The organism is Yokenella regensburgei (assembly GCF_051486985.1).
Classification (GTDB): domain Bacteria; phylum Pseudomonadota; class Gammaproteobacteria; order Enterobacterales; family Enterobacteriaceae; genus CBFFRJ01.
Map to the genome: position 1 here is coordinate 56,794 of NZ_JAHVDV010000004.1, position 57,430 is coordinate 114,223.

Sequence of the window (57,430 nt, forward strand, 5' to 3'; positions counted from 1 at the left end):
CGAAGAGGGGATGGAGCCCTATCCGCACGGCTGGGATGTCTGGAGCAAAGGCATCAACGCTTTCATGGACGAAAAGGGGATTCAGCCTAACTGGATTTACACCTCAGAAGAGGCGGATGCGGAGCAATATCTCGAACATCTCGGCGTGCAGACGGTGTTAATCGACCCGAAACGCACATTCATGAACATCAGCGGCGGGCAGATCCGTGCGAATCCGTTCCGCTACTGGGATTATATTCCGACCGAAGTGAAGCCGTTTTTTGTACGCACCGTGGCTATCCTCGGCGGGGAGTCCAGCGGAAAATCGACGCTGGTAAATAAGCTCGCCAATATTTTCAATACCACCAGCGCCTGGGAGTACGGGCGGGATTATGTTTTCTCTCACCTGGGTGGCGATGAGATGGCGCTGCAATATTCTGACTATGACAAAATCGCCTTAGGTCAGGCGCAGTACATTGATTTTGCTGTTAAATACGCCAATAAAATCGCGTTTATTGACACCGACTTCGTGACCACTCAGGCCTTTTGCCTGAAGTATGAAGGGCGCGAACATCCCTTCGTGCAGGCGATGATCGACGAGTACCGGTTTGACCTTGTGATCCTGCTGGAAAATAACGTCCCCTGGGTAGCCGATGGGCTGCGAAGTCTGGGCAGTTCAGTGGACCGCCGGGAGTTCCAGAACATGCTGGTGGAGATGCTCAAAGAGAACAATATCACCTGGCGACACGTTGAAGAGCCGGATTACGATTCGCGGTTTCTGCACTGTGTGGAGCTGGTGAGAGAGTTGATGGGGGAGGAGGGGTAGGGCCCGTGGTCTGCTGCTCTCACCCCGGCCCTCTCCCACAGGGCTGAAAGATCCCCAGTACTATGACGTTTTACAGCGATACCACGGCGAAATGAGAATAAAACCGTCACCGCGATGACAGGGTCCGGCTGAAAATCGATGAGGCGTGACGGCTGACCGGGTCCGCCCGCAGGGAAGCGGGCGGAGGGGATAGCCTGCAGGGAGGCAGGCTGGTCCCCGACCCGATAGTCAGACGACATAAGACGACAAAATTGCCGGGAGCGATTTTGAATAGCGCCTGCGCTAGCCCTGAAAGGGTCAGTCCCAGGGATGGGGCGAATAATGCCGCGCCAGCGGCGATTTTCCTGGCCGGGAGCCCGGGTCGCCAGGGTGGTGGCGGTGAACCACCCTGGCACGTTCACGGGTTCTGGCGTGACAGAAAAGCAAGGAACATAAGGTGAACGGAACGACCACAAGCGCCGCATGTTCCCCCTCACTCTAACCCTCTCCCCGGTGGGGCGAGGGGACCAGGCGTGCTCGCATTTTTTTCTGGGGATTCTTCAGCCCACGGGGAGAAGGCGCAAACAATAAAAAAGGCAGCTAACGCTGCCTTTTTGCTTTTTATTTTGCAATACGCTTGTACTTGATACGCTTCGGCTCCAGCGCGTCAGCGCCGAGGGTGCGTTTCTTGTACTCTTCGTACTCGGTAAAGTTCCCTTCAAAGAATTCCACTTTACCTTCATCCTGGTAGTCCAGAATGTGGGTAGCAATACGGTCAAGGAACCAACGGTCGTGCGAGATAACCATCGCGCAACCCGGGAACTCCAGCAGGGCGTTTTCTAACGCACGCAGGGTTTCGATATCCAGGTCGTTAGTTGGTTCATCAAGGAGCAGCACGTTACCGCCAACCTGCAGCAGTTTCGCCAGATGCAGACGACCGCGTTCACCACCGGACAGCTCGCCCACGCGTTTGCCCTGATCAACACCTTTAAAGTTGAAGCGGCCAACGTAGGCGCGGCTTGGCATCTCGGTGTTGCCGATACGCATGATATCCAGCCCGCCGGAGACTTCTTCCCAGACGGTTTTGCTGTTATCCATCGCGTCACGGAACTGGTCGACGGACGCCAGTTTAACGGTATCACCGAGGGTGATTGAACCTGCATCCGGCTGTTCCTGGCCAGACATCATGCGGAACAGGGTAGATTTACCCGCGCCGTTCGGGCCGATGATTCCGACGATAGCGCCCTTCGGTACCGAGAAGCTCAGATCGTCAATCAGCACGCGGTCGCCGTAAGACTTACGCAGGTTGCTGACCTCAACCACTTTGTCCCCGAGACGTGCGCCAGGCGGAATAAAGAGTTCGTTGGTTTCGTTACGTTTCTGGTACTCAACGTTGTTAAGCTCTTCAAAACGCGCCAGACGGGCTTTGCCCTTAGACTGACGGCCTTTCGCGCCCTGACGAACCCACTCCAGCTCTTTCTCAATGGATTTACGACGGGCCGCTTCCTGAGACGCTTCCTGTGCCAGACGCTGATCTTTCTGCTCCAGCCAGGAGGAGTAGTTGCCTTCCCACGGAATACCTTCACCGCGGTCAAGCTCCAGGATCCAGCCGGCAACGTTATCGAGGAAGTAACGGTCGTGGGTAATTGCCACCACGGTGCCTTCGAAGTCGTGCAGGAAGCGTTCCAGCCAGGCCACAGATTCGGCATCGAGGTGGTTCGTTGGTTCGTCGAGCAGCAGCATGTCCGGTTTTTCGAGCAGCAGGCGGCAGAGTGCCACACGGCGGCGTTCACCACCGGAGAGGTTAGCGATTTTCGCATCCCAGTCCGGCAGACGCAGGGCGTCAGCAGCACGTTCCAGCTGTACGTTCAGGTTATGACCGTCGTGTGCCTGAATGATTTCTTCGAACTTGCCCTGTTGCGCTGCGAGCTTATCGAAGTCCGCGTCCGGCTCAGCGTACTTCGCGTACACTTCATCAAGCCCTTTCAGCGCGTTAACGACGTCTGCAACCGCCTCTTCAACGGACTCACGGACGGTTTGCTCAGGGTTTAACTGCGGCTCCTGCGGCAGGTAACCGATTTTAAGACCCGGCTGAGGGCGTGCTTCGCCTTCGATATCAGTATCAATGCCGGCCATAATGCGCAGCAGGGTAGATTTACCGGCGCCGTTAAGGCCCAGTACGCCAATTTTTGCGCCAGGGAAGAAACTCAGCGAGATGTTTTTAAGAATATGACGTTTCGGCGGAACCACTTTGCCGACACGGTGCATGGTGTATACGAATTGAGCCACGTTGGACTTCGCCTCTTTTATGTAATATCAACAGCGGAGTGTAGCCGTTTTCTTTGTCCAATCCCAGCCAGCCTCGAAAGCTGTGTTAAAACATGCGAGAAAGGTAAAAAAGTGTGCATGACGTGGCGCGTTGCGCCGGGCACGGTTAGCATTAAGTGAGTCTGTGGCATGAGGCTGCAATGACCGTTTTGATGAGAGGAATGCGCAGTGCAGAGAGCTAAACAAGCCGCCTGGCGTTACCTGGCGGCCAGTATGTGTTTACTGTCCCTCAGTAATGCAGCGCGAGCGGACTCGCTGGATGAACAACGTAGTCGTTACGCCCAGGTTAAGCAGGCGTGGGACAAAAAGCAGATGGATGTGGTGGCACAGTTAATGCCGACACTCAAAGATTATCCGCTCTATCCCTATCTGGAATATCGCCAGATAACTGACGATCTGATGAACCAACCCACCGTCACCGTCAGCCATTTTATTCAGGAAAATCCTACGCTTCCGCCCGCTCGTACCCTGAAGACACGCTTTGTAAATGAGCTGGCGCGCCGACAGGACTGGCGTGGTTTGCTGGCGTTCAGTCCGGAAAAACCGTCAACGACCGAAGCGCAGTGTAATTACTACTATGCGAAGTGGAACACCGGGCAGGCCGAGGAGGCCTGGCAGGGGGCGAAGGAACTCTGGCTCACCGGAAGCAGCCAACCGAATGCGTGTGACCAGCTGTTTGGCGCGTGGCGTGCTTCTGGCAAACAAGATCCTCTGGCATTTCTGGAACGGATCCGTCTGGCGATGAAGGCGGGAAATACCCGACTGGTGACGCTACTGGCCGGGCAGATGCCATCGGATTATCAAACCATCTCGACGGCAATAATTACGCTTGCCAACGACCCGAATAGCGTCATGAATTTTGCCCGCACCACCGGCGCGACGGACTTTACGCGGCAGATGGCAGCCGAGGCATTCGAAAGCGTGGCCCGTCAGGATGTGGAAAATGCACGCCTGATGATCCCATCTCTGGTGCAGGCGCAGCAGCTTAATGAAGATCAAACTCAGATCCTACGGGACACCGTGGCCTGGCGGCTGATGGGCAATGATGTCACCGATGAGCAGGCGCGTTGGCGTGATGATGCCATTATGCGATCCCAGTCGACGTCTATCGTAGAGCGCCGCGTGCGAATGGCGATTGGTACCGGGGATCGCGCCGGGTTAAATACCTGGCTTGCCCGTCTGCCGATGGATGCCAAAGAAAAAGATGAATGGCGCTACTGGCAGGCCGATCTGCTGCTGGAGCGGGGCCGTGAGACAGAGGCAAAAGAGATCCTGCATGCGCTCATGCAGCAGCGTGGCTTCTACCCTATGGTCGCGGCCCAGCGGCTGGGCGAAGCGTACACCATGAAGATTGATAAAGCACAAGGTAACATCGACCCTGCACTCTCTCAGGGGCCGGAAATGGCCAGAGTCCGTGAGCTCATGTACTGGCAGTTGGATAATACGGCACGCAGCGAATGGGCCAATCTCATTACCAGCCGCAGCGTTTCAGAACAAGCCCAGCTGGCCCGCTACGCATTTGATCGGCACTGGTGGGATCTGAGCGTTCAGGCGACGATCGCCGGTAAGCTTTGGGATCAACTGGAGGAGCGTTTCCCGCTGGCGTATCAGGATCTCTATGCGCGTTATACGCAGGGGAAAGATATTCCGCAAAGCTATGCAATGGCAATCTCACGTCAGGAAAGCGCCTGGAATCCCAAAGTCCGCTCACCGGTGGGGGCCAGCGGTTTGATGCAAATTATGCCAGCAACGGCAACGCACACGGTGAAGATGTTCAATATTCCGGGCTACAGCAACGCGGTACAGCTGCTTGATCCGGAAACCAATATCAACATTGGAACCAGCTATTTGCAGTATGTGTACCAGCAGTTTGGTAATAACCGCATTTTCTCCTCTGCGGCCTACAATGCCGGGCCGGGTCGCGTGCGGACCTGGCTTAATAACAGTGCCGGGCGCATCGATGCGGTTGCGTTTATTGAAAGCATTCCCTTCTCTGAAACGCGCGGTTATGTGAAAAACGTGCTCGCCTATGACGCTTACTATCGTTTCTTCATGGACGGCACCAGGCCCACTGTGCTGACCGAGGCGGAGTGGCAGCGTCGTTACTGATCGTCATGTTTATGCTATGCTGCGTACTCTTTAACGAGTACGCAGCAAAATGGCGGAATATTATGACCCAACAATCACCCTATTCAGCGGCCATGGCCGAACAACGCAACCAGGAATGGCTGCGCTTCGTTGAACTCGTCAGGCAATCTTATGAGAAGGATTTGCATCTCCCGCTGCTCAATTTAATGCTTACTCCCGATGAGCGTGAAGCGTTGGGGACGCGCGTGCGAATAATTGAAGAGCTGCTGCGCGGTGAGATGAGCCAGCGTGAGCTGAAAACAGAGTTGGGTGCCGGTATCGCCACCATCACCCGTGGCTCCAACAGCCTGAAGTCGGCACCGGCCGACCTGCGGGTGTGGCTGGAAGAGATTTTACTGAACGCTCAGCGATAGACCGCATTGTGAAAGGGGCTTAAGGCCAGAATCACCGCCTGGTGATAAACGCTGGCACGGGTGAGTTTACCGGCGGTGAATACCCCGATGGCCCCCTCTTTACGACCAATTTCATCAATCCCGGTGAAGTGTGACATTGCCGGACCAAGGGCTTCACCCGCACGGACTTTTTCCAGAATGACCTCTGGCAGGGGCAGGGTCGCCGAGCGTGCTTCGCCGCGCTGGTCGCCCTTCTCAATCACTACCCAGCTAAAGGTGCTACCTTCATCGATACCGGCCTCGATGGCGACCCAAAACGTCGCATCGGGTCTGGCAAGACGTGCATTGTTTACCCGGTTGCGCGCACCCAGACGGGTCTCTTCATTACCGAGTGGCTGTTCCGGTACACCGCTATCAACGTCAACGGATTCAATTTCACAGGAATCTTCGCCGTAAATCTCATTAAAAGCGTGCAGAATCGCCCGAATTTTGGCGGGATTGGTGGTAGCTGCGACAACATGGTGCATAATCTATTATTGGCAACCCGGAATGAGATGCGTTCTTCATGGCGGGATAGCCGTCCTCTTATAAAAAATTTCATCGCAGTATAATGGATAAAAAAGCATGTTACAGGTATACCTTGTTCGCCACGGTGAAACGCAGTGGAACGCCGAGCGTCGTATTCAAGGCCAGTCAGACAGTCCGTTAACCGAGAAAGGAGAGCAGCAGGCATGGCAGGTTGCTGAGCGCGCCAAAGCGCTGGGCATCACGCATATTATTGCCAGCGATCTTGGACGGACGCGTCGCACGGCTGAAATCATTGCGGAATTATGTGGATGCGAGATAACCCTTGATTCCCGTCTGCGTGAGCTGGATATGGGCGTTCTTGAAACACGTCGTATCGAATCCCTGACGGAAGAAGAAGAGGGCTGGCGCCGGACGCTGGTCAATGGCACCGAGGGTGGGCGTATTCCCGAGGGGGAATCCATGCAGGAGCTGGGCGACCGGATGCACGCGGCGCTGGCGGCCTGTCTCGATCTGCCGCAGGGTAGCCGCCCGCTTATTGTCAGTCATGGCATGGCGCTGGGCTGCCTGGTCAGTACCATTCTTGGTCTGCCTGCTTATGCGGAACGCCGTCTGCGGTTGCGTAACTGCTCTATCTCCCGAATCGACTATCAGGACAGTGCATGGCTGGCTTCAGGCTGGGTCGTGGAGACAGCAGGGGACGTGTCACATCTGGACGCCCCTGCGTTAGATGAATTGCAGCGTTAACGCCGGACCGGCACTAAATATTCGCAGCGAATATGACGTGGCTCTTCGGAGCGTGCGTCATCCTGCGGATAGAAGCGTTCAATATCCTGGCCTTTACGGCGGGTCAGATTGAGCATGGGCATGCAGGTGCCGTATACGGTCAGGATAAACTCCTGTATACCGCTCGCCAGGCCGTCGTAGGAGAACATCACGTAGTCGCCGCCTTCCAGCAGCACGGGATGGGCGTTATGTATATGCCCGTTCGCAATCTCTGGTGTCAGTGCCGTGGTGTAAAAAACTTCCTGCTCATCATCTTTCTCCAGGCTCGGACGCGGTTCATGCAACCCGTACATCTCCGCAGGAACTGAAGGCGCGTTAGCCAAAAATTCACGCCAGAACTGAATGCGCATCTGATGACGGAAATCGGAAATCTCTTCCAGAGAGCAGGTGTAGCTTTGGGTTACCCCGACCAGTTGGGTCGGAGGAAGCGTCACAAACTCGTGTTTCGGCATGGCGAATTCGCCTAAACGCATGGGTGGGCGGATGCCAAACGCGCTCCAGTCAGGCGAACGGCGGTAGAGTGCGGGAGTCTGTGAAAATTGCTTTTTAAAAGCGCGGGTAAAGGTTTGCTGCGAATCAAACCGATATTGCAGCGCGATATCCAGAATAGGACGCGAGGTCAGACGCAGCGCGACAGCGGATTTAGACAAGCGACGGGCACGAATGTAGGCGCCGATAGCATGGCCCGTCACGTCTTTGAACATCCTTTGCAGATGCCACTTGGAATAACCTGCTTTTGCCGCCACATTGTCCAGTGATAACGGCTGATCGAGATGGCCTTCAAGCCATGCAAGTAGATCGCGAATAATACCAGCCTGATCCATATCTATCCTCTTCCATAAAACGGCGAACGCCTGATACAAGGATGGGATAATATCATCGTTTGTTGTTTTAGCATTCAGTGTTTTTTTTGCGCATAAATGCGCATTGTCTCTGATTTTCATGGTGATTTTTGTAAATTAGTGATCTATAAACGTTTTCGCCTACGGCTATGAATAGTTGCTCAACGTTATATTCAGAAATGGTAACAATATGAAATATACAAGCCTCATCCTTTCCTCATTACTGCTGCTGAGTGCGGCCGCACAGGCAGAACAGATTGGCTCCGTGGACACCGTTTTTAAAATGTTTGGTCCGGACCATAAAATCGTTGTGGAAGCCTTTGACGACCCGGATGTTAAAAACGTGACCTGCTATATCAGCAGAGCAAAAACCGGTGGTATTAAAGGCGGGCTGGGCCTGGCGGAAGATACCTCCGATGCCGCCATTTCCTGCCAGCAGGTAGGGCCGATTGAGGTCAGCGATAAAATCAAACAGGGGAAAGCGCAGGGGGATGTCGTCTTCCAGAAACGCACGTCGCTGGTGTTTAAGAAGCTACAGGTCGTTCGCTTTTACGATGCTAAACGCAACGCGCTCATCTATCTGACCTACTCCGACAAAGTCGTGGAAGGGTCGCCGAAGAACGCGCTGAGCGCCGTGCCGATCATGCCCTGGGGCAAATAAGGGGACCAGGCATGTCACAACCGCAAATCTGGCTGGTTGAAGACGAAGTAAGCATCGCCGATACGCTGATTTACATGCTGCGCCAGGATGGTTTTGATGTTCGTGCTTTCGAACGCGGATTGCCCGTTCTGGATGCGGCCAACCGGCAACTGCCCGATCTGGCTATTCTGGATGTTGGATTACCGGATATCAGCGGGTTTGAGCTTTGCCGACGGCTGCTGACCGTTGCGCCCGGCCTGCCCGTGCTTTTTTTGACGGCCCGTAGCGATGAAATCGATAAGCTGCTGGGACTAGAAATGGGGGCAGATGATTACATCGCTAAGCCCTTCTCGCCCAGAGAGGTCTGTGCCCGGGTTCGCACCGTACTGCGGCGTTTTCAGAAAGCGGCAAGCCCGTCCACAACGGTACGTGTCGGTCAGTTTGAGCTTGATGAACCTGCTGCGCTGGTCCGCTGGTGTGGGGAAACGCTCCCCCTGACGCGCTATGAATTCTTACTGTTGAAAACGCTGTTACATGCGCCGGGGCGGATCTTTTCACGCCAGCAGCTCATGGATCTTGTCTGGTCTGATGCCCAGGAGAGTTTTGATCGGACGGTTGATACCCACATCAAGACGCTGCGCGCCAAATTGCGGGCAGTCAATGCGGAGGTTTCACCCATCAATACCCATCGCGGTATGGGCTACAGCCTGGGGAGCCGCTAATGCGTATAGGCATGCGGCTGTTGCTGGGGTATTTCCTGATTGTTGCCGTTGCCGCATGGTTCGTGTTGTCGATCTTCGTGCAGGAGATAAAACCTGGCGTGCGTCGCGCAACGGAGGGGACGCTGATTGATACCGCCACGCTGCTGGCGGAGCTGGCGCGAACGGACTTACTCTCCGGTCAGCCGCAAAACGGGCAGCTCGCTCAGGCTTTCGCTTCGCTTTCAACCCATGCTTTCCGGGCCGATATCAGCGGTATCCGTAAAGTTCGTAACGAGTATCACGTTTACATGACTGATGCTTCCGGCACGGTGGTGTTTGACTCTGCAGGAAAAGCGCTGGGGAAGGATTATTCGCGCTGGAATGACGTCTGGCTCACCCTACGCGGGAAATACGGCGCACGTAGCACCCCTTCCAACGCTGACGATCCGGAAAGTACCGTCATGTACGTGGCGGCACCGATAACCGTCAGGGGAAATATTATCGGTGTCGTCAGCGTAGGTAAACCTAACAGCGCGATTGCGCCGGTTATTAAGCGCAGCGAGCGGCGCATCCTCTGGGCAAGCGCCGCGCTACTCGGTATTGCGCTGATGATTGGCTTCGGGATTGCGCTATGGATCAACCGTTCCATCAGCACACTGACGCGCTATGCTGATGCCGTCACCGAGAAGACACCACTACCGCTGCCGTCGCTTGGCAGCAGCGAGCTACGCAAACTCGCGCAGGCGCTGGAAAGCATGCGCCAGAAGCTTGAGGGTAAGAATTACATTGAGCACTACGTGCATGCACTGACCCATGAGTTAAAAAGTCCGTTGGCCGCCATTCGCGGTGCGGCAGAGATCCTTCGTGAAGGCCCGCCACCTGAAGTCGTTAACCATTTCACGGGGAATATTCTCGCGCAAAATGCCCGCATGCAGGATCTGGTTGAAAAACTCCTTTCCCAGGCGAAGCTGGAAAACCGCCAGGAGATTGCGCCCTCGCAGGTTGAACTGAGTGAGTTGTTCGCACAGCTTGCCAATGAACGCAGCGCCATTCTGGCACGCAAGGGACTGACGCTTGAATGCCAGGCGCAACAGGTTATCGCGACGGCGGATCGCGCGCTGATAAGCCAGGCGCTTGGTAATCTGCTGGATAACGCTATCGACTTTACGCCGGAAAAGGGGGCAATTTACCTGCACGCCAACGATGAAGAGGGCTTTACGGTGATCACCGTTTCCGATAACGGACAAGGGATCCCGGATTATGCGCTTGAACGTATCTTCGAGCGTTTTTACTCACTCCCCCGCGAAGACGGCCACAAGAGCAGCGGTCTGGGCCTGGCATTTGTTCAGGAGGTGGCCCGTCTGCACCAGGGAAGCATCCGGATAAGCAATCGCCCTGAAGGGGGCGTCGAGGCGCGTCTGGCACTTCACCGTCACTTCACATAGCTTCAAACTCTCCCCACATAACCCCTTTATTGTGCAGGCACGACAAAGGAGGGGTTATGTTTAAATCACCATTATTCTGGAAAGTTTTTACCCTGGTAGGGTGTATTGCGTTGCTGCTGGTACCACTCATGATGGTTAGCAATCTGGTGAAAGAGCGCAGCGATTATCGTGATGAGGTCGCTGATGTTCTGCGACAGAGCAGCGCGGGTTCGCAAAAGCTGATTGGGCCGCTGATTGCAGTGCCAGTGACCGAAATCACGACGGTGCTGGAGTCCACCGGCGACGAGCCACCTAAAGAGATCCGTCGAAGTAAAAGTTTCATTCGCTACTGGCTACCTGAATCACTGATGATAGAAGCTAAGCAACAGGTTGAATCACGACAAATCGGTATTTACGACGGCCAGGTCTGGCATGGCGATATCTCGCTTAAAGCGCAATTCGATCCAAAGCGCCTTGGGCTGGAAGCGAGCGAAAACCTGAAAATAGGTGAACCTTTTGTGGTTCTGGCGTTGAGTGATGCCCGTGGTATTGGCCAGGTTCAGACCATGAAAATCAACGGTGAGACGCTTACCGTTGAGCCCGGTTCTGGCCTGGTGAGTAACATGCAGGGATTGCATGCGCCTTTGGGCTCAGTAGAGATAAGCCGCAACCCCCTCATGCTTGACATGTCATTTAGCCTGAATGGCACGGGGGCGCTCTCCGTGGTGCCTGTCGGGCGTAACAGCGAACTGACGCTGTTAAGCGACTGGCCTCACCCCCGTTTTACCGGGGATTTCCTGCCTACAAAACGTGAAGTCTCCGCCAGTGGATTTCAGGCGCACTGGCAAAGTACCTGGTTTGCCAACAACATAGACAGCAAAGTTCGCGATATGCTGAGCCTGAGTGAAGGCAATGAAGGCCGACTGCCTGCATTTAGCGTCAATATCACTACCCCGGCAGATCAGTATCAGCTTACCGACAGAGCCATAAAGTATGCCATTTTACTTATCGCCCTGATTTTTGCCGCTTTCTTTGTGTTTGAAAGTCTCACGGCCCGGCAGATGCACCCTATGGAGTACCTGTTGGTAGGGCTATCGCTGGTGATGTTTTATCTGGTGCTCCTGGCGCTGTCTGAGCATATTGGTTTCACCCCGGCGTGGATAACTGCGAGCCTGCTCGGCGGCTTTATTAATGGATTTTATCTGCAGGGCGTGATGAAAACCTGGCGTGCAAGTCTGCCTTTCACCGGCGCATTACTGACGTTATATGGGGTGATGTGGTGTCTGTTGAATTCTGAAGACAGTGCCTTACTGCTCGGGACCGGGGTGCTGTTTGTGGCGCTGAGTGCGATGATGATCCTGACGCGCCGGTTTGACTGGTATTCAATTTCTATGGTTCGTAAATCATCTGTTGCCAGGAGTGAACCGACGGATGAGGGAATGCGGCTGTGGAAGTAGGGAACGGGAAAAGGTTGTGATAAAAAAAGCGGCGCTTAGCGCCGCTTTTTGTTGAACCGGGGAGACTATTCCTGCAAATCACCACAGAAACGGTAACCTTCGCCATGAATGGTGGCGATGATTTCAGGGGTGTCAGGCGTGGATTCGAAATGTTTACGAATACGACGGATAGTGACATCCACGGTGCGATCGTGTGGTTTAAGCTCACGACCGGTCATTTTTTTCAGCAGTTCCGCACGGGACTGAATTTTCCCCGGGTTTTCGCAGAAGTGCAGCATCGCGCGGAATTCACTACGCGGCAGCTTATACTGCTCACCATTCGGGCTAACCAGCGAGCGGCTATTGATATCCAGCTCCCAGCCATTGAATTTGTAGCTGTCAACGCTGCGACGCTCTTCGCTGATAGTACCCAGATTCATGGTACGAGACAGCAGGTTGCGTGCGCGGATGGTCAGTTCACGTGGGTTGAACGGTTTAGTGATATAGTCGTCAGCACCAATTTCGAGGCCAAGGATTTTGTCGACTTCATTATCACGACCGGTCAGGAACATCAGCGCGACATTGGCCTGCTCGCGCAGCTCACGGGCTAACAACAGACCGTTCTTACCAGGCAGGTTGATATCCATGATCACGAGGTTGATGTCATTTTCAGACAGGATCTGATGCATTTCCGCGCCATCGGTCGCTTCGAATACATCGTAACCTTCTGCTTCGAAAATACTTTTTAACGTGTTGCGTGTTACCAACTCGTCTTCAACGATAAGAATGTGCGGGGTCTGCATGTTTGCTACCTAAATTGCCAACTAAATCGAAACAGGAAGTACAAAAGTCCCTGACCTGCCTGATGCATGTCGAAAATTAACATGATCGGCTAAACATGACTAAAGTACGTAATTGCGTTCTTGATGCACTTTCCATCAACGTCAACAACATCATTAGCTTGGTCGTGGGTACTTTCCCTCTGGACCCGACAGCGTCAAAAACGGCTGTCATCCTAACCATTTTAACAGCAACATAACAGGCTAAGACTCAAGGGACACCCAATAAAACTACGCTTCGTTGACATATATCAAGTTCAATTGTAGCACGTTAACACTTTGGTGAAATCTCTGTATCTTAATGTTAGCGTTTTTCACAATATTTCAATAAACCAACGAGTTGCGAATATTAATTCATAAATATGGTGAATCCAACAGCAGATTCCCATTACTTATCAAAATGCCATGAATAAACATAGGGATAAGCCTGTTATATTAACATTCTGAGCAGTAGTTTCACCCTTCAACAGTTTAGCTTCTTTTAACCGTTGGCAGGGTGAAATACAGTAATTTCTGTTACATAATTGTAAATTCTCACCGCGAAATATGTCCGTGGTGACGATATTTTCTCCATTAAACGATCAAGAAGAGAACGAAAATGCACCTGGCTGTTGTACTCGTTTCCCCCGCCAGAGCGGAAAATATTGGCGCTGCGGCTCGCGCCATGAAAACCATGGGTTTTACGGATCTGCGCATTGTGGATAGCATGGCTCATCTCGAAGATGGGGCGCGTCGTGTGGCGCACGGTGCCGGTGATGTGCTTGATAATATTAAAACTTATGCTTCTCTCGCCCAGGCGCTCGCCGACGTCCAGTTCACCATTGCCACAACAGCTCGTAGCCGGGCAAAGTTTCATTACTACGCCACGCCTGAGGAACTGGTTCCCTTGCTACAGGAAAAAAGTGAGTGGTTAAAAACCGGCGCACTCGTATTTGGCCGGGAAGATTCTGGCCTGACCAACGAGGAGCTGGCACTGGCTGATATTTTGACGGGCGTTCCTATGGTGGCGGACTATCCCTCACTCAATCTGGGACAGGCGGTGATGGTCTATTGCTATCAATTAGCGTCATTAATGCAAAAAATGGCTGACGCGGCGACTGACTACGATGAGAATCCGTTGCGTGCTTTACGGCTGCGTGCTCACGCCTTGCTCGAAAAACTCAACGTCGCTGATGACATAAAAATGGCTGACTGGCTCGATCAGCGCATTGGTGTTTTAGGGCAGCGGGACACCGCAATGTTACATCGATTGCTGCATGACATCGAAAAAAAACTCGCCGAGTAATGTCTGGATATTAATATAAATAAAAGATGAAAATATTGATTGGTTGCCGCTTTCACGGTCTTTGATGAATGTTTAGTCGCTGGCGGGCAGTGGAGATGAAAACCTGCCAGCAGGGGCAAAAACTAAAAATGCATTGACTTAAGAGGGCAGATACTTTAACCAATATAGGCACAGCGACAGACAGATAAAAATAACAGAGCACACAACAGCCATGAAACGCATCAGCATCGTCACCACCATTATTACCACCACCACAATTACCACAGGTAATGGTGCGGGCTGACGCGTACAGGAAAAACAGAAAAAAGCCCGCACCTGAACAGTGCGGGCTTTTTTTTCGACCAGAGATCAAGGGGTATAACATGCGAGTGTTGAAGTTTGGCGGTACATCAGTGGCAAATGCGGAACGGTTTCTGCGTGTTGCCGACATCCTGGAAAGTAATGCCAGGCAGGGGCAGGTGGCGACAGTGTTATCTGCCCCGGCGAAAATCACCAATCACCTGGTCGCCATGATTGAAAAGACCATTGGTGGTCAGGATGCCGTACCGAATATCAGTGATGCAGAACGGATTTTTGCTGAGCTTCTTGCAGGACTCGCAGACGCCCAACCCGGTTTCCCCCTCGCTTCGCTTAAAAGTGTCGTTGAACAAGAATTTGCACAAATTAAACATGTTCTGCATGGGATTAGCCTGCTGGGTCAGTGCCCGGACAGCGTTAATGCAGCACTGATCTGCCGTGGAGAAAAACTCTCGATTGCTATCATGGCAGGCGTGCTGGAAGCACGGGGCCACCATGTCTCTGTGATTGATCCGGTCGAAAAACTGCTCGCTGTTGGTCACTACCTTGAATCTACCGTGGATATTGCTGAATCCACCCGTCGAATTGCTGCAAGCCGTATCCCCACCGATCATATGATTCTGATGGCCGGTTTCACCGCCGGTAATGAGAAAGGCGAGCTGGTGGTGCTGGGGCGTAATGGCTCTGACTACTCCGCTGCGGTACTGGCGGCCTGTTTACGTGCGGACTGTTGTGAAATCTGGACTGATGTGGATGGCGTCTATACCTGTGACCCGCGCCAGGTCCCGGATGCGCGACTGCTGAAATCCATGTCCTATCAGGAAGCCATGGAGCTTTCCTACTTCGGCGCAAAAGTGCTGCATCCGCGCACAATCACCCCTATTGCCCAGTTCCAGATCCCCTGTCTGATTAAAAATACCGGTAATCCGCAAGCACCGGGCACCCTGATTGGGGCCACCTCTAATGAAGATGGTCTGCCGGTTAAGGGCATCTCTAACCTGAATAACATGGCGATGTTTAACGTTTCAGGCCCCGGCATGAAAGGTATGGTCGGCATGGCGGCCCGCGTGTTTGCGACCATGTCCCGCGCAGGAATTTCCGTCGTGCTGATTACTCAGTCTTCCTCTGAATACAGCATCAGCTTCTGCGTACCGCAATCAGACTGCGCGCGCGCGCAACGCGCGTTGAGCGATGAGTTTTATCTGGAGCTGAAAGAAGGATTACTGGAGCCGCTCGCCATCATGGAGCGTCTTGCCGTTATTTCGGTTGTAGGTGACGGGATGCGCACGCTGCGCGGTATCTCCGCAAAATTCTTCGCCGCGCTTGCCCGTGCGAATATTAATATCGTTGCCATTGCCCAGGGCTCTTCCGAACGTTCCATCTCGGTCGTCGTGAGCAACGACGATGCGACAACGGGCGTGCGCGTCACGCATCAGATGTTGTTCAATACTGACCAGGTTATCGAAGTCTTTGTCATCGGCGTAGGCGGTGTCGGCGGAGCGCTGCTGGAACAGCTTAAGCGCCAGCAAACCTGGCTGAAGAACAAGCATATTGATCTGCGCGTCTGTGGTGTGGCGAATTCCAAAGCCTTGCTCACCAATGTGCATGGTCTGAACCTGGAGAACTGGCAGGCTGAACTGGCTCAGGCAAAAGAGCCGTTCAATTTAGGCCGCCTGATTCGTCTTGTGAAAGAGTACCATCTGCTCAACCCGGTCATTGTCGATTGTACGTCTAATCAGAGTGTTGCCGATCAGTATGCTGATTTCCTGCGTGAAGGTTTCCATGTGGTTACGCCAAACAAAAAGGCCAATACCTCGTCAATGGATTACTACCACCAGTTGCGCCATGCGGCGGCGAAATCGCGTCGTAAGTTCCTTTATGACACCAATGTCGGCGCGGGCTTGCCGGTTATTGAAAACCTGCAAAACCTGCTCAATGCGGGCGATGAACTGCAACGCTTCTCCGGCGTCCTGTCGGGCTCTCTCTCTTTTATTTTTGGCAAGTTGGACGAGGGGATGAGCCTGTCGGACGCGACCAAAGCGGCGCGAGACATCGGCTTTACTGAGCCGGACCCGCGCGATGATCTCTCGGGTATGGACGTCGCTCGTAAGCTGCTGATTCTGGCACGCGAAACCGGACGCGAGCTCGAACTGTCCGACGTTGTGATTGAACCTGTCTTACCTGAGACATTCGATGCCAGCGGCGGGGTGACGGAGTTCATGGATCGCCTGGCGCAACTGGATGATGCATTTGCCGCTCGCGTGGCAAAAGCGCGTGATGAAGGTAAAGTATTGCGCTACGTGGGAAATATCGAAGAGGACGGCGTCTGCCGGGTAAAAATTGCCGAAGTAGATGGCAACGATCCGCTTTATAAAGTGAAAAATGGCGAAAACGCCCTCGCGTTCTACAGCCACTATTATCAGCCGATACCGCTGGTACTGCGTGGATATGGTGCGGGTAATGACGTAACGGCAGCGGGGGTGTTTGCTGATCTGTTGCGTACTCTTTCCTGGAAGTTGGGAGTTTAAGATGGTGAAAGTATATGCTCCGGCCTCCAGTGCCAACATGAGCGTAGGTTTTGATGTACTGGGTGCGGCAGTGACACCTGTCGATGGGACGCTGCTGGGCGATAATGTCTCGGTTGAAGCGGCTGACAGTTTTCGCCTCCAGAATCTGGGGCGCTTTGCCAGCAAGCTGCCCACCAACCCGAAAGAGAATATTGTTTATCAGTGCTGGGAGCGCTTCTGCCAGGAGATCGGTAAAACGGTTCCGGTTTCGATGACGCTCGAAAAAAATATGCCGATTGGTTCCGGCCTCGGCTCCAGCGCCTGTTCGGTGGTCGCGGCATTGGTCGCCATGAACGAATACTGCGGTAAGCCTTTGAACGACAGTAAAATGCTGGCGATCATGGGCGAGCTGGAAGGGCGTATCTCCGGCAGTATTCACTACGATAATGTCGCCCCTTGCTTCCTCGGCGGCATGCAACTGATGATCGAGGAAAACGGCATAATCAGCCAGCAGGTGCCATGCTTTGATGAGTGGCTCTGGGTGCTGGCTTATCCGGGAATCAAAGTATCGACGGCAGAAGCCCGCGCTATCCTGCCTGCGCAGTATCGTCGCCAGGACTGCATTGCTCACGGTCGGCACCTGGCGGGCTTTATTCATGCCTGCTATTCGCGTCAGCCCGCACTTGCTGCGACGTTAATGAAAGATGTTATTGCAGAGCCGTATCGCACTAAACTGCTGCCGGGCTTTGGTGAAGCGCGCCAGGCGGTGGCAGAGATTGGCGCCATCTCCTGTGGGATTTCTGGTTCGGGACCCACACTCTTTGCGTTGTGTGATAAAACCGAAACCGCGCAGCGTGTGGCTGACTGGCTGAGCAAACACTATTTGCAAAATCAGGAAGGCTTTGTTCATATTTGCCGTCTGGATACGACGGGCGCACGAGTAGTGGGATAACCAATGAAACTCTATAACTTAAAAGATCACAACGAACAGGTCAGCTTCGCACAGGCCATCACGCAGGGCCTTGGCAAAAATCAGGGGCTCTTTTTTCCTCACGATCTGCCGGAATTTAGCCTGACAGAGATCGACGAAATGCTGGGGCAGGATTTCGTTACGCGCAGCGCAAAGATCCTCGGTGCGTTTATCGGTGATGAACTGCCACCAGAGGTTCTGGAAGCGCGCGTCCGCGACGCATTTGCTTTCCCGGCCCCGGTGAAGGCGGTTGAAAGCGATATTGGCTGCCTGGAGCTGTTCCACGGTCCGACGCTGGCCTTTAAAGACTTCGGCGGGCGCTTTATGGCGCAGATGCTGACCTCCATCAGCGGGGATAAGCCAGTAACCATTCTGACCGCCACGTCAGGTGATACCGGTGCCGCGGTCGCTCATGCGTTTTACGGTCTGAAAAACGTGCGTGTCGTTATCCTCTACCCGAACGGTAAGATCAGCCCGTTGCAGGAGAAACTGTTCTGCACGCTGGGTGGCAACATCGAAACCGTTGCCATCGACGCAGATTTTGATGCCTGCCAGGCGCTGGTGAAGCAGGCATTTGATGATGAAGAGCTGAAAGTCGCGCTGGGTCTGAACTCCGCTAACTCCATTAACATCAGCCGCCTGCTGGCGCAGATTTGTTACTACTTTGAAGCCGTAGCGCAACTGCCGCAGGAAGCCCGCAATCAACTGGTCGTCTCTGTGCCGAGCGGCAACTTCGGCGACCTGACTGCCGGCCTGCTGGCGAAGTCACTGGGTCTGCCAGTCAAACGCTTTATCGCGGCCACCAATGCCAACGACACGGTGCCGCGCTTCCTGCAGGAGGGCGAATGGAAGCCAAAAGCGACGCAGGCCACTCTCTCTAATGCGATGGACGTCAGCCAGCCGAATAACTGGCCGCGTGTTGAGGAGCTGTTCCGCCGTAAAATCTGGCGTCTGAACGAGTTAGGCTATGCCGCGGTGGATGACGAAACCACCAAAGAGACCATGCGTGAGCTGAAAGGCAAAGGCTATTTGTCCGAGCCTCATGCGGCTATCGCTTACCGTGCGCTGCGCGATCAGCTGCATCCTGGCGAATATGGTCTGTTCCTCGGTACGGCCCATCCGGCGAAATTTAAAGAGAGCGTGGAAGAGATTCTGGGCGAACCGCTGGCGTTGCCAAAAGAGCTGGCCGAGCGTGCAGAACTTGAGTTGCTTTCCCACCACCTGCCTGCTGATTTTGCCCAATTACGTAAGCTGATGATGAGCAAAGCCTAAGCAGTAGACGAGCTTTCTAAAGGCCGGGTGTGCATCATGGCAACCCGGTTTTTTTTCGCGCAAATACGGAGGAAATGCGGAGGCATTGCGCAGGAAAAATGTAGAAATTCTCAATAAATGCGGGCACTTAAAGATTAGGATTGCAGAGAATAACAACCGGTCATCACTTTGCTTAAGCTCCTTTCATCGGCCCATAACGGGCAAAATGAACCCAGGAGTAACCCATGTTGAAACCTGTTTTCTTAGCGATTTCGTTAGTGATGGTGGCTCCGCTGGCGACACAGGCTGCAGAAATTACCCTCGTGCCGGCAGTAAAACTGCAAATTGGCGACAGTGATAATCATGGCAACCGTTGGGATGGCGGGCGCTGGCGTGACCATGACTGGTGGAACCGTCACTATGAGATGCGTGATAACCACTGGCGGTCGCATCATGAAGCGGTTCGTGACCATCATGACGATCGCCATGATGACCGACATGACGACCGCGGTCCGGGCTGGAAGCGTTAATGCTACTGATTCCCCTCTCCGGGCGGAGAGGGGAAACGTCGTTACTGCTCGTGACGTTTAAAAACCAGTTCACCTTTTCCTGACTGCTCCTCGTCAAAGAAATAGCCTTCACTGTTAAATCCGGTTAACTGCTCAGGCTTCGTCAGCCGTTTTTCAATAATGTAACGGCTCATCAGTCCACGCGCTTTCTTGGCATAGAAGCTGATGACTTTGAACTTGCCGTTTTTCTCATCGAGGAAGACCGGTTTGATGATACGCGCCTTCAGGCTTTTAGGTTTTACCGATCTGAAGTACTCATCTGAAGCCAGGTTGACCACCACCTCATCGCCCTGCGCTTTAATGGCTTCGTTGAGTTTCTCGGTGATGGTGTCGCCCCAGAACTGGTAGAGATCTTTGCCTTTCGCATTTTCCAGGCGAATGCCCATCTCCAGGCGATACGGCTGCATCAGATCCAGCGGTCGCAAGACGCCATAGAGTCCAGAAAGCATGCGCAGATGCTGCTGGGCAAAATCAAAATCGGCCTCTGAGAAGGTTTCCGCCTGCAGGCCGGTATAGACATCGCCTTTGAAGGCCAGAATAGCCTGGCGGGCATTCTGTGGCGTAAAGTCCGGCTGCCAGTCGTGGAAACGCGTGGCGTTCAGGTCGGCAAGTTTATCGCTGATTCCCATTAAGGTTTTGATTTGCGGCGCGGTCAATTGGCGAGCAACATCAATGAGCTGCTGAGAATGGTCCAGCAGCTCAGGCTGAGTGAAGCGTGTCGTGGCCAGCTCGCTCTGATAATCCAGCGTTTTGGCGGGTGAAATGAGAATCAGCATATTCAGTCCTTGCAGGGAATTTTTTGCTGATTTTAACAAAAAAGCGAACCGGGTTGATCAATAGTTGTGATTGTCAGTTGTCCGTTTTGTCTCACTGTCCCATGCTCCTGGCGCGAGCTGGCGATGGATCTCGGGATAGCGGCTGGCATCAAAAACGGGCGTTATCCCCAGCTTGCGCTGGCGTAGATAGTCACCCGCAATGACGTTGACGACGGGGGAGAGCAGCAGGATAGCGGTCAGATTGGCGATCGCCATAAATGCCATGACCACATCGGCCAGGTGCCAGAGTAATGGCATACGCAACAGAGAGCCGATGACGACCATTAGCAGTATTCCTGCGCGTAACAGCCAAATGTTTCTCTTGCTGTTTAGCCGCAGGAAGATGAGGTTGTTTTCGGCATAAACATAATTTGCCGTGATGGAGGTCAGGGAGAAGAGGAAGACAAGACCTGCCACGAAACTGGCTCCCCAATTGCCCGTGAGCGTTACCATCGCGTCCTGCACCATTTGCGTCCCACTAAAGGTGCCCTCCGCGGGGGAGACGTTCGCCAGCAGAAGAACAACCGCACTGGCAGTGCAGACCATAAACGTATCGATGACCACGCCAATCATCTGTACAAAACCCTGGGCAGCCGGGTGGGGAGGGGAAGAGGAGGCCATTGCCGCTGCGTTGGGGGTGGAGCCCATACCCGCTTCGTTGGAGAACATGCTGCGCTGAAAACCGCTGGTCAGCGCCTGGCTGAGGGTATACCCCATCGTACCGGCAGCAGCTTCCTGCCAGCCAAAAGCCCCCCGAAAAATGGCCTCAAAAACCCCAGGAAGTTCGACAGCATGGCTTATGCTGATAACGATACTTACGGCAACCCAGCCTAACGCCATCAGCGGCACTACCCACTGCACCACGCTTGCAATGATGCGCAGCCCACGCGTCATCAACAGCAATAGAAGCGCGGCAAGTATTATGCCGGGGATAAGGTGGTGGATACCCCAGGCGTAGTGTACGGCACGTGCCACGGAGTTGGCCTGAATGGTATTGAAAATGAGTCCATAGGCAAACAGCAAAAAGAGTGAGAACAGCACTCCCATCCAGCGCATGCCCAACCCGCGGGCCATATACCACGCCGGACCACCGCGAAACTGTTGGTTTGCATCTCGTTCTTTGTAGAGTTGTGCCAGCGTGCATTCAGCGAAACAGGTCGCCATGCCGATGAAGGCCGAAACCCACATCCAGAAAATCGCACCAGGGCCGCCGGCGGTAATGGCAAACGCCACGCCGGCGAGGTTTCCGCTACCTACGCGGGCAGCAAGACTGAGAAAGAGGGCCTGATATGCGCTTAGTCCCCCAGGCTGCGCGCTACGGCGACGTTTGAGGTTGCGATAGAAGTCGCCAGGTAGCCGGAAAGGGACGAATTTGCTGCGAAAGGCAAACCAGATACCCGCCGCAAGCAGTAAATAGAGCATCAGTGAGTCCCACAGTACTTCACTGATAAAGGAAAAGAATTCAGGCATTAACGTCCCTCTTGTTTATGCCATGACACGGAAAAATAAGCAGCGCCACGAGCTGTCGCAGACTACTTCGCAGGCAATTAATAAATCGAGTTTATCATAGTTACGCAACTTCACTGCGCGGTTGCGCTGCCAGTGCGTCGTGTTATCATCAGGGCAGACCGGTTACATCCCCCTAACAAGTTCAAAGAGAAACACTATCATGACGGATAAATTGACTTCTCTGCGTCAATACACGACAGTCGTGGCTGACACCGGAGATATCGCAGCAATGAAGCTGTATCAGCCGCAGGACGCTACCACCAACCCTTCTCTGATTCTTGGCGCTGCCCAAATCCCTGAATACCGTAAACTGATTGATGACGCCATCACCTGGGCTAAAAGCCAGAGCAGCGATCGCGCGCAGCAGATTATCGACGCTTCAGACAAACTGGCAGTGAATATCGGTCTGGAAATCCTCAAGCTGATCCCGGGTCGTATCTCGACCGAAGTGGACGCGCGTCTCTCCTACGACACTGAAGCCTCTATCGCCAAGGCCAAACATCTGATCAAACTGTACAACGATGCGGGCATCAGCAACGATCGTATCCTGATCAAACTGGCCTCTACCTGGCAGGGCATCCGTGCGGCAGAACAGCTGGAAAAAGAGGGCATCAACTGTAACCTGACCCTGCTGTTCTCCTTCGCGCAGGCGCGTGCATGTGCCGAAGCCGGCGTTTATCTGATCTCTCCGTTCGTTGGCCGTATTCTTGACTGGTACAAAGCGAACACGGATAAGAAAGAGTACGCACCGGCTGAAGATCCGGGCGTGGTGTCCGTGACTGAAATTTATCAGTACTATAAACAGCACGGTTATGAAACCGTGGTGATGGGCGCAAGCTTCCGTAACCTGGGTGAGATTCTGGAACTGGCAGGCTGCGACCGTCTGACTATCGCTCCGGCACTGCTCAAAGAGCTGGCGGAAAGCGAAGGCGCTATCGAGCGCAAACTGGCTTATACGGGCGAAGTGAAAGCGCGTCCTGAACGCATCACCGAAGCGCAGTTCTTCTGGCAGCATAACCAGGATCCAATGGCAGTGGATAAACTGGCGGACGGTATCCGTAAGTTTGCTGTTGACCAGGAAAAACTGGAAAAAATGATCGGCGACCTGCTGTAATCATTCTGCGTGGCCGGTCTTCGGCCACGTTTCCCCTCTGTCTGCTTCTCCGCTTCACGTGTATCATTTCCGTAAGTCAGACTTTTTTATACGGAATGAATATGGACACCTTACGCATTGGTTTAGTTTCTGTCTCGGATCGCGCTTCCAGCGGTATCTATCAGGACAAAGGCATCCCGGCGCTTGAGGAGTGGCTCGCAGCCACTCTCATTACCCCTTTTTCTATCGAAACGCGTCTGATCCCGGACGAACAAAACATCATCGAGCAGACACTCTGCGAGCTGGTGGATGAGATGAGCTGCCATCTTGTATTGACCACTGGCGGCACCGGTCCTGCACGCCGCGACGTTACGCCTGATGCCACACTGGCAGTAGCGGATCGTGAAATGCCAGGCTTTGGCGAACAGATGCGCCAGATAAGCCTCAATTTTGTGCCGACAGCCATTCTCTCCCGTCAGGTGGGCGTGATCCGCAAACAGGCGCTGATTCTGAATTTGCCGGGCCAGCCTAAATCCATCAAAGAGACGCTGGAAGGGCTGAAGGATGCAGAAGGTAACGTAAAAGTGCCGGGCATTTTTGCAAGTGTACCGTATTGTGTACAGTTGCTTGAAGGCCCTTATGTCGAAACCAATCCCGCCCGGGTAGCGTCTTTTCGTCCAAAAAGTGCCAGGCGCGAGACAATCTCCTGATGTTGCGCGTTTTTTGATTTAATCGGTTCGTGTAGTGGCGTGTTAAATTATTTACGGTATAGTAACTTTTAATTTACAGCTATCGTAAATATTACCTTAACCCGCCTCTTTACCTATGGTCCGTTATGTCAAAACACACACGCCCTTTGAATAAACAGGATTACAAAACTCTCACGCTTGCCGCATTAGGCGGCGCGCTGGAGTTTTACGATTTTATTATCTTCGTTTTCTTTGCTGCCGTGGTGGGAGAGCTGTTCTTCCCGGCGGACATCCCGGAATGGCTACGTCAGGTACAGACCTTCGGCATTTTTGCCGCAGGCTATCTGGCGCGTCCACTGGGCGGGATTGTGATGGCGCATTTCGGCGATCTGGTGGGGCGTAAGAAGATGTTCACCCTCAGCATCCTGCTAATGGCCGTCCCTACACTGGCGATTGGTTTACTGCCGACTTATGCCTCGGTCGGGCTGATTGCCCCTCTGCTTCTGCTGCTTATGCGTGTACTCCAGGGGGCCGCAATTGGTGGTGAAGTACCGGGAGCATGGGTTTTTGTCGCGGAGCATGTGCCGGAACGTCGTATCGGCATCGCGTGCGGCACCCTGACCGCAGGACTCACCGTTGGGATCCTGCTGGGCTCCGTTGTGGCAACCCTTATCAACACCAGCCTGAGCCAGCAGGCGATCCATGATGGCGGCTGGCGTATCCCCTTCCTGCTCGGCGGCGCATTTGGTCTGGTGGCCATGTATCTTCGTCGTTGGTTACAGGAAACGCCTGTCTTCCTCGAAATGCAACAGCGTAAAGCGCTGGCACAAGAGCTACCGGTTAAAGCCGTCGTGCGAAAGCATAAAAAAGCGGTGGTGGTTTCTATGCTGCTGACATGGCTGCTCTCGGCCTGCATCGTGGTAGTGATTCTGATGTCGCCTGTCTGGCTACAAAAACAGTATGGGCTGGCCCCTGCACTGACGCTACAGGCCAACAGCATAGCCACCATTATGCTTTGCGTTGGCTGCCTGATTGCGGGTCTGGTGGTGGATAAGTTTGGGCCGAGCAAAACCTTTGTTATCGGCGGCCTCCTGCTGGCCGTTTCGAGCTGGCTGTTCTATCACCAGGTGGGCAGTCATCCTGAACAGCTGTTCGTGCTCTATGGTCTGGTTGGACTCTGCGTAGGTGTTGTCGGTGCCGTGCCCTACGTGATGGTTCGTGCCTTTCCTGCTGAAGTACGTTTTACCGGGATTTCATTCTCTTACAACGTCTCGTATGCCATTTTTGGTGGGCTGACGCCAATTGCCGTTACCATGTTAATGGGGGTCAGCCCAATGGCACCCGCCTGGTATGTGCTGGCGCTGGCACTGACGGGGATAGGGCTTGGTATCTGGCTGCGCCAGGACTGGATGGCGGCGAAAAGCGCGGCACTGACAGAACAACCTCAGCCCTGAGACATCGGTGCGCCGTCGGATGACGGCGCCAGCGCGCTTAGTGTGAAGGGGTATAACTCAGGACAATATTGTCATCCGGGATCTGGGTGAAGCGCTTGATGATGGTGTGATAATCCGCCTGCGGGTCGAGGTCTTTAAAGCGGTCCGGGTAGAAGATCTTACTCAGTGTTTCAATGGCGACAATGTTGTAAGGGTTGTTGTAAAAGTGGTGATACAACGCCCCGGTATGTCCCTTAACCACTGCCGGAATGCTGCTGACACCCTGGCGGGCCAGCAGGGCATTAAAGGCGGCAGCAACCTCTTTCTGCTCGACGTTATAGCCAAACGGGATGATTGCCGTGCCTTTCCCCGGACGTTTTGACCCACTCATCAGGTAGTAGTCAGGATTCAGGGAGATGATCTTTTCCACTGACACGGTGCCCGTCGCGCCCGGCAACAACTGTGAACCAATGTTCACGCCGCCTGCCGCTTCCACCAGACCGCCCCAACCGTTACGCGCGTGGGTGAAACAGCAGCCATTGTCCAGACCGGCGACACCCGCGATAGGCTCAATAAACACCAGCGGTTTTCTGGCGGCGGTCGCCACGCGTTGTTGCAGGGTTTCCAGACGCTGTTGGTAGAAATCCGTATAGGCTTTGGCGCGTTCGTTCTGCCCCATCACTTTGCCCAGCAGCGTAATGCTCGGCAGGGTATTTTCCACCGGGTGCAGTTCGTAATCGACAAAAAGAACCGGTATATGTAGCGCTTCAAGCTTCGCGAGCACACCACTCTGCACCAGCGACGGTTTAGCGCGCAGTTGGGCAATCATCAGATCAGGCTGACGGGAGAGGATGGTTTCCAGATCCACATTCCCCTGATCGGAAAACTGCATATCAAGGATCTTTTCAGCCTGCGGCCACTTGCGTTTCAGTAGCTCCCAGGTCTGGGTATCCTGTTTTTTCGGCAGATTGTTCCATGCGACGACTTTGGCAAAGGGATTGTCTCGCTCCAGTAGCGCCAGGGCGAAAATGTCGCGGCCATCCTGCAAAATAATGCGCTGTGGCTCATGTGGAATGGTCACCGTGCGATTATCCATATCCTTGACCGTTACCGGCCAGTCAGCGGCCTGCGTGAATAATGGTGACAGCAGCAGAACCGCGCCACCCGCCACGGCAATAAGGGCCTTCTTCAGATTCATGGTTTCCCCGTCTTCCTTTTTTATTGTGTTAAGCCATCGACCACCACGTGCGGCAGTCCCTGTGAACAGCATTCAATTCGGCCCTGCACGCCATAGACAGTGGCAAGGTTAGCGGGCGTGACCACCGCTTCCGGCTCACCGCTGGCAACCAGCGCGCCATTTTTCAGCATGACGGCATAGTCGGCATGACGCAGGGCGATGTTGATGTCATGAATGACCACCACGGTCACGATGTTACGCAGCCGCGTCTCACGGGCCACAATGTCCATGACATGAAACTGATAATTAAGATCGAGTGCGCTGAGCGGCTCATCAAGCAGCAGCAGGTCAGGTTTGCGGATAAGCGACTGCGCCAGACCAATCAACTGCTTTTGCCCGCCGGATAGCTGATCGAGATAACGCATCGCCAGATGCGAGATCCCAAGCTTGTGCAAAATGTCGTAGGCCTCTTTTTCGACGTGCCGTTGCGCGTCAACGCCGCTGGCCCGGCGGGCAACAATCACTGACTCCAGCGCATGCAAATGCACCCCTTGCGGCAGCGATTGCGGCAGATAAACCACTTTCTGAGCTCGCGTTGCCGTCGGCAACGTCATCAGATTTTCGCCGTTGAGCTCAAGCGTGCCCTGCGCCGGATTCAAATCGGCCAGCGCGCGCAGCAGGGTGGATTTGCCTGAACCGTTAGGGCCGAGCAGGGCGGTAATTCTGCCACGCGGCAGCAGAGGGGTCGTCAGCCCGTCGATGATCTTCTTTTTACGATAGCCGGTATGCAAATCGTTGATTTTCAGGCCGTCGGTCATAATGTTCCCCGGTGGCGAATGATAATGCTGAGGAAGAAGGGCACGCCCACCAGCGAGGTAACGATGCCAACCGGAATGATGACGCCATCAACAATGTTTTTTGACAGCACCGACGCAAGAGAGAGGACCAGCGCGCCAATCAGCATGCTGCCTGGCAGATAAAAGCGGTGATCCTCGCCAAACATCATGCGGGAGATATGCGGGGCAACGAGGCCGATAAAGCCAATTGGGCCGACAAAGGCAACGGTGAGGGCTGAAATAATGCTGATGCGCAGCAGTGTGGCAAGGCGTAGCTGACGCACGTTTATGCCAAAACTGATGGCGCGATCTTCCCCCAGACGCAGGGCGGTAAGCTTCCAGGCGTTGCGCATCGACAGAGGCACAATCAAAAGCAGCGCCACCGCCAGAATGGTCAGTTTATCCCAGGAGGCTCGGGCCAGACTGCCCATCGTCCAGAAAACCAGCCCTTGGAGCGTATCTTCGCTGGCGACGAACTGCAGAATCGAAATCAATGCGTTAAAGGTAAAGACCAGGGCAATACCAAACAGCACGACGCCCGAGGTGGCCACACGCGTCCAGCGACTGATCCCGTCAAGTACAAAACAGGCCAACAGGGCAAAGACAAAGGCATTGGCCGAGATAAACCACTGGTCAGGAATACCCGGAAGGCCGATCCCAAGAATAATCGCCAGCGCCGCGCCAAAGGAGGCGGCTGAGGAGACGCCAAGCGTAAAAGGACTGGCGAGCGGATTGTTCAGGATGGTTTGCATTTCAGCGCCCGCCAGCCCCAACCCCATGCCGACCAGGACGGCCATCAGTGCGAAGGGCAAACGCAGCTCCCAGACAATCACCCGGATACCCGCATCCGCCGATGCGGCATGAAAGAGCGTCTGCCAGAGCGTGGAAACAGAAAGGCCGGAAGGGCCCAGGATGAAATCAAGGATCAGCGATGACAGAATTAGCAGCAGGAGAATGCCCGCTAAGATAAAACGCCGTAGCAGAATGCTTTTGTAATGCGACGCCACGGCCGACGCATCAGACTTCTCGCTGGCGGTAAGGGTGGAACTCATGGTCTGACCTTATGCAACATAACAGTAGGGGGATCCCACCCGACGTACCTGTCCGGGTTGTTGCATGAAATCCATTCACCGGGATGCTCCCGGCGAACATAATAAAAATGATAATGCTTATCAATTAAGCGAGGAGTGAATCACGCCTTCGTTTAGGAACTGTTATTGTTGTGCGCAAAAAACGACCTTACCGGCGGGACTCCAGCGCCCGGCAGGTGGCATAAGCGCCAGCGATACATAAGGCCACCGGCACCAGAAAGCTGTGATCCATACGGGTGGATTCCATTATTAACGCAAGGGTGGTGACCGGCATATGGGCCGAGGCCGATAAGAACCCTGCGGCGCCCAGCAGCGCAAAACTTTCCTTATCGCTGCCTGGAAAGAGGTGCCCGGCAAGCAGAAACAGCAGTGAACCAAGCAGGCCCCCCACCGCAAGACCAGGTGTCAACAATCCACCGGCCGCGCCTCCCCGGATCACAGCACAGATCAGGAACACTTTGAGCACCAGAAGAATGACGGCAAGCATCGCGGTCATTTCACCGCTTAAGGCCAGTTGCGCAGCCCCTTTGCCGTTGCCCGGTAATTGTGGAAACCAGATAGTACCCATGCCGAGCAACGTAAAGGCCACCAGGCTAATCACAGGCATCTGCCAGTTAGTGCGCACATGGCTTCTGGCGTATTGGGTGAGACGACGGAAAAGATACGCTGCGGCGCCGAACAAAGGGCCACTTAGTGCCCCCCAAAAGACTAACGAGGTCGCAGCGATTTCAGTAGTAAAACGATACTGGTGTTCATCCCCCAGCCCCAGCGAGGCGACCCAGGCGGCAAGAGCAGACGTCACCAGTGCCGCAATGGCGGCATCCCAGCTAAAACGCACCAGCAGGACTTCAAGCGTAAAGATAGCCCCGGCCAGAGGGACGTTATAAACGGCAGCAAGGCCGGCCCCCGCGCCGCAGGCCGTCATGAGCTGAATATCCGCCGCCGTCAAACACAAACGACGGGCGACGCCCCCGGCAAAGAGCGCACCGGCCTCACGCGGCGCGACTTCCCGTCCCAGCGGCGAGCCCATCGCGACGGTGATGATCTGCAGAAGAATATGGACAAGGGTAGTCAGGGGCGGCATGGGTTTACCGGCGTCAGCCACTGCCGCGCCAATGCTGACGCGCTTTTGGCCATAACGCGCCAGTAACCACCATCCGCATCCTGCCACGACGCCGGCCGCCACCAGCACGAGAAAGCGCCGCTGCGCGCTGGCATCCGTGACGCCTTCTAAAAAGGTTTGTGGGCTGATTAACTGGTTCTGGCTGTAGCCATAGGCGAGGTGCTGGATTTCATGTAACAGCATGGCCAACAACATGCCGCCAAGACCAGCCAGCATGCCGGTCAGAAGCAGCGCTGCCCAGCGTTGAAGCCCGTAAGTTCTGCCCTGTAATAAGATCATCATCCGCGTCTTAATAAGGAGGAAGGAGATCATCATCCCATAAAGCGGCTTAACAGGTAATCAATCGAAGCTGATAGGGAAAGGGGAAGGGATTCGTGCCCGCAGTGCAGGCACGAAGGGGAGTGATTAGTGCGGCTCGCCAATCGGCAGTACGGTGCGACCGTATTGCTCGTTCAGCACTTCACCCATCGCCAGGTAAATCGCGCTTGCGCCACACACCAGGCCAATCCAGCCCGCAATGTGAACGATGCTTTCGTTATCAGCCAGGTGACCGACGGCCAGTAGAGCAAACAGCACGGTCAGGCTCAGGAACACAAACTGCAACATACGCGCGCCTTTCAGCGTGCCAAAGAACATGAACAGGGTGAACACGCCCCAGATACCCAGATAAACACCCAGGAAGTGGCCGTTTGCCGCGTCAGCAAGGCCCATTTTCGGCAGCAGAAGAATAGCGACGAGGGTCAGCCAGAAAGAACCGTAAGAGGTAAATGCGGTTAAACCGAAGGTGTTGCCTTTCTTATATTCCAGCAGACCTGCGAAAATCTGTGCGATACCACCATAAAAAATACCCATAGCCAGGATAATGCCATCTAACGGGAACATACCAATATTGTGCAGGTTAAGCAGAATAGTGGTCATGCCGAAGCCCATTAAGCCCAGCGGAGCCGGATTAGCCAACTTAGTGTTGCCCATAATTCCTCAAAATAAATCAATTTGAATGATGAAAGGAGGCCCTGCATCCGTCTTGAGGGTGCGGGGCGGCGGCATCATAAATAGCGCCATGTCCTGTGTCTATGATCTGAACAGGTGGAAATTAAAAAATTTTTTAATCCTTCCCCCTTGATGAGTGCCGTTACGACCCCATCTTGTAGTCAACCGCAGTGTGTGGGCCTGAAAAAAAGCGAAGGTGGGTAGTTGAAACACCGTAATTCGCCCTTATTACAGGTTCACAACCACATGTTGACTGAATTTTTAGTGGAGACGTTTAGATGGGTAAAATTATTGGTATCGACCTGGGTACTACCAACTCTTGTGTAGCGATTATGGATGGCACTACTGCACGTGTGCTTGAGAACGCCGAAGGCGATCGCACCACGCCTTCTATCATTGCTTATACCCAGGATGGTGAAACTCTGGTTGGTCAGCCGGCTAAACGTCAGGCAGTGACAAACCCGCAAAACACCCTGTTTGCGATTAAACGCCTGATTGGCCGCCGCTTCCAGGACGAAGAAGTGCAGCGTGACGTTTCTATCATGCCGTATAAAATCATTGCTGCTGATAACGGCGATGCATGGCTTGACGTGAAAGGCACCAAAACTGCGCCGCCGCAGATTTCTGCTGAAGTCCTGAAAAAAATGAAGAAAACAGCAGAAGATTATCTGGGCGAGCCGGTAACTGAAGCGGTTATCACCGTACCGGCTTACTTTAACGATGCTCAGCGCCAGGCGACCAAAGATGCTGGCCGTATTGCTGGTCTGGAAGTCAAACGTATTATCAACGAACCGACTGCTGCTGCGCTGGCTTATGGCCTGGACAAAGAAGTGGGTAACCGTACCATCGCGGTTTATGACCTGGGTGGCGGTACTTTCGATATCTCTATTATCGAAATCGACGAAGTTGATGGCGAAAAAACCTTCGAAGTTCTGGCAACCAACGGTGATACCCACCTCGGTGGTGAAGACTTCGACAGCCGTCTGATCAACTATCTCGTTGAAGAGTTCAAAAAAGATCAGGGCATTGACCTGCGTAATGACCCGCTGGCAATGCAGCGCCTGAAAGAAGCCGCAGAAAAAGCCAAAATCGAGCTCTCTTCTGCGCAGCAGACCGACGTCAACCTGCCGTACATCACTGCAGACGCGACCGGTCCGAAACACATGAACATCAAAGTGACCCGTGCGAAACTGGAAAGCCTGGTCGAAGATCTGGTTAACCGTTCTATCGAGCCGCTGAAAGTTGCACTGCAGGACGCTGGCCTGTCTGTTTCCGACGTGCAGGATGTCATCCTGGTCGGTGGTCAGACCCGTATGCCAATGGTCCAGAAGAAAGTGGCTGAGTTCTTTGGTAAAGAGCCGCGTAAAGACGTTAACCCGGACGAAGCGGTTGCCATTGGTGCTGCGGTTCAGGGTGGCGTGCTGAGCGGTGATGTTAAAGACGTACTGCTGCTGGACGTGACGCCGCTGTCTCTGGGTATCGAAACCATGGGCGGTGTGATGACGGCGCTCATCACCAAAAACACCACCATCCCGACCAAGCACAGCCAGGTGTTCTCTACCGCTGAAGACAACCAGTCTGCGGTAACCATCCACGTGCTGCAGGGTGAACGTAAACGTGCGAGCGATAACAAGTCTCTGGGTCAGTTTAACCTGGACGGCATTAACGCAGCACCGCGCGGCATGCCGCAGATCGAAGTGACCTTCGACATCGATGCTGACGGTATCCTGCATGTGTCCGCGAAAGACAAAAACAGCGGTAAAGAGCAGAAGATCACCATCAAGGCTTCTTCTGGTCTGAATGAGGAAGAAATTCAGAAAATGGTTCGCGAAGCAGAAGCGAACGCTGAATCTGACCGTAAGTTCGAAGAGCTGGTTCAGACCCGTAACCAGGGCGACCATCTGCTGCACAGCACCCGTAAGCAGGTTGAAGAAGCTGGCGACAAACTGCCTGCTGAAGATAAAACCGCTATCGAGTCTGCACTGAGCGCGCTGGAAACCTCTCTGAAAGGCGAAGATAAAGACGACATCGAAGCGAAAATGCAGGCACTGGCACAGGTTTCCCAGAAACTGATGGAAATTGCCCAGCAGCAGCATGCCCAGCAGCAGGCGGGTGGCGCTGATGCCTCGGCGAACAATGCGAAAGATGACGATGTTGTTGACGCTGAGTTTGAAGAAGTAAAAGACAAAAAATAATCGCCCTGATGCAGGGTAAGTAATCAGCACGGGCGAAGAGGTTTCCTCTCCGCCCGTGCTCGCATGTTAAGGGGCTTAAAAAAACAATGGCAAAGCAAGACTATTACGAGATTTTAGGCGTTTCCAAAACTGCGGAAGAGCGTGAAATCAAAAAGGCGTATAAGCGCCTGGCCATGAAATATCACCCGGACCGCAACCAGGGGGACAAAGAGGCCGAATCCAGATTTAAAGAGATCAAAGAAGCCTACGAAGTCCTTACCGATGCCCAAAAACGCGCGGCCTACGACCAGTACGGTCACGCGGCGTTTGAACAGGGTGGCATGGGGGGCGGTGGCGGCGGTTTCGGCGGCGGCGCAGACTTCAGCGACATCTTTGGCGACGTGTTTGGCGATATTTTTGGTGGCGGCCGGGGCCGTCAACGGGCGGCGCGTGGTGCTGACCTGCGTTACACCATGGAACTGACGCTGGAAGAAGCGGTACGTGGCGTCAGCAAAGAGATTCGCATACCCACTCTTGAAGAGTGTGATGTTTGCCACGGCAGCGGTGCCAAAGCGGGTACCCAGCCGCAGACCTGTCCAACCTGTCATGGTGCGGGCCAGGTGCAGATGCGTCAGGGCTTTTTCGCCGTGCAGCAGACCTGTCCACACTGTCAGGGCCGCGGTACGCTTATTAAAGATCCGTGCAATAAATGTCACGGTCATGGCCGCGTAGAGAAAACCAAAACCCTGTCGGTTAAGATCCCGGCTGGCGTTGACACAGGCGATCGTATTCGTCTGGCGGGTGAAGGCGAAGCGGGCGAGCACGGCGCACCGGCAGGCGACCTGTATGTTCAGGTGCAGGTGAAGCAGCATGCTATCTTCGAGCGTGAAGGCAATAACCTCTACTGTGAAGTGCCGATTAACTTCGCTATGGCCGCTCTTGGTGGCGAGATCGAAGTGCCGACGCTTGATGGGCGCGTGAACCTGAAAGTGCCTGGCGAAACCCAGACCGGCAAGCTGTTCCGCATGCGCGGTAAAGGCGTGAAGTCAGTGCGCGGTGGCGCGCAGGGCGACCTGCTGTGTCGCGTGGTTGTTGAAACACCGGTTGGCCTGAACGACAAGCAGAAACAGCTGTTAAAAGAGCTCCAGGAAAGCTTCGGTGGCCCGACGGGTGAGCATAACAGCCCGCGCTCGAAAAGCTTCTTCGACGGCGTGAAAAAATTCTTTGATGATTTGACGCGCTAAAAGATGTGATCAATTTTTGCGGCCGCTGATGCGGCCCTTTTTTTTGCTAATTGCATTCATTTAAATAATGATTGAATGTTTTTTAAAACCCTGAGCTATATTTACTCCAGACCTTTGTGTTGGGGTAGTAACAAAATCTATTTTTAAATGTCAGTAAAATAAAAACTGAACCGCCCGTAATCTTCATTTCAGTTCGATATTTTTTGGATGCCTGAATACCAAGTGAGTCGTCCTCTCTGTTTTTCATGAGATAATTTATTAAAAAACAACATAATCTGACACCACCCTCTGGGTGAGTATTTATCAATCCCGGTGTGATATCTCTATCACAAACAAAAGTCTCCCTTTTTATAAACTACTGCCATTGTTTTTCTCATTTCAATATTTATTTGGAATTATTACCACCCGTTATAACAACAGGAGATAATCGAGTGTCCAACTGGAAGGAAAAACTTATCGTTTGCACGATATTATCAGCAACTGCATCGTATAGCTTACCGGCGTTATCTCTGGAATTTAAAAGTGCGTTTGGTTCAATTAATGCTGGATATGCAGACTGGAACAGTGGTTTTGTGAATGTTCACCGTGGAGAGGTCTGGAAAGCAACCGCGGATTTCGGGGTCAATTTTCGCGAAGCTGAGATTTATTCTTTCTTTGAGAGCAACGTATTAAACCACTCGGTGGCGGGGCGAAATCATACTGTTTCTGCTATGGCGCATGTTCGTCTTTTTGATACTGATTACAGTTTCTTTGGGAAGCTTTATGGGCAATGGGATAACTCATGGAGCGATGATTTAGATATGTTCTATGGCTTAGGCTATTTAGGCTGGCAAGGAAAAGAGGGCTTTTTTAAACCTTACATTGGCTTGCATAACCAATCTGGTGATTACGTATCACAACAATATGGGCAAACCAGTGGCTGGAATGGATATGTTCTTGGCTGGACCGCGGCTTATTTCTTTTCAGCGTGGGAACAGAAATTCGTGCTATCAAACTGGCATGAATTTGAATTTGACAGAAATGATGCTTATGCCGAGCAACAACATGGTCATACAGGAATAAATGGTGGACTGACGCTGGCGTGGAAATTTTATCCGCGTTGGAAAGCTGCGATTACCTGGCGCTATTTTGATAATAAGCTCGGCTATGACGGGTTTGGTGATCAAATGATTTATATGTTGGGCTATGAATTTTAACTTTATTCAGAGGATCTGAAATGAAAAAAACTTTTATTGCCAGCATGATTGGTCTGGCATTGTGCGGCGGCAGCACACTCTCATGCGCACAGGCGGCAGAGGTGAAACGCCCCAATCTGGTGATCATTCTCACTGATGATTTAGGCTATGGTGATTTAGGCACTTATGGTCATCAAATTGTTAAGACGCCGAACATCGATAAATTAGCGCAGGAAGGCGTTAAATTTACCGATTATTATGCGCCTGCCCCTTTATGCTCACCCTCACGTGCCGGGTTACTGACCGGGCGTATGCCATTCAGGACGGGTATTCGTTCATGGATCCCCGAAGGTAAAAATGTTGCGATTGGTCGTAATGAACTGACGATTGCCAATTTATTAAAAGAAAATGGTTATGACACTGCGCTGATGGGAAAACTGCACCTTAATGCCGGGGCCAACCGTACTGACCAGCCTCAGGCCAGGGACATTGGTTTTGATTACTCCCTGGTCCATGCGGGTGGGTTTATTACCAATGAGCGGTTGGCGAAGGCGAAAGAGCGCCCCCGCTATGGCGCTGTCTATCCCGATGGATTTATTCGTAATGGCACACCGCTGGGAGAGGCCAAATTATTAAGCGGTGAGCTGGTAAGTACAGAAGCCGTTAACTGGCTGGATAAGCGCGCCAAAACGAATAGTGAGAAACCTTTCTTCCTGTACGTGGCTTTCACTGAAGTACACACCCCGGTGGCCTCACCCAAAAAGTATCTCGATATGTATTCGCAATATATGAGCGATTACCAGAAGAAGCATCCTGATATGTTCTACGGCGACTGGGCTGATAAACCCTGGCGCGGTCCGGGAGAATACTACGCCAATATTAGTTACATGGATGAACAGGTGGGTAAAGTGCTGGAAAAAATTAAGGCGATGGGGGAAGAGGATAACACCATCATTATTTTTACCAGCGACAATGGTCCGGTGACACGCGAAGTTCGTAAGGTATATGAACTGAATATGGCCGGGGAAACCGACGGCCTGCGTGGACGTAAAGATAATCTATGGGAAGGGGGCATACGCGTTCCCGCCATTATTAAATACGGTAAGCATCTGCCACAAGGCATGGTCACCGACACGCCAGCATCTGGTCTGGACTGGATGCCGACCCTTGCACAGATGATGAAATTTGAGTTGCCCAAAGATCGCACCCTTGATGGTCAGTCACTGGCACCCGTGTTTGAAAAAGCGGAACTGAAGCGTCAAAAACCACTGATTTTTGGTATCGATATGCCCTTCCAGGATGACCCGACCGATGAGTGGGCGCTGCGTGATGGTGACTGGAAGATGATTATCGACAGGGAGGGGAAAGCAAAATATCTCTACAACCTGAAACAGGATCGTGCGGAAACGATGAATCAAATCGGGAAAAATCCTGAGGTAGAAAAACGTCTCTATCAAGAGTTCCTGAAATATAAGCAGGATATTGATAATGATTCGCTGATGAAAGCACGCGGCGAGAAGCCAACGCCAGTGACCTGGGGTTAATGCATTTAATAATAAAAAAACGTTATGCCACTTAGGGCGCTGCCCGCCCGATCTCTTTTTTGAAGAGATCGGGTCATTTTTATTTCAGGGAGCAAAAATGATGCGCAGAAAAAGTTGCCAGGTGATGATCAAACCTACCGGTTCAGTTTGTAATCTGGACTGTCAGTACTGCTTCTACCTGGAAAAAGAAAAACTCTACCCCGCAAGAAAAAAGCACTTCAGGATGAGTGAAGTTACGCTCGAAAAGTTGATTCAACAGCACATTGAAGCACAAGAGGTTGATGAGGTGATCTTCGCCTGGCAGGGCGGGGAACCGACCCTGATGGGGATTGATTTTTATCGTAAAGCGGTCGACTTACAAAAACGCTATGCCAATGGAAAAAGGATTATTAATACCTTCCAGACCAATGGTGTGCTGGTAGACGATCGATGGTGCGCTTTTTTTAAGGAGCACGCGTTTCTGGTTGGCATTTCAATTGATGGCGATGCCGCGCTGCATGATAAGTGGCGCGTCACCCGCTCCGGTAAACCGACGCATCGCCGGGTGGAGCAGGCTCTTTTTTTGCTGGTGCAGCACGGCGTTGAGTTTAATACCCTGACGGTTGTCAGCCAGACTAATGCCTCCCGACCGCTTGACGTTTATCGTTATCTTAAAGAGAAAGGCAGTAAACACATGCAATTCATCCCTCTGGTGGAACGACGCAGCAGTGGATGTGATGCGAAGCCGCTGGCCCATCCTGACGCACACTCGACCTCGGTTATGCCCTGGTCAGTGGGTTCGCTACAGTTCGGTAAATTTCTTTGCGCAATCTTCGATGTCTGGATTCGGGAAGATATTGGTCATATTGATGTTCAGTTGTTTAACCAGACCCTGGCGGCATGGTGTGAACTTCCCCCTCAGGTCTGCATTTTTGCCCCGCGTTGTGGCAGCGCATTTGCGCTGGAGATGAATGGTGATGTTTACAACTGCGATCACTATGTTTATGCCGATTATAAAGTGGGCAATATCAACCAAATCTCGCTAAAAGAAATGAATAATGGGGAACAGAATCTCGACTTTGCAGACAATAAGTATCGTAGCCTGTCCGGTGAGTGTCACTCCTGTCCGTGGCTTTTTGCCTGTTATGGCGGCTGTCCCAAACACCGCTTTTTGCCTTCGCGCACCGGCGACAGGCAGCAAAACTACCTGTGCGAGGGCTATCGGTACTTCTTTAGCCACACGGCTGAGTTAATGGGGGCCATGAAGACGTTGTTTCAACATGGCTATTCACCCGCTGATATCCAAACGGTTATAGGGTAGTCAGCCCACATTCAGAAGGAACTGCAATGTTTAAACATATCAACGTGAACTCCTGTAAAACGGTGGGGTGTAAAAACATCGGTCTACTGGAAAGTCCTGATTACCAGCCTCTCGGGGACAACGTTCTCTGTCGTGAATGCGGATTTTTATTCCCGCTTATTGCAGAGACGGCCCTCAATGCTTTTCGCGGGGCGGTCAATTACCCGTGGAAAGGAATTATCAGACAGTGTCCTGATTGTGGTGGAATAGCGCTGAAACGGCATGGATATGCCGCAGGTGGGAAAGCCAGACTGTTATGCCGACATTGCAACCGGACCTTTTTGTCTACCGCGACTCACGGGGAGACGAAAGTTCAGGGGGCATTATCTGAAGCCATTACCGCAGGTGTTACCCTCGCGGAGTTACGCAAAACACTTAAGATTGATAACACTGCGCTGGCCCGGCAGCTTGCCCGGTTATCGCTGCAAGCGAATCGGGAGATGTCCGGTTTGCGTTTCCCCGCCCTTGATATTGCGCTCAGTACACGTGCTTTTACGCTCAATTTTAATGATTCAGAGAATAAGCTTTACACGCTGGTGACGGCTGAAGTGGGGAGTGGCAATATCGTCGCTGTCTCGACTAACTACTCACCGCTTCCTGTGGATAGTGTCTACCAGTATTCTTCCCGTTTCGCAGAACGCCCCATTCCTGGAACCCTTGTGCATCTTGTGCAGCGAAAAGAGAAGATGACGGCAAGGCGTGGCCTGCTTTTCGATATTGATTATGGCGCGGCGAAGCTATGGAAAAATGATTCAGGTATGCTTGTTAAGCCGGTTTTACCTGCCTATCGGCATTTTGAGCTCGTTAAACGTCTGACGGATGAACGTTCCCTCAATGTGCTGCACTTTCTTGAGCATGAATGCTTTATTTTTGGAGGGTGCCTGATGGCGAATTATAGCGATGTGAATCGCGGTCGATGCCACATTTCGTTTGTCACCGAACGAGGCATTCAGCGAACGGACCAACATTACCCGCCTCGTTATTTTCTGGCAGGGGGAATACGCAACAACGCATGGCGCTATTTTTCTCATCGCGAGTATGCAATGGGCGTTTCAAACCTGACGGGCAATAAAAAAATGAGTCAGGTTAGCCAGGCGACGTTGTTACCCGCGACACGATTTATTCATTTCATTGAATCGCATCCTTTTTCCGGCCAAATGCAGCGCCTCTCCCCGGCAAATGTTGGCAGGGTGCTCGATTACCTCCGCTATGAATACAATCAAAAAATGCTGGCATGAGATTCTGGTGTGGCGATGCAGAGGGCGCATTCGAGAAAACGAGTGAAGCTAATCGGGGGGCGTAGCGCTAAAAAAACTCGGTTAAACCGAGTTTATCCTCAAAAATTATCTGATTTTATCGAGCTTTCTTACGCGGTAATATGGCCCTCCTTCAGGGAGCCGTTTATCGGGAGAAAATCATGAAATTTTTACAACGCTTCTTTAGTAGCGATGTTTCGGGAGGCATTGTCCTCATTATTGCCGCTGTGCTGGCGATGCTTTGCGCAAATCTCTCTTTTACTCAGGCAGGGTATCAGTCCTTTCTGGACACGCCTGTCGCCTTCAAAGTGGGCGCGCTTGAAATCAACAAAAACATGCTGCTCTTTATCAACGATGCGCTGATGGCGGTGTTTTTCCTGATGGTGGGCCTGGAAGTGAAGTATGAACTGGTGCAGGGCGCACTGGCCACACGTCAGCAGGCGATATTTCCCGTCATCGCTGCCCTCGGGGGCATGGTGGCACCAGCATTGATTTATCTGGCGTTCAATTTTCACGATCCGGTAGTCAGCCATGGCTGGGCTATTCCAACGGCGACCGATATTGCTTTTGCCCTGGGCGTACTGGCTTTGCTGGGTAATCGTGTTCCCGTTGTACTGAAAGTGTTCCTGATGGCGCTGGCAATCATCGACGATCTGGGCGCTATCATCATTATTGCCCTCTTTTACACCAGTGACCTGTCGATGATGGCCCTGGGCGTAGCAGCGGCTGCTATCGTCGCGCTGGCGCTGCTTAATATCTTGAATGTCCGGCGCACCGGTATCTATATCCTGGTGGGGCTGGTGTTATGGACGGCAGTGCTCAAGTCAGGGATTCACGCCACGCTGGCGGGCGTCATTCTGGGTTTCTTTATTCCGTTGAAGGAGAAGGACGGTGTTTCACCCGCCCGGCAATTGGTTGAGGTTATTCATCCGTGGGTGGCCTGGCTTATTCTGCCATTATTTGCTTTCGCAAATGCCGGCGTGTCGCTGGACGGTGTTTCGTTAGGCGGCCTGACCTCCGCGCTGCCGCTGGGTGTCATCGCCGGTTTACTGATTGGCAAACCGGTCGGTATCACCCTCTTCTGCTGGCTGGCATTACGGCTGGGCCTGGCAAAACTCCCTAAAGGCGCGGCCTTTAAGCAAATCATGGCGGTAGGCGTGTTGTGCGGCATCGGCTTTACCATGTCCATTTTTATCGCCACGTTAGCCTTCGGTGATGCCGACCCGCATAGCGTCGGTTGGGCGAAACTGGGGATCCTGACGGGCTCTGTTCTGTCTGCCATTATAGGTTACTGCCTGTTGCGCACACGGATCGTCCGTTAACCTCTGACGGGAAGGCGAGTGACCGCCTTCCCGTTATTTTACTCCGGGAGCGAAGCGGCGATGTCGAACATTAACTACAACCATTTGTACTATTTCTGGCATGTCTACCGGGAAGGTTCGGTTGTCGGGGCTGCAGAGGTACTATTCCTGACGCCGCAAACCATCACCGGGCAGATCAAATCGCTGGAGGAGCGGTTGCAGGGGAAACTCTTTAAGCGCCGGGGAAGAGGGCTGGAACCCACGGAACTTGGCGAGCTGGTGTTTCGCTATGCGGACAAGATGTTCACGCTCAGTCAGGAAATGCTTGATATCGTTAACTATCGCAAAGAGTCACATCTGCTTTTCGATGTGGGCGTGGCGGATGCGTTATCAAAAACGCTGGTCAGTGGCATTCTTGATGCCGCCGTGCAGGAAGGGGAGCCCATTCACCTGCGCTGCTTTGAATCGACGCATGAAATGCTTCTTGAACAGCTCAGCCAGCACAAGCTCGACATGATTATCTCCGACTGTCCCATTGATTCTACGCACCAGGAAGGGCTGTTTTCGGTAAAGATCGGCGAGTGCAGCGTCAGTTTCTGGTGTCAGAAACCGGCGTTAAAAAAGGCGTTTCCGGCCTGTCTGGAAGAGCGCCGGCTGTTGATTCCCGGGCGCCGTTCAATGCTCGGCAGAAAGCTGCTGAACTGGTTTAATTCGCAGGGACTCAATGTTGAGATTCTCGGTGAGTTTGATGACGCCGCACTGATGAAATCCTTTGGCGCGGCGCACAACGCCATATTTGTTGCCCCCACGCTGTATGCGCAGGACTTCTATTCTGACGACACTATGCTGGAAATCGGGCGGGTGGAGAATGTGATGGAGGAGTATCACGCCATCTTCGCCGAACGTATGATTCAGCATCCGGCGGTGCAGCGCATCTGCAATCGCGATTACGCCTCGCTCTTTCGCGGCCTGTGACGCGTTACGACATGTTTCGCTAAGCGACGAAGCATTCTGATCTCCGTGCCGTACATTTATCACCGTTAATTCATAGAGGTGATAAATCATGATAGCGGTACTTTTTGAAGCAGAGGCGATTGTCGAAAAACAGGCGCGATACCTCGAACTTGCAGCGCAGCTCAAGCCACTCCTGAACAGGATTGATGGCTTTATCGACCTGGAGCGGTTCCAGAGTCTGACCACGCCTGGCAAAATCCTTTCATTATCCTGGTGGCGTGACGAGGCTTCGGTTCTTGAATGGAAGAAGAACCACTTTCATCGCGCGGCACAGAGTGAAGGTCGGGAAGCCATTTTCTCGTATTATCGCATTCGTATCGCCCGACTTCAGCGTGAATATTCGTCGGAAAGTCGGGGGTAAGGCAATGTACGATATTCATGTGATTCTGAAGAACGCACCGGGTGAACTGGAGAAATTGGGTAAGACGCTGGGCAGCAATGGCATTGGCCTTGAAGGTGGGGGCGTTTTTACCACAGGAAACGAAGCCCATGCCCATTTTCTGGTTGCAGAGGGGGTAAGGACGCAGGCGGTGCTGGACGCGGCGGGTTTTCAGGTGGGTGGTGTGTCACGCCCACTGATCCGTAAGCTGAAGCAGGAACGGCCAGGCGAGTTAGGGGAAATTGCCGCTGCACTGGCGTTACGTGGAGTGAATATCCTGGTACAGTACAGCGATCATGCTAATCAACTTATTCTGGTGACCGATAATCCGGCCGTCGCCAGTGAGGCCACAGAACCCTGGGAGGTCACTGTTCATGACTGCGAGTCATCCTGAGCCGCTTGCGGAGGACGATGCGCCTGAACGCTCAATCGCGGTGGTCGCTGCCGCGATGTCCGATACTTCGCGGGTTAAAATGCTCTGCGCGCTCATGGACGGGCGCGCATGGACCGCCACTGAGCTTAGTACGGTGGCCGATATTTCGGCCTCCACCGCCAGCGCCCATCTTAGTAAGTTACTTACCAGTCATTTAGTCAGTTGCCTGAGCCAGGGGCGCCATCGTTACTTCCGTCTTGCCGGGCAGGACATTGCACAACTCATTGAGCAGATGATGGGGGTGTCCTGGCGGCGGGTAAATCCTCCCACAACCCGAACGCCCGTGGCCTTAAGACGAGCGCGTACCTGCTACGATCATCTTGCCGGTGAACTGGCAGTAAAAATCTATGATGCTCTGCAGAAGAAAGGGGAGATAGCGGAGGATGGCGGCACGCTAACGGCCCAGGGGATGGCATTGTTCTCCCGTATCGGTCTGCCGTTAGCAGAAAAAACCACCCGCAGGTTGTCCTGTGCCTGCCTCGACTGGAGCGAAAGACGTTTTCATCTTGGCGGACAGGCGGGGGCGCTACTGCTGCAGTACTTTGAACAAAAAGGGTGGCTCCTTCGGACGCCGGGCTATCGGGAAGTGACCTTTACGGAAGAGGGCATGCGGGGATTACAAACGTTATTCGCTATCGACGATAAATAGCAGGCATAAAAAAACCCGCATTAAGCGGGTTCTTTTTACAAAGCACAACAAGCGGGCGATTAAGCCAGTTTGCTGATCTGTGCAGTCAGGTTAGCTTTATGACGTGCAGCTTTGTTTTTGTGGATCAGACCTTTAGCGGCCTGGCGATCCACGATCGGTTGCATATCGTCAAATGCTTTCTGTGCAGCAGCTTTGTCGCCAGCTTCAATCGCAGCGTACACTTTCTTGATGAAAGTACGCATCATAGAGCGACGGCTTGCGTTGTGTTTGCGAGCCTTTTCAGACTGAACGGCGCGCTTCTTAGCTGATTTGATATTAGCCAAGGTCCAACTCCCAAATATGATCTATATGGACAATTCAAAGGCCGAGGAATATGCCCTCTTAGCCTTCTTTTGTCAATGGATTTGTGCAAATAAGCGCCGTTAAATACAACGCTCGTTACGTAGTGATGGCGCAGGATTCTACCAGCTTGCTGTCGATGAATACAGCTTTTCCACGATAAAAATCGTTAACCAGGCCAGTTTTTCGTACCAATGGTGGGCAGCTTAATGAAATCCTTCCCCTTTCTGGCGCCATCAGGCAATCGTCGGTTAACGTTGCACGTTGTACAAGGTATAATCCGACGATTTTCACTGTTTTGAGCCAGACATGAAGCTGATACGCGGCATACATAATCTCAGCCAGGCACCGAAAAAGTGTGTGCTGACTATTGGTAATTTCGACGGCGTTCATCGTGGTCATCAGGCGCTATTACAAGGGCTTAGCGAGGAGGGCCGCCAGCGTGGCCTGCCTGTTGTGGTGATGATCTTCGAACCGCAGCCGCTTGAACTTTTTGCAGGTAACAAGGCCCCGGCACGCCTGACCCGTTTACGTGAAAAACTGCACCTGTTGGCAAAATCAGGTGTGGATTACGTACTCTGTGTCCGCTTTGACCGCCGGTTTGCAGCATTAACGGCGCAAAATTTCGTCAGTGACCTGCTGGTCGACAAACTGGGCGTGCAATTTCTTGCTGTCGGGGATGACTTCCGCTTTGGTGCTGGTCGACAGGGCGATTTCTTGTTATTACAGAAGGCCGGGCAACAATACGGCTTTGACGTCACCAGTACACAAACATTTTGTACCGGTGGCGCGCGCGTGAGCAGCACGGCGATACGCCAGGCGCTGGCAGACGATAACCTTCAGCTTGCCGAAGCGTTACTGGGCCACCCGTTCAGTATTTCCGGGCGCGTCGTTCACGGTGATGAACTGGGACGCACCATAGGTTTTCCGACGGCGAATTTACCGCTACGTCGTCAGGTTTCCCCGGTTAAAGGGGTCTATGCGGTAGAGGTGGTCGGTTTAGGTAATACATTACTACCCGGCGTTGCCAATATTGGCACGCGCCCAACGGTTGCAGGCGTACGCCAGCAGCTGGAAGTTCATATCCTGGACGTTGTAATGGACCTTTACGGACGCCATATAGATGTAATACTGCGTAAAAAAATACGCAACGAGCAGCGATTTGGCTCGCTGGATGAACTGAAAGCGCAAATTGCGCGTGATGAGTCAACGGCCCGCGAGTTCTTTGGGCTATCAAAACCGGCTTAACTGCCTGACACGTAATAAATACGGAACCGAGAATCTGATGAGTGACTATAAATCTACCCTGAATTTGCCGGAAACAGGGTTCCCGATGCGTGGCGATCTCGCCAAACGCGAACCGGGAATGCTGGCGCGTTGGACCGATGATGACCTGTACGGCATCATTCGTGCAGCCAAAAAAGGCAAAAAAACCTTCATTCTGCATGATGGCCCTCCCTATGCGAATGGCAGCATTCATATTGGTCACTCAGTAAACAAGATTCTTAAAGACATTATTGTGAAGTCCAAAGGACTCGCAGGATATGACTCGCCTTACGTACCAGGCTGGGACTGCCATGGTTTACCTATCGAGCTGAAAGTAGAGCAGGAATTTGGCAAGCCGGGCGAGAAATTTACCGCCGCTGAGTTCCGCGCAAAATGCCGCGAATATGCTGCCACTCAGGTTGACGGCCAGCGCAAGGACTTTATCCGCCTTGGCGTGCTGGGTGACTGGTCACGTCCGTACCTGACGATGGACTTCAGAACCGAAGCCAACATCATCCGGGCGCTGGGTAAAATCATCGGTAACGGTCACCTGCATAAGGGCGCGAAGCCGGTGCACTGGTGCGTAGACTGTCGTTCTGCGCTGGCAGAAGCGGAAGTCGAGTATTACGACAAAACGTCCCCGTCTATTGACGTCGCGTTTGAAGCTGTCGACCAGGATGCCATCAAGGGCAAATTCGGCCTGCCAGCGGTAAGCGGTCCTGTCTCACTGGTTATCTGGACCACCACCCCGTGGACGCTGCCGGCTAACCGCGCTATCGCTCTCTCCCCGGAGTTTGACTACGCGCTGGTGCAGATTGACGGTAAAGCGGTTATCCTGGCGAAAGACCTGGTAGAAAGCGTGCTTAAACGCGTCAACATCAGTGAATACAGCGTACTGGGTACCGTGAAGGGCGCTGAGCTTGAGCTGATGCGCTTCAAACATCCGTTCCTGGACTTTGATGTTCCAGCGATCCTTGGCGATCACGTCACCCTGGAAGCCGGTACCGGTGCGGTACACACCGCAGGTGGCCACGGCCCGGACGACTACACGATCAGTCAGAAATACGGTCTGGAAATTGCCAACCCGGTTGGCCCGGATGGCGCGTATCTGCCGGGGACTTTCCCGGTTCTTGATGGCGTAAACGTCTTTAAAGCCAACGACATCATCGTCAACCTGCTGCGCGACAACGGTTCGCTGCTGCACGTTGAAAAAATGCAGCACAGCTACCCATGCTGCTGGCGTCATAAGTCGCCGATCATTTTCCGTGCGACCCCGCAGTGGTTCGTGAGCATGGATCAGAAAGGTCTGCGCGCGCAGTCGCTTTCCGAAATCAAAGGCGTGCAGTGGATCCCGGACTGGGGTCAGGCGCGTATTGAATCCATGGTGGCTAACCGTCCGGACTGGTGTATCTCCCGTCAGCGTACCTGGGGCGTGCCGATGTCTCTGTTCGTGCATAAAGAGACGCAGGAACTGCATCCGAACACGCTGGAACTGATGGAAGAAGTGGCGAAGCGCGTCGAAGTGGACGGCATTCAGGCCTGGTGGGATCTCGATTCCCGCGACATCCTGGGCGCTGATGCAGACCACTACGAGAAAGTGCCGGATACCCTGGACGTCTGGTTTGACTCCGGTTCCACCCACTCCTCTGTTGTTGACGTTCGTCCTGAATTTGCTGGCCACGCAGCGGATATGTATCTCGAAGGTTCTGACCAGCACCGTGGCTGGTTCATGTCCTCTCTGATGATCTCCACTGCCATGAAGGGCAAAGCACCTTATCGCCAGGTACTGACTCACGGTTTCACCGTTGATGGCCAGGGTCGTAAGATGTCTAAATCCATCGGCAACACCGTGTCGCCGCAGGATGTTATGAACAAACTGGGCGCGGACATCCTGCGTCTGTGGGTCGCATCTACCGATTACACGGGCGAAATGGCGGTCTCTGACGAGATCCTCAAACGCGCTGCCGACAGCTATCGCCGTATCCGTAACACCGCGCGCTTCCTGCTGGCAAACCTCAATGGTTTTGATCCGGCGAAAGACATGGTGAGTCCGGAAGAGATGGTGGTGCTGGATCGTTGGGCGGTGGGCTGTGCGAAAGCGGCACAGGAAGACATCGTCAAAGCCTACGAGTCTTACGATTTCCACGAAGTGGTGCAGCGCCTGATGCGTTTCTGCTCCATCGAAATGGGCTCGTTCTACCTCGACATCATCAAAGACCGCCAGTACACCGCGAAAGCTGACAGCGTGGCGCGTCGCAGCTGCCAGACCGCACTGTTCCATATTGCCGAAGCACTGGTGCGCTGGATGGCGCCAATCATGTCCTTCACCGCCGATGAAATCTGGGGCTATCTGCCAGGTGAGCGCGAGCAGTATGTCTTCACCGGTGAGTGGTACGAGGGGCTGTTTGGCCTCGCCGCAACCGAGGCGATGAACGACACCTACTGGGACGAGCTGCTGAAAGTGCGTGGTGAAGTCAATAAGGTTATCGAGCAGGCGCGCGCAGACAAGAAGGTCGGTGGCTCTCTGGAAGCGGCAGTCACGCTGTTTGCTGAGCCTGAACTGGCTGCCAAACTGACGGCGCTGGGCGATGAATTACGATTTGTCCTGTTGACCTCCGGTGCACAAGTTGAAGATTATGCTCAGGCTTGTGCTGATGCCCAGCAGAGCGAACTGCTCAAAGGGCTGAAAGTAGCATTGAGCAAAGCCGAAGGAGACAAGTGCCCGCGCTGCTGGCACTACACTCAGGACGTCGGTAAGGTGGCGGAACACGCAGAAATTTGCGGACGCTGTGTCAGCAACGTTGCCGGTGACGGCGAAAAACGTAAGTTTGCCTGATGAGTAAATCTGTCTGTTCAACAGGGCTGCGCTGGCTATGGCTGGTTGTGGCCGTGCTGATTATTGATCTTGGCAGCAAGTACCTGATCCTCCAGAACTTCGCTCTGGGGGATACGGTGTCGCTGTTCCCGTCACTTAATCTGCATTACGCACGTAACTATGGCGCGGCGTTCAGTTTTCTTGCCGATAGCGGTGGCTGGCAGCGTTGGTTCTTTGCTGGTATCGCGATCGGTATCTGTGTGGTGCTGACGGTGCTGATGTACCGCGCTAAGGCATCGCAGAAGCTGAACAATATCGCCTATGCGCTGATCATTGGTGGGGCGCTTGGCAATTTGTTCGATCGCCTGTGGCATGGTTTTGTCGTCGATATGATCGATTTTTATATGGGCGACTGGCATTTTGCTACCTTTAATCTTGCGGATACGGCCATTTGTATTGGCGCCGCGTTGATTGTGCTGGAAGGCTTCTTGCCTTCCGCCGAGAAAAAAGCCGCATAACATTGCCGGGTGGCGCTTATCAGGTTTTCTTGCCTGATAAGCGCATCGCCATCAGGCCCAACAAGTGAGCAAACCTGCATGTCAAAATCCATACAGAGTAATAGCGCGGTGCTGGTTCACTTCACGCTCAAGCTCGAAGATGGCTCCACCGCTGAGTCGACCCGCAATAATGGTAAACCTGCTCTGTTTCGCCTGGGAGACGGTTCGCTCTCTGAAGGACTGGAACAGCACCTGCTGGGGCTGAAAGAGGGAGATAAAAAAGCCTTCTCTCTGGAGCCTGATGCGGCGTTTGGTACACCGGTTCCCGATCTGATTCAGTACTTCTCGCGCCGTGATTTTATGGATGCAGGGGAGCCTGAAATCGGTGCGATTATGCTCTTTACCTCTATGGATGGCAGCGAAATGCCGGGCGTGATCCGTGAAGTCAACGGCGACTCTATCACCGTGGACTTTAATCATCCGCTGGCAGGCCAGACCGTTCATTTTGATGTTGATGTACTGGAGATTGAGCCAGTACTGGAGGGGTTGAATGCAGATTCTGTTGGCTAACCCACGCGGTTTTTGCGCCGGGGTTGACCGTGCTATCAGCATTGTTGAAAACGCACTGGAAATTTACGGTGCGCCCATTTACGTTCGTCACGAAGTGGTTCATAACCGCTACGTGGTAGACAGCCTGCGCGAACGCGGGGCGATTTTTATTGAGCAAATCAGCGAAGTGCCTGACGGCGCAATTCTCATTTTCTCTGCGCATGGCGTATCCCAGGCGGTGCGCAATGAAGCAAAAAGTCGCGACCTGACGGTCTTCGATGCTACCTGCCCGCTGGTAACGAAGGTGCATATGGAAGTCGCACGTGCCAGCCGCCGTGGCGAAGAAGCCATCCTGATTGGTCACGCTGGTCACCCGGAAGTGGAAGGGACGATGGGCCAGTACAGCAACGAGAAAGGCGGTATGTATCTGGTGGAGTCACCCGACGACGTCGCCACGCTGAACATCAAAGATGTTGGCAAGCTCTCGTTCATGACCCAGACCACACTCTCGGTAGACGATACGTCAGAAGTGATAGATGCACTGCGTGAGCGTTTTCCCAAAATTGTGGGGCCCCGCAAAGACGATATCTGTTATGCCACGACCAACCGTCAGGAAGCGGTTCGTGCGCTGGCGGAGCAGGCTGAGGTGGTGCTGGTGGTCGGGTCGAAAAACTCGTCTAACTCAAATCGCCTCGCGGAGCTGGCCCAGCGTATGGGCAAATCGGCTTATCTGATTGATGATGCTTCAGATATTCAGGAAGTCTGGGTAAAGAACATCAACTGCGTGGGCGTCACCGCAGGGGCATCTGCTCCGGATATCCTGGTGCAAAACGTGATTACCCGTTTACAGGAGTTGGGTGGCGGCGACGCTATACCGCTGGAAGGGCGTGAAGAGAACATTGTTTTCGAAGTGCCAAAAGAGCTGCGGGTGGATGTACGCGAAGTCGAATAACCTTTTTGCGTTGCCAGTATGAGATGATGCCAGACTACGGTCTGGCATTTTTTATGGAGGAGTTATGCGTCTGCCCATTATTCTCGACACCGATCCGGGAATTGACGATGCGGCGGCCATCGCCGCCGCGCTTTTTGCCCCTGAGCTTGATCTGAGGCTGATAACCACGGTCGCAGGTAATGTCTCGCTGGAAAAAACGACGCGCAATGCGCTACAACTGCTGCATTTCTGGAATGCCAGCGTGCCCGTCGCGCAGGGGGCGGCCACCCCGTTACTGCGCCCGCTTCGCGACGCTGCGACTGTTCATGGCGAATCGGGAATGGAAGGGTACGCTTTCGTGGAGCATCAGCGCCAGCCGCTGGCGAAACCGGCATTCGAAGCTATTCGTGATCAGCTGATGGCATCGCCTGAACCTGTCACGCTGGTTGCGATTGGCCCCTTGACCAATATTGCGCTGCTGCTGACGCACTATCCTGAGTGTCAGTTCAACATCTGCCGCCTTGTCATGATGGGAGGCTCCGCCGGGCGCGGCAACTTCACCCCCAATGCGGAATTCAATATCGCCATTGATCCGGAAGCCGCCGCCCGGGTGTTCAATAGCGGAATTGAGATTGTGATGTGCGGTCTGGACGTGACAAATCATGCCACCCTGACGCCTGAATATCTGGCCTCCTTGCCTGCGTTGAATGAGACGGGAAAGATGCTCCATGCCGTGTTCAGCCACTACCGCAGCGGCAGTATGGCGACGGGTCTGCGCATGCATGATCTTTGCGCCATCGCCTGGCTGGCGCGTCCTTCTCTGTTCACGCTTAAACCCTGCTTTGTGGCGGTTGAGACGCAGGGCACATGGACAGCGGGGACCACGGTTGTGGATATTGAAGGTAAACTCGGAAAACCCGCCAACGCGCAGGTGGCGCTGGGTATCGATGTTGAGGCGTTCCGGGAGTGGGTTGCCAGCGTCATTCGTCTCGCGCCGTAATCGCCATTTTCTCACCCAGATAATCAATCATGGCCCGCATGCGTGCGGGCATATGCCTGCCTGACGACCACAGCAGCCAGAGTTCACCTGAATAGGCACTGATAAACTCCCACTCCGGCAGAACCTGCACAATCTCTCCGCTCGCCAGTTTTTCTCTGGCGGTAAACAGCGGCAGGCTACCAATACCCACATGATTCAGTACTGCATCCAGTCGTACGCCCGTGTGGTTGGCCGCATAGCGTCCCTGCGTTTGCAGGGTGACGGTCTTGCCGTTTTTGCAAAATTTCCAGCGTGAATCGGCAGGGGTTTCCCCCAGACTGATACAGCTGTGACTGCGCAAATCTTCTGGCTTTTCAGGCCTCCCGTGCTGTTGCAAATAGGCGGGTGTGGCGCAAATGAGATGGCGGATGGGCATTAAGGCTTTGCCATACAGGCCTGGTGAAGGGGAGTTGGTTATCCGCAGCGCAAGATCGATGCTCTCATCAATCAGATCCATATACCTGTCTTCCAGGCGCAGGCGCACGTTGACCTGCGGGTATGTTGCCAGAAAGTCACGCATCAGTGGATGAATAACAAAACGACCCACGGCTTTCGGCACACTGATGGTGAGCGTACCCTGGGCGATGTCCTGCACGCTACTACCCACATCCATCGCCAGTTTTGCCGCATCCAGCATGGTCTGTGCATGTGCGAAGACGGCATGTCCGGCGTCGCTTAGTCGCAGTTTTCGGGTGGTGCGGTGCAGCAATTTACTCCCCAACGCTTCTTCAAGGCGTGACACGCAGCGGCTCATCGCGGAGGGGGTGGCACCCGTCACCCGTGCGGCTGCAGAGAAGCTACCCTGTTCGACAATCTGAACAAAGGTGGCGAGATCGGGAAGTAAGGTAATGTTCATTTGTGTCTGCCAGGCAAAAGTGCGTTGAGGGAAGGACCGATTATCTTCATTACCGAAGATAATATACTGATGTCATTGAGAGGAGAAAATGAATGACCCAACGAGATTACTACACCTGTGATGAGACCGACGGAGAGGCGAATGTCCTGCGCTGTGTTAGCGCCGAGGATGGCGGTTTTAATGTAGAACTGGACGCAACCCTGTTTCACCCTCAGGGCGGTGGACAGCCTGCTGACAAGGGCTGGATTAATGAAGTTGCGGTGTTGGGCGTATTTAATGAGGGTGACAGCGTATGGCACCGTACCTCTGCGCCCATTGAACCCGGACGGGTGTCTGTCCGGGTCGACCGCGAACTACGACGCCTGCATTCGCGCTGGCACTCAGCCGGGCATTTGATTGGTTATGCAGGTGAAATGCATCAATTGCAGCCCGTAAAAGCGCATCACTGGCCGGGGGAAGGGCGTATTACCTTTACCGGTGCCAGCGCATTGCCAGATGGGGCTGCCCTGGAGGCGCTTATCACGGGATGGGTTGCAGAAAATCTTCCGCTGAACGTTGCGTTCGTCGATGGCAAACGACAGGTCCGTTTTGGTGAACTGCCGGCTTATGGCTGCGGGGGAACCCATATGCCAGCGACCGGTGAAATTGGTCTCATTACGCTCACCACCATAAAGCTCAAAAAAGGACAACTGATAGTGAGCTATAGCGTTGACTGACTCAGGCAGTGATATTCAAGGGTAATGCCGTGCCCGAAAGCATCTCATCGCCTTTCTGCTTTCGGGGACAGCACGTCCAGCCAGTTTTGCTTTGCAAATCGCAACATGCGCACTCATGCCTTTTACTGATACTTCATGCTGTTTATCATTTAATTCTTATTATCGTCGTTTTCAGTTGGCAGCCACGCCGTGGGCTGGTTAATCTGGAAGCGATTTCAGCATTTTATTAACAAAAGAGTACAACTATGCATGATGCACTAATCCGCGTTGCTATCGCGGGTGCCGGCGGGCGTATGGGCCGTCAGTTAATTCAGGCCACCCTGCAAATGGAGGGCGTTGCCCTGGGCGCAGCGCTGGAGCGTGAAGGCTCTTCCCTGCTGGGTAGCGACGCGGGAGAGCTGGCGGGTGTGGGCAAAACGGGCGTCACCGTCAGCAGTTGTCCTGAGACGGTAAAGGATGATTTTGACGTCTTCGTCGATTTTACCCGGCCTGAAGGCACGCTGGCGCACCTGGATTTTTGCCGCAAGCATCAAAAAGGGATGGTGATTGGCACCACCGGCTTTGATGATGCGGGCAGGCAGGCCATTAGTGACGCCGCGAAAGAGATTGGTATCGTCTTTGCCGCCAACTTCAGCGTGGGGGTGAACGTCATGCTGAAGTTGCTTGAGAAAGCAGCAAAAGTGATGGGTGAGTATACGGATATTGAAATTGTGGAGGCCCACCATCGCCACAAAGTGGATGCCCCGTCGGGCACCGCGCTGGCTATGGGTGAGGCGATTGCCCACGCCCTCGATAAAGATCTAAAAGAATGCGCCGTATACAGCCGCGAAGGATATACCGGCGAGCGCGTACCTGGCACCATCGGTTTTGCGACCGTGCGCGCGGGTGACATCATCGGCGAACATACCGCGATGTTCGCAGATATCGGTGAACGCATAGAGATTAGCCATAAAGCCTCAAGCCGTATGACATTCGCAAACGGTGCCATTCGCTCCGCTTTGTGGCTAAAAAACAAGGATAAAGGCCTTTTTGATATGCGTGATGTGCTCAGTCTTAACGATTTGTAAGTTTTATTACCCATCGTGATGTGGTTATTGCAGTCTTAACTTATTGATTGCATAGGGCAATATTTTATTGCCCTTTTATTTTATGCTTCACAAGGATTAATTTAATCCAGTCCCCTGTTTTGTGGCTTTATTAGCACTATTTTTGTCTCAAAAATGTTAATTTTGACCATCTGGTCTGGTTTTTAAGCCCCTGACGACAACCCTACCGTTTTCACCGCTGCGCAAGCGTTTACGTAGACGCATAAAGCTGATCTTTTCTATCCTTATTTCATGCTATTCTTTCCTGGGGCGCAAAAAGACATGAAAAATATGCGCGATAAGTTGACTTTTACCCTTCATGTCTCCAGAATGCCGCCGTTTGCAAAAAATTCGCGGCTACGCAGATTTGCATTGATTCAAGGGCTATATTTGAATTAATATGCAAATAAAGTGAGTGAATATTCTCTGGAGGGTGTTTTGATTAAGTCAGCGCTATTGGTTCTGGAAGACGGAACCCAGTTTTACGGTCGGGCCATAGGGGCAACAGGTTCGGCGGTTGGGGAAGTCGTTTTCAATACTTCAATGACCGGTTATCAAGAAATCCTCACTGATCCTTCCTATTCCCGCCAAATCGTCACTCTAACTTATCCCCATATCGGTAACGTCGGCACTAACGCCGCTGATGAAGAGTCCTCTCAGGTACATGCGCAAGGTCTGATTATTCGCGACCTGCCGCTGATTGCCAGCAACTACCGCAACACCGAAGACCTCTCTTCTTATCTGAAACGCCATAACATTGTGGCCATCGCCGATATTGATACCCGTAAGCTGACGCGTTTGTTGCGTGAGAAAGGGGCACAAAACGGCTGCATTATCGCGGGAGATAATCTGGATGCTGCGCTGGCGCTGGAAAAAGCCAAAGCGTTCCCGGGTCTGAACGGGATGGATCTGGCGAAAGAAGTCACTACCGCTGAAACCTACAGCTGGACGCAGGGAAGCTGGACGCTTGCAGGCGAGCTGCCGGAAGCGAAAAAAGAGAGTGAGTTGCCGTTCCATGTGGTGGCCTACGATTACGGCGCAAAACGTAACATTCTGCGTATGCTGGTTGATCGCGGCTGCCGCCTGACCGTGGTGCCGGCCAAAACCCCGGCAGAAGACGTGCTGAAAATGAATCCGGACGGCATCTTCCTTTCCAACGGCCCTGGCGACCCGGCACCGTGCGATTACGCTATCAATGCGATTAAATCCTTCCTGGAAACTGAGATTCCCGTCTTTGGCATCTGCCTTGGTCATCAGCTTCTGGCTCTGGCAAGCGGCGCAAACACCGTGAAGATGAAGTTCGGCCACCACGGCGGCAACCATCCGGTGAAGGATATTGACAACAACACGGTGATGATTACCGCACAGAACCACGGTTTTGCTGTGGATGAAGCCTCCATGCCTGCCAACCTGCGAGTGACCCACAAATCACTCTTTGATGGCACCCTGCAGGGGATCCATCGCACCGATAAACCGGCGTTCAGCTTCCAGGGACACCCGGAGGCGAGCCCGGGGCCGCATGATGCCGCGCCGCTGTTTGACCATTTTATCGAGTTAATTGAGCAGTACCGTCAGTCCGCGAAATAATCAGGAGTTAAGAGAGCCATGCCAAAACGTACAGACATAAAAAGTATCCTGATTCTGGGTGCGGGCCCGATCGTCATCGGTCAGGCGTGTGAATTTGACTACTCTGGCGCTCAGGCGTGTAAAGCCCTGCGTGAAGAGGGCTACCGCGTCATTCTGGTCAACTCCAACCCCGCTACCATCATGACCGACCCGGAAATGGCGGATGCGACCTATATCGAGCCTATCCACTGGGAAGTGGTACGCAAAATTATTGAAAAAGAGCGCCCGGATGCGGTTCTGCCCACCATGGGCGGCCAGACGGCGCTGAACTGCGCGCTGGAGCTGGAGCGTCAGGGGGTGCTGGCTGAGTTCGGCGTGACCATGATTGGTGCCACCGCCGACGCGATTGATAAAGCAGAAGACCGTCGTCGTTTCGACGTGGCGATGAAGAAAATCGGCCTTGATACCGCCCGTTCTGGTATCGCGCACAATATGGAAGAAGCGCTGGCGGTGGCGGCTGACGTGGGCTATCCGTGCATCATCCGTCCCTCATTCACTATGGGCGGCACCGGCGGCGGCATCGCTTACAACCGCGAAGAGTTTGAAGAAATTTGCGAACGCGGCCTGGATCTCTCCCCAACCAAAGAGCTGCTGATTGACGAGTCGCTGATTGGCTGGAAAGAGTACGAGATGGAAGTGGTGCGTGATAAAAACGACAACTGCATCATCGTCTGCTCCATTGAAAACTTTGATGCGATGGGCATTCATACCGGTGACTCTATCACCGTGGCGCCCGCTCAGACGCTGACTGATAAAGAGTATCAAATCATGCGTAACGCCTCGATGGCGGTACTGCGTGAAATCGGCGTGGAAACCGGCGGCTCTAACGTGCAGTTCTCGGTGAACCCGAAAAATGGTCGTCTGATTGTTATTGAGATGAACCCGCGCGTGTCCCGCTCTTCAGCGCTGGCCTCTAAAGCTACCGGCTTCCCGATTGCGAAAGTCGCGGCCAAACTGGCGGTGGGCTACACCCTCGACGAGCTGATGAACGACATCACCGGTGGCCGCACACCTGCGTCCTTCGAGCCGTCCATCGACTACGTGGTCACTAAGATCCCTCGTTTTAACTTCGAAAAATTTGTCGGCGCTAACGACCGCCTGACCACCCAGATGAAATCCGTTGGTGAAGTGATGGCGATTGGCCGCACTCAGCAGGAGTCCCTGCAGAAAGCGCTGCGCGGCCTGGAAGTGGGTGCCACCGGCTTTGACCCGAAAGTGAGCCTTGATGACCCGGAAGCGCTGACTAAAATTCGCCGCGAGCTGAAAGACGCAGGCGCAGAGCGTATCTGGTACATCGCCGATGCTTTCCGCGCCGGCCTCTCCGTTGACGGCGTGTTCAACCTGACCAATATTGACCGCTGGTTCCTGGTGCAGATTGAAGAGCTGGTGCGTCTGGAAGAGAAAGTCGCTGAAGTGGGCATTACGGGGCTGGACGCTGACTTCCTTCGTCATCTGAAACGCAAAGGCTTCGCCGATGCCCGTCTGGCGACGCTTTCCGGCGTGCGTGAAGCAGAAGTGCGCAAACTGCGTGACCAGTATGGCCTGCACCCGGTCTACAAGCGCGTGGATACCTGTGCGGCGGAATTTGCGACCGACACCGCCTACATGTACTCCACCTATGAAGATGAGTGCGAAGCGAACCCGTCCGTTGACCGCGATAAAATCATGGTGCTGGGCGGCGGTCCGAACCGTATCGGTCAGGGCATTGAGTTTGACTACTGCTGCGTTCACGCCTCGCTGGCGCTGCGCGAAGATGGTTATGAGACCATCATGGTCAACTGTAACCCGGAAACCGTCTCGACCGACTATGACACCTCTGACCGTCTCTACTTTGAGCCGGTCACGCTGGAAGACGTGCTGGAAATCGTGCGCATCGAGAAGCCAAAAGGCGTCATCGTGCAGTACGGTGGCCAGACGCCGCTGAAGCTGGCGCGCGCGCTGGAAGCGGCTGGCGTACCGGTTATCGGCACCAGCCCGGATGCGATTGACCGCGCCGAAGACCGTGAGCGTTTCCAGCAGGCGGTTGACCGTCTGAAGCTGAAGCAGCCGGCGAACGCCACGGTAACGGCTATTGAGCAAGCAGTTGAGAAGGCAAAAGAAATCGGCTATCCGCTGGTGGTGCGTCCTTCCTATGTACTGGGCGGGCGGGCAATGGAAATTGTCTATGACGAGATTGACCTGCGTCGTTACTTCCAGACGGCGGTCAGTGTCTCCAACGATGCGCCTGTCCTGCTGGACCGCTTCCTCGACGATGCGGTAGAAGTGGACGTGGACGCCATCTGCGATGGCGAAAGAGTCCTGATTGGCGGCATCATGGAGCACATTGAGCAGGCGGGCGTTCACTCCGGCGACTCTGCCTGTTCTCTGCCAGCCTACACCCTGAGTAAAGAGATCCAGGATGTCATGCGCGAGCAGGTACAGAAGCTGGCCTTTGAACTGCAGGTGCGTGGCCTGATGAACGTTCAGTTCGCGGTCAAAGACAACGAAGTCTACCTGATAGAGGTGAACCCACGCGCAGCGCGTACCGTTCCTTTCGTCTCCAAAGCGACCGGTATTCCACTGGCGAAAGTGGCCGCACGCGTGATGGCGGGCCAGACGCTGGCACAGCAGGGCGTGACCAAAGAGATTATTCCTCCTTATTACTCGGTCAAAGAAGTGGTGCTGCCGTTTAACAAATTCCCTGGCGTTGACCCGCTGCTCGGGCCAGAAATGCGCTCTACCGGCGAAGTCATGGGTGTCGGTCGCACCTTCGCAGAAGCGTTCGCGAAGGCACAGCTGGGCAG

52 protein-coding genes, 1 pseudogene and 1 other annotated feature (2 of these 54 running past the window's edge) are annotated in these 57,430 nt (G+C 53.5%); of the genes and pseudogenes, 40 read left to right on the forward strand and 13 right to left on the reverse strand.

What is annotated here, in order from left to right:
• Positions 1-805, forward strand: partial view of a multifunctional transcriptional regulator/nicotinamide-nucleotide adenylyltransferase/ribosylnicotinamide kinase NadR gene (gene nadR / locus KXR87_RS04625; RefSeq protein ID WP_437431082.1) — the 3' portion only. 428 nt of this gene lie to the left of the window's left edge; 805 of the gene's 1,233 nt are visible here — the last part of the coding sequence; its start codon lies beyond the left edge, outside the window; the stop codon is at positions 803-805.
• Positions 806-1,405: 600 nt separating this feature from the next.
• Here nadR and ettA read toward each other — a convergent pair.
• Positions 1,406-3,073, reverse strand: a complete 1,668-nt coding sequence (gene ettA, locus KXR87_RS04630) for an energy-dependent translational throttle protein EttA (RefSeq protein WP_437431083.1) — start codon at positions 3,071-3,073, stop codon at positions 1,406-1,408.
• Between the two features lie 207 nt (positions 3,074-3,280).
• On the opposite strand from ettA, the gene sltY reads away from it, so the two are divergent.
• Both sltY and trpR read left to right on the forward strand, forming a co-directional pair.
• Positions 3,281-5,221: a murein transglycosylase gene (gene sltY / locus KXR87_RS04635; protein ID WP_437431084.1), complete on the forward strand. Its 1,941-nt coding sequence runs from the start codon at positions 3,281-3,283 to the stop codon at positions 5,219-5,221.
• Between the two features lie 62 nt (positions 5,222-5,283).
• Positions 5,284-5,613: a trp operon repressor gene (gene trpR, locus KXR87_RS04640; RefSeq protein WP_437431085.1), complete on the forward strand. Its 330-nt coding sequence runs from the start codon at positions 5,284-5,286 to the stop codon at positions 5,611-5,613.
• Here the strand turns inward: trpR and yjjX are convergent.
• Complete coding sequence (gene yjjX / locus KXR87_RS04645) at positions 5,604-6,119, reverse strand: inosine/xanthosine triphosphatase (RefSeq protein ID WP_437431086.1); 516 nt, start codon at positions 6,117-6,119, stop codon at positions 5,604-5,606. The genes trpR and yjjX overlap by 10 nt on opposite strands.
• A 97-nt stretch (positions 6,120-6,216) precedes the next feature.
• Here yjjX and gpmB point away from each other — a divergent pair, with 97 nt between their 5' ends.
• A complete protein-coding gene (gene gpmB, locus KXR87_RS04650; protein ID WP_437431087.1) occupies positions 6,217-6,864 on the forward strand; it encodes a 2,3-diphosphoglycerate-dependent phosphoglycerate mutase GpmB in 648 nt (215 codons plus the stop codon).
• Here the strand turns inward: gpmB and robA are convergent.
• Entirely contained in the window at positions 6,861-7,727 is an 867-nt protein-coding gene (gene robA, locus KXR87_RS04655) for an MDR efflux pump AcrAB transcriptional activator RobA (RefSeq protein WP_437431088.1), read from the reverse strand. The genes gpmB and robA overlap by 4 nt on opposite strands.
• 208 nt (positions 7,728-7,935) lie before the next feature.
• Here robA and creA point away from each other — a divergent pair, with 208 nt between their 5' ends.
• Genes creA through creD form a run of 4 tightly spaced genes read left to right on the forward strand, consistent with a single transcriptional unit; the run spans position 7,936 to position 11,967 of the window.
• Positions 7,936-8,406 carry a protein CreA gene (gene creA, locus KXR87_RS04660; RefSeq protein WP_437431089.1) on the forward strand — a complete coding sequence of 157 codons (471 nt, stop codon included), beginning with the start codon at positions 7,936-7,938 and terminating at the stop codon, positions 8,404-8,406.
• A gap of 11 nt (positions 8,407-8,417) precedes the next feature.
• A complete protein-coding gene (gene creB, locus KXR87_RS04665; protein ID WP_437431090.1) occupies positions 8,418-9,107 on the forward strand; it encodes a two-component system response regulator CreB in 690 nt (229 codons plus the stop codon).
• Positions 9,107-10,531 carry a two-component system sensor histidine kinase CreC gene (gene creC, locus KXR87_RS04670; RefSeq protein WP_437431091.1) on the forward strand — a complete coding sequence of 475 codons (1,425 nt, stop codon included), beginning with the start codon at positions 9,107-9,109 and terminating at the stop codon, positions 10,529-10,531. Before creB ends, creC begins: the two co-directional genes overlap by 1 nt.
• 56 nt (positions 10,532-10,587) lie before the next feature.
• A complete protein-coding gene (gene creD / locus KXR87_RS04675) occupies positions 10,588-11,967 on the forward strand; it encodes a cell envelope integrity protein CreD (protein WP_437431092.1) in 1,380 nt (459 codons plus the stop codon).
• Between the two features lie 65 nt (positions 11,968-12,032).
• Here the strand turns inward: creD and arcA are convergent, their stop codons facing one another.
• The gene (arcA, locus tag KXR87_RS04680; protein WP_437431093.1) at positions 12,033-12,749 is read right to left on the reverse strand and encodes a two-component system response regulator ArcA; all 717 of its coding nucleotides are present in this window, start codon (positions 12,747-12,749) and stop codon (positions 12,033-12,035) included.
• Between the two features lie 95 nt (positions 12,750-12,844).
• Between arcA and yjjY the strand changes: the two genes are divergently transcribed.
• The 7 genes from yjjY to KXR87_RS04715 all read left to right on the forward strand — a co-directional run bounded on the left by yjjY (position 12,845) and on the right by KXR87_RS04715 (position 19,625).
• On the forward strand, positions 12,845-12,985 hold the full coding sequence (gene yjjY, locus KXR87_RS04685) for a protein YjjY (protein WP_121497538.1): 141 nt from the start codon (positions 12,845-12,847) through the stop codon (positions 12,983-12,985).
• Between the two features lie 398 nt (positions 12,986-13,383).
• Positions 13,384-14,070: a tRNA/rRNA methyltransferase gene (locus KXR87_RS04690; RefSeq protein ID WP_437431094.1), complete on the forward strand. Its 687-nt coding sequence runs from the start codon at positions 13,384-13,386 to the stop codon at positions 14,068-14,070.
• A gap of 211 nt (positions 14,071-14,281) precedes the next feature.
• Positions 14,282-14,353, forward strand: a complete 72-nt coding sequence (gene thrL, locus KXR87_RS04695; protein ID WP_072042696.1) for a thr operon leader peptide — start codon at positions 14,282-14,284, stop codon at positions 14,351-14,353.
• Positions 14,289-14,409: a sequence feature (Thr leader region), on the forward strand. It overlaps the preceding gene by 65 nt.
• A 23-nt stretch (positions 14,410-14,432) precedes the next feature.
• On the forward strand, positions 14,433-16,895 hold the full coding sequence (gene thrA, locus KXR87_RS04700; RefSeq protein WP_437431095.1) for a bifunctional aspartate kinase/homoserine dehydrogenase I: 2,463 nt from the start codon (positions 14,433-14,435) through the stop codon (positions 16,893-16,895).
• A 1-nt stretch (position 16,896) separates the two neighbouring features.
• On the forward strand, positions 16,897-17,826 hold the full coding sequence (gene thrB / locus KXR87_RS04705; protein ID WP_437431096.1) for a homoserine kinase: 930 nt from the start codon (positions 16,897-16,899) through the stop codon (positions 17,824-17,826).
• Between the two features lie 3 nt (positions 17,827-17,829).
• Positions 17,830-19,116 (forward strand): threonine synthase, encoded by a 1,287-nt coding sequence (gene thrC / locus KXR87_RS04710; RefSeq protein ID WP_437431097.1) that lies wholly within the window; start codon positions 17,830-17,832, stop codon positions 19,114-19,116.
• 224 nt (positions 19,117-19,340) lie between these two features.
• Entirely contained in the window at positions 19,341-19,625 is a 285-nt protein-coding gene (locus KXR87_RS04715) for a DUF2502 domain-containing protein (protein WP_437431098.1), read from the forward strand.
• 41 nt (positions 19,626-19,666) lie between these two features.
• Here the strand turns inward: KXR87_RS04715 and yaaA are convergent, their stop codons facing one another.
• On the reverse strand, positions 19,667-20,440 hold the full coding sequence (gene yaaA, locus KXR87_RS04720) for a peroxide stress protein YaaA (protein WP_437431099.1): 774 nt from the start codon (positions 20,438-20,440) through the stop codon (positions 19,667-19,669).
• A 57-nt stretch (positions 20,441-20,497) separates the two neighbouring features.
• Positions 20,498-21,949 (reverse strand): alanine/glycine:cation symporter family protein, encoded by a 1,452-nt coding sequence (locus tag KXR87_RS04725; protein ID WP_437431100.1) that lies wholly within the window; start codon positions 21,947-21,949, stop codon positions 20,498-20,500.
• 199 nt (positions 21,950-22,148) lie between these two features.
• Between KXR87_RS04725 and tal the strand changes: the two genes are divergently transcribed.
• From tal to KXR87_RS04740, 3 genes are all read left to right on the forward strand, one after another.
• Positions 22,149-23,102 (forward strand): transaldolase, encoded by a 954-nt coding sequence (tal, locus tag KXR87_RS04730; RefSeq protein WP_437431101.1) that lies wholly within the window; start codon positions 22,149-22,151, stop codon positions 23,100-23,102.
• A 101-nt stretch (positions 23,103-23,203) separates the two neighbouring features.
• Positions 23,204-23,791, forward strand: a complete 588-nt coding sequence (mog, locus tag KXR87_RS04735; RefSeq protein ID WP_437431102.1) for a molybdopterin adenylyltransferase — start codon at positions 23,204-23,206, stop codon at positions 23,789-23,791.
• Between the two features lie 125 nt (positions 23,792-23,916).
• Positions 23,917-25,224, forward strand: coding sequence for an MFS transporter (locus tag KXR87_RS04740; protein ID WP_437431103.1), 1,308 nt, complete (start codon positions 23,917-23,919; stop codon positions 25,222-25,224).
• Positions 25,225-25,261: 37 nt separating this feature from the next.
• Here the strand turns inward: KXR87_RS04740 and KXR87_RS04745 are convergent, their stop codons facing one another.
• The 5 genes from KXR87_RS04745 to satP all read right to left on the reverse strand — a co-directional run bounded on the left by KXR87_RS04745 (position 25,262) and on the right by satP (position 30,402).
• Positions 25,262-26,401, reverse strand: coding sequence for an ABC transporter substrate-binding protein (locus KXR87_RS04745; protein ID WP_437431104.1), 1,140 nt, complete (start codon positions 26,399-26,401; stop codon positions 25,262-25,264).
• Between the two features lie 20 nt (positions 26,402-26,421).
• Positions 26,422-27,198, reverse strand: a complete 777-nt coding sequence (locus tag KXR87_RS04750) for an ABC transporter ATP-binding protein (protein ID WP_437431105.1) — start codon at positions 27,196-27,198, stop codon at positions 26,422-26,424.
• The gene (locus KXR87_RS04755) at positions 27,195-28,268 is read right to left on the reverse strand and encodes a FecCD family ABC transporter permease (protein ID WP_437431106.1); all 1,074 of its coding nucleotides are present in this window, start codon (positions 28,266-28,268) and stop codon (positions 27,195-27,197) included. The genes KXR87_RS04750 and KXR87_RS04755 overlap by 4 nt, the downstream gene beginning before the upstream one ends.
• Before the next feature lie 187 nt (positions 28,269-28,455).
• Complete coding sequence (locus tag KXR87_RS04760; protein ID WP_437431212.1) at positions 28,456-29,709, reverse strand: chloride channel protein; 1,254 nt, start codon at positions 29,707-29,709, stop codon at positions 28,456-28,458.
• A gap of 126 nt (positions 29,710-29,835) precedes the next feature.
• Positions 29,836-30,402, reverse strand: coding sequence for an acetate uptake transporter (gene satP, locus KXR87_RS04765; RefSeq protein ID WP_437431107.1), 567 nt, complete (start codon positions 30,400-30,402; stop codon positions 29,836-29,838).
• A 296-nt stretch (positions 30,403-30,698) separates the two neighbouring features.
• Here satP and dnaK point away from each other — a divergent pair, with 296 nt between their 5' ends.
• The 11 genes from dnaK (at position 30,699) to KXR87_RS04820 (ending at position 42,928) form a co-directional block, all read left to right on the forward strand.
• Positions 30,699-32,615, forward strand: coding sequence for a molecular chaperone DnaK (gene dnaK / locus KXR87_RS04770; RefSeq protein ID WP_437431108.1), 1,917 nt, complete (start codon positions 30,699-30,701; stop codon positions 32,613-32,615).
• An 86-nt stretch (positions 32,616-32,701) separates the two neighbouring features.
• Entirely contained in the window at positions 32,702-33,838 is a 1,137-nt protein-coding gene (gene dnaJ, locus KXR87_RS04775; protein WP_437431109.1) for a molecular chaperone DnaJ, read from the forward strand.
• Positions 33,839-34,269: 431 nt separating this feature from the next.
• Positions 34,270-35,034 (forward strand): outer membrane protein OmpK, encoded by a 765-nt coding sequence (locus KXR87_RS04780; protein WP_437431110.1) that lies wholly within the window; start codon positions 34,270-34,272, stop codon positions 35,032-35,034.
• 20 nt (positions 35,035-35,054) lie between these two features.
• Entirely contained in the window at positions 35,055-36,557 is a 1,503-nt protein-coding gene (locus KXR87_RS04785) for a sulfatase family protein (protein WP_437431111.1), read from the forward strand.
• A 97-nt stretch (positions 36,558-36,654) separates the two neighbouring features.
• The gene (locus tag KXR87_RS04790; protein WP_437431112.1) at positions 36,655-37,857 is read left to right on the forward strand and encodes an anaerobic sulfatase maturase; all 1,203 of its coding nucleotides are present in this window, start codon (positions 36,655-36,657) and stop codon (positions 37,855-37,857) included.
• 26 nt (positions 37,858-37,883) lie between these two features.
• A complete protein-coding gene (locus KXR87_RS04795; RefSeq protein ID WP_437431113.1) occupies positions 37,884-39,134 on the forward strand; it encodes a transposase in 1,251 nt (416 codons plus the stop codon).
• A gap of 179 nt (positions 39,135-39,313) precedes the next feature.
• Positions 39,314-40,474, forward strand: a complete 1,161-nt coding sequence (nhaA, locus tag KXR87_RS04800) for a Na+/H+ antiporter NhaA (protein WP_437431114.1) — start codon at positions 39,314-39,316, stop codon at positions 40,472-40,474.
• A gap of 60 nt (positions 40,475-40,534) precedes the next feature.
• Positions 40,535-41,428 (forward strand): transcriptional activator NhaR, encoded by an 894-nt coding sequence (gene nhaR / locus KXR87_RS04805; protein ID WP_437431115.1) that lies wholly within the window; start codon positions 40,535-40,537, stop codon positions 41,426-41,428.
• Between the two features lie 88 nt (positions 41,429-41,516).
• Positions 41,517-41,828: an antibiotic biosynthesis monooxygenase family protein gene (locus tag KXR87_RS04810; RefSeq protein ID WP_437431116.1), complete on the forward strand. Its 312-nt coding sequence runs from the start codon at positions 41,517-41,519 to the stop codon at positions 41,826-41,828.
• Positions 41,829-41,832: 4 nt separating this feature from the next.
• On the forward strand, positions 41,833-42,240 hold the full coding sequence (locus KXR87_RS04815) for an amino acid-binding protein (RefSeq protein WP_437431117.1): 408 nt from the start codon (positions 41,833-41,835) through the stop codon (positions 42,238-42,240).
• Complete coding sequence (locus KXR87_RS04820; protein ID WP_437431118.1) at positions 42,221-42,928, forward strand: ArsR/SmtB family transcription factor; 708 nt, start codon at positions 42,221-42,223, stop codon at positions 42,926-42,928. The genes KXR87_RS04815 and KXR87_RS04820 overlap by 20 nt, the downstream gene beginning before the upstream one ends.
• A gap of 59 nt (positions 42,929-42,987) precedes the next feature.
• Here KXR87_RS04820 and rpsT read toward each other — a convergent pair whose 3' ends face one another.
• On the reverse strand, positions 42,988-43,251 hold the full coding sequence (gene rpsT, locus KXR87_RS04825) for a 30S ribosomal protein S20 (RefSeq protein WP_437431119.1): 264 nt from the start codon (positions 43,249-43,251) through the stop codon (positions 42,988-42,990).
• 103 nt (positions 43,252-43,354) lie between these two features.
• Here rpsT and KXR87_RS04830 point away from each other — a divergent pair.
• The 7 genes and pseudogenes from KXR87_RS04830 (at position 43,355) to rihC (ending at position 50,325) form a co-directional block, all read left to right on the forward strand.
• Positions 43,355-43,569, forward strand: a pseudogene (locus KXR87_RS04830) (DUF2575 domain-containing protein).
• A gap of 7 nt (positions 43,570-43,576) precedes the next feature.
• Entirely contained in the window at positions 43,577-44,515 is a 939-nt protein-coding gene (gene ribF, locus KXR87_RS04835; protein WP_437431120.1) for a bifunctional riboflavin kinase/FAD synthetase, read from the forward strand.
• Positions 44,516-44,552: 37 nt separating this feature from the next.
• Complete coding sequence (ileS, locus tag KXR87_RS04840) at positions 44,553-47,369, forward strand: isoleucine--tRNA ligase (RefSeq protein WP_437431121.1); 2,817 nt, start codon at positions 44,553-44,555, stop codon at positions 47,367-47,369.
• Positions 47,369-47,866, forward strand: a complete 498-nt coding sequence (lspA, locus tag KXR87_RS04845; protein WP_437431122.1) for a signal peptidase II — start codon at positions 47,369-47,371, stop codon at positions 47,864-47,866. The genes ileS and lspA overlap by 1 nt, the downstream gene beginning before the upstream one ends.
• Before the next feature lie 78 nt (positions 47,867-47,944).
• A complete protein-coding gene (gene fkpB / locus KXR87_RS04850; protein ID WP_437431123.1) occupies positions 47,945-48,415 on the forward strand; it encodes an FKBP-type peptidyl-prolyl cis-trans isomerase in 471 nt (156 codons plus the stop codon).
• Positions 48,396-49,346, forward strand: a complete 951-nt coding sequence (ispH, locus tag KXR87_RS04855) for a 4-hydroxy-3-methylbut-2-enyl diphosphate reductase (protein ID WP_437431124.1) — start codon at positions 48,396-48,398, stop codon at positions 49,344-49,346. Before fkpB ends, ispH begins: the two co-directional genes overlap by 20 nt.
• Positions 49,347-49,410: 64 nt before the next feature.
• Complete coding sequence (gene rihC / locus KXR87_RS04860) at positions 49,411-50,325, forward strand: ribonucleoside hydrolase RihC (RefSeq protein WP_437431125.1); 915 nt, start codon at positions 49,411-49,413, stop codon at positions 50,323-50,325.
• Here rihC and KXR87_RS04865 read toward each other — a convergent pair.
• The gene (locus KXR87_RS04865) at positions 50,306-51,220 is read right to left on the reverse strand and encodes a LysR family transcriptional regulator (RefSeq protein ID WP_437431126.1); all 915 of its coding nucleotides are present in this window, start codon (positions 51,218-51,220) and stop codon (positions 50,306-50,308) included. The two genes, rihC and KXR87_RS04865, sit on opposite strands and share 20 nt — an antisense overlap.
• 92 nt (positions 51,221-51,312) lie before the next feature.
• Here KXR87_RS04865 and KXR87_RS04870 point away from each other — a divergent pair, with 92 nt between their 5' ends.
• The 4 genes from KXR87_RS04870 to carB form a co-directional block, all read left to right on the forward strand.
• Complete coding sequence (locus KXR87_RS04870; protein WP_437431127.1) at positions 51,313-51,936, forward strand: alanyl-tRNA editing protein; 624 nt, start codon at positions 51,313-51,315, stop codon at positions 51,934-51,936.
• A gap of 245 nt (positions 51,937-52,181) precedes the next feature.
• On the forward strand, positions 52,182-53,003 hold the full coding sequence (gene dapB / locus KXR87_RS04875) for a 4-hydroxy-tetrahydrodipicolinate reductase (protein WP_437431128.1): 822 nt from the start codon (positions 52,182-52,184) through the stop codon (positions 53,001-53,003).
• A gap of 456 nt (positions 53,004-53,459) precedes the next feature.
• Positions 53,460-54,608, forward strand: a complete 1,149-nt coding sequence (gene carA / locus KXR87_RS04880) for a glutamine-hydrolyzing carbamoyl-phosphate synthase small subunit (protein ID WP_437431129.1) — start codon at positions 53,460-53,462, stop codon at positions 54,606-54,608.
• 18 nt (positions 54,609-54,626) lie between these two features.
• Positions 54,627-57,430: the 5' portion of a carbamoyl-phosphate synthase large subunit gene (gene carB / locus KXR87_RS04885; protein ID WP_437431130.1), read on the forward strand. The gene runs 421 nt beyond the window's last position; the window shows 2,804 of its 3,225 coding nt (coding positions 1-2,804); it begins with the start codon at positions 54,627-54,629; its stop codon lies off the right edge, out of view.

What these genes read in the sequence shown, in the direction of transcription:
- trpR (WP_437431085.1), top strand. Translation starts at nt 5,284, where the DNA reads ATGACCCAACAATCACCCTATTCAGCGGCCATGGCCGAACAACGCAAC.
- yjjX (WP_437431086.1), bottom strand. Translation starts at nt 6,119, where the DNA reads ATGCACCATGTTGTCGCAGCTACCACCAATCCCGCCAAAATTCGGGCG.
- gpmB (WP_437431087.1), top strand. Translation starts at nt 6,217, where the DNA reads ATGTTACAGGTATACCTTGTTCGCCACGGTGAAACGCAGTGGAACGCC.
- robA (WP_437431088.1), bottom strand. Translation starts at nt 7,727, where the DNA reads ATGGATCAGGCTGGTATTATTCGCGATCTACTTGCATGGCTTGAAGGC.
- creA (WP_437431089.1), top strand. Translation starts at nt 7,936, where the DNA reads ATGAAATATACAAGCCTCATCCTTTCCTCATTACTGCTGCTGAGTGCG.
- creB (WP_437431090.1), top strand. Translation starts at nt 8,418, where the DNA reads ATGTCACAACCGCAAATCTGGCTGGTTGAAGACGAAGTAAGCATCGCC.
- creC (WP_437431091.1), top strand. Translation starts at nt 9,107, where the DNA reads ATGCGTATAGGCATGCGGCTGTTGCTGGGGTATTTCCTGATTGTTGCC.
- creD (WP_437431092.1), top strand. Translation starts at nt 10,588, where the DNA reads ATGTTTAAATCACCATTATTCTGGAAAGTTTTTACCCTGGTAGGGTGT.
- arcA (WP_437431093.1), bottom strand. Translation starts at nt 12,749, where the DNA reads ATGCAGACCCCGCACATTCTTATCGTTGAAGACGAGTTGGTAACACGC.
- yjjY (WP_121497538.1), top strand. Translation starts at nt 12,845, where the DNA reads ATGACTAAAGTACGTAATTGCGTTCTTGATGCACTTTCCATCAACGTC.
- KXR87_RS04690 (WP_437431094.1), top strand. Translation starts at nt 13,384, where the DNA reads ATGCACCTGGCTGTTGTACTCGTTTCCCCCGCCAGAGCGGAAAATATT.
- thrA (WP_437431095.1), top strand. Translation starts at nt 14,433, where the DNA reads ATGCGAGTGTTGAAGTTTGGCGGTACATCAGTGGCAAATGCGGAACGG.
- thrB (WP_437431096.1), top strand. Translation starts at nt 16,897, where the DNA reads ATGGTGAAAGTATATGCTCCGGCCTCCAGTGCCAACATGAGCGTAGGT.
- thrC (WP_437431097.1), top strand. Translation starts at nt 17,830, where the DNA reads ATGAAACTCTATAACTTAAAAGATCACAACGAACAGGTCAGCTTCGCA.
- KXR87_RS04715 (WP_437431098.1), top strand. Translation starts at nt 19,341, where the DNA reads ATGTTGAAACCTGTTTTCTTAGCGATTTCGTTAGTGATGGTGGCTCCG.
- yaaA (WP_437431099.1), bottom strand. Translation starts at nt 20,440, where the DNA reads ATGCTGATTCTCATTTCACCCGCCAAAACGCTGGATTATCAGAGCGAG.
- KXR87_RS04725 (WP_437431100.1), bottom strand. Translation starts at nt 21,949, where the DNA reads ATGCCTGAATTCTTTTCCTTTATCAGTGAAGTACTGTGGGACTCACTG.
- tal (WP_437431101.1), top strand. Translation starts at nt 22,149, where the DNA reads ATGACGGATAAATTGACTTCTCTGCGTCAATACACGACAGTCGTGGCT.
- mog (WP_437431102.1), top strand. Translation starts at nt 23,204, where the DNA reads ATGGACACCTTACGCATTGGTTTAGTTTCTGTCTCGGATCGCGCTTCC.
- KXR87_RS04740 (WP_437431103.1), top strand. Translation starts at nt 23,917, where the DNA reads ATGTCAAAACACACACGCCCTTTGAATAAACAGGATTACAAAACTCTC.
- KXR87_RS04745 (WP_437431104.1), bottom strand. Translation starts at nt 26,401, where the DNA reads ATGAATCTGAAGAAGGCCCTTATTGCCGTGGCGGGTGGCGCGGTTCTG.
- KXR87_RS04750 (WP_437431105.1), bottom strand. Translation starts at nt 27,198, where the DNA reads ATGACCGACGGCCTGAAAATCAACGATTTGCATACCGGCTATCGTAAA.
- KXR87_RS04755 (WP_437431106.1), bottom strand. Translation starts at nt 28,268, where the DNA reads ATGAGTTCCACCCTTACCGCCAGCGAGAAGTCTGATGCGTCGGCCGTG.
- KXR87_RS04760 (WP_437431212.1), bottom strand. Translation starts at nt 29,709, where the DNA reads ATGATCTTATTACAGGGCAGAACTTACGGGCTTCAACGCTGGGCAGCG.
- satP (WP_437431107.1), bottom strand. Translation starts at nt 30,402, where the DNA reads ATGGGCAACACTAAGTTGGCTAATCCGGCTCCGCTGGGCTTAATGGGC.
- dnaK (WP_437431108.1), top strand. Translation starts at nt 30,699, where the DNA reads ATGGGTAAAATTATTGGTATCGACCTGGGTACTACCAACTCTTGTGTA.
- dnaJ (WP_437431109.1), top strand. Translation starts at nt 32,702, where the DNA reads ATGGCAAAGCAAGACTATTACGAGATTTTAGGCGTTTCCAAAACTGCG.
- KXR87_RS04785 (WP_437431111.1), top strand. Translation starts at nt 35,055, where the DNA reads ATGAAAAAAACTTTTATTGCCAGCATGATTGGTCTGGCATTGTGCGGC.
- KXR87_RS04790 (WP_437431112.1), top strand. Translation starts at nt 36,655, where the DNA reads ATGATGCGCAGAAAAAGTTGCCAGGTGATGATCAAACCTACCGGTTCA.
- KXR87_RS04795 (WP_437431113.1), top strand. Translation starts at nt 37,884, where the DNA reads ATGTTTAAACATATCAACGTGAACTCCTGTAAAACGGTGGGGTGTAAA.
- nhaA (WP_437431114.1), top strand. Translation starts at nt 39,314, where the DNA reads ATGAAATTTTTACAACGCTTCTTTAGTAGCGATGTTTCGGGAGGCATT.
- nhaR (WP_437431115.1), top strand. Translation starts at nt 40,535, where the DNA reads ATGTCGAACATTAACTACAACCATTTGTACTATTTCTGGCATGTCTAC.
- KXR87_RS04810 (WP_437431116.1), top strand. Translation starts at nt 41,517, where the DNA reads ATGATAGCGGTACTTTTTGAAGCAGAGGCGATTGTCGAAAAACAGGCG.
- KXR87_RS04815 (WP_437431117.1), top strand. Translation starts at nt 41,833, where the DNA reads ATGTACGATATTCATGTGATTCTGAAGAACGCACCGGGTGAACTGGAG.
- KXR87_RS04820 (WP_437431118.1), top strand. Translation starts at nt 42,221, where the DNA reads ATGACTGCGAGTCATCCTGAGCCGCTTGCGGAGGACGATGCGCCTGAA.
- ribF (WP_437431120.1), top strand. Translation starts at nt 43,577, where the DNA reads ATGAAGCTGATACGCGGCATACATAATCTCAGCCAGGCACCGAAAAAG.
- ileS (WP_437431121.1), top strand. Translation starts at nt 44,553, where the DNA reads ATGAGTGACTATAAATCTACCCTGAATTTGCCGGAAACAGGGTTCCCG.
- lspA (WP_437431122.1), top strand. Translation starts at nt 47,369, where the DNA reads ATGAGTAAATCTGTCTGTTCAACAGGGCTGCGCTGGCTATGGCTGGTT.
- fkpB (WP_437431123.1), top strand. Translation starts at nt 47,945, where the DNA reads ATGTCAAAATCCATACAGAGTAATAGCGCGGTGCTGGTTCACTTCACG.
- ispH (WP_437431124.1), top strand. Translation starts at nt 48,396, where the DNA reads ATGCAGATTCTGTTGGCTAACCCACGCGGTTTTTGCGCCGGGGTTGAC.
- rihC (WP_437431125.1), top strand. Translation starts at nt 49,411, where the DNA reads ATGCGTCTGCCCATTATTCTCGACACCGATCCGGGAATTGACGATGCG.
- KXR87_RS04865 (WP_437431126.1), bottom strand. Translation starts at nt 51,220, where the DNA reads ATGAACATTACCTTACTTCCCGATCTCGCCACCTTTGTTCAGATTGTC.
- KXR87_RS04870 (WP_437431127.1), top strand. Translation starts at nt 51,313, where the DNA reads ATGACCCAACGAGATTACTACACCTGTGATGAGACCGACGGAGAGGCG.
- dapB (WP_437431128.1), top strand. Translation starts at nt 52,182, where the DNA reads ATGCATGATGCACTAATCCGCGTTGCTATCGCGGGTGCCGGCGGGCGT.